This is a genomic window from Selenomonas sp. GACV-9 (genome assembly GCA_900116485.1).
Classification (GTDB): Bacteria; Bacillota; Negativicutes; order Selenomonadales; family Selenomonadaceae; genus Selenomonas_A; species Selenomonas_A ruminantium_G.
The window spans coordinates 1-41,381 of record FPAX01000019.1 but is presented as its reverse complement, the minus strand read 5'-3'; the positions used below and the strand labels follow the sequence as shown (position 1 = coordinate 41,381).

The following is a 41,381-nucleotide window of genomic DNA, read 5'->3' as shown; positions in this document are numbered from 1 at the left end:
TACATCTTGACGTTCTAGCTGGTACCTACCGCGTGCCATCCCTCACTGCGTTCGGGCAATCGCTCCGTCTACGAAGAAAGTGTACCCACCCTCGCCCTCTGTTACGTTTGAATAATCTTGCTCTGTCTCGGCTAAAGGCCACGAATTACATCGATGTGCTTGTTACGAGAGCAACGGTTCGTACAAATTCAACCTTCCGTTACCAAAGGGGCGAACGGGGTAGTGCTTCTTTCTGTCTGGAGCGACTGTCCTGCGCAGCAGGACTGGGCCGTAAGCGCATAATCTAGAAAGAACTATGTACGTCGCGACCTGGTGACGGGAGCAGGTAACTAAGTCCGTAGAACTTGGCGTACGGTCCATTCAGCGGAAACAGAAAAAGTACTACCCCGTGAACTCCGAGCTGCGTATTTTCGGGGTTTCTTCCCGCACGCACTAACAGACAAACTGCAATTGAAAAACCTCGATGCGTAATTGCACCGAGGCCTTCTCTATCTTTTCAGCAGGTATGGCATTCGTCGTAAATGCCCGCTTTCTTGAGTGTTTCCACCACCGTTTCGCCGATGTGGGCAACGGTATCAGCCACTTCAATACCGACGGCATTGAGGGCCTTGATCTTGTCAGCCGCCGTCCCCTTGCCGCCGCTGATGATGGCACCAGCATGGCCCATGCGCTTGCCCGGAGGCGCCTGGCGGCCCGAGATGAATGCTGCCACCGGCTTATCCGGCATGTTCGCAGCAATCCACTTGGCTGCATCCTCCTCAGCCGTACCGCCGATCTCACCTATCATCAGCACTGCCTTGGTCTCGGGATCATCCTTGAACAGCTGCAACGCATCGATGAAGTCGGTACCTTTTACAGGGTCACCACCGATGCCGATGGCCGTGGTCTGGCCGATGCCAGCGGCTGTGAGCTGGAACGAGGCCTCATAAGTCAGCGTGCCCGAGCGAGAGATGACGCCGACATGGCCTTTCTTGTAGATGTATCCCGGAATGATGCCGAGCTTGGCCTCGCCAGCCGTGAGGATGCCCGGGCAGTTCGGCCCGATCAAGCGGGTCTTCTTGCCCTCCATATAGCGGCGGACCTTGACCATATCGAGCACGGGGATATGCTCCGTGATGCAGACGACGAGGTCGAGCTCTGCATCGACAGCTTCCATGATCGAGTCAGCGGCAAAGCGCGCTGGCACGTAGACCACCGATGCCGTAGCGCCTGTCGCGGCCACCGCATCCTTGACCGTATTGAATACCGGCACGCCCTCTACGAGCTGGCCGGCCTTGCCCGGCGTAACGCCAGCGACGATCTGCGTGCCATAGTCCAGCATCTGCCGCGTATGGAACGTCGCAGCTTTGCCCGTGATGCCCTGAACGATGACTTTTGTATCTTTACCTACTAAAACACCCATGATTCACGCCTCCGCCTCTTTGACCAGTCTCACGATTTCCTCAGCGCCACCCTCCATGGTCGGTGCCATGATGACATTCGCTATTGGCGTATCCTGCAGGATTTCACGGCCACGCTCCACGTTCGTGCCCTCCAAGCGGACGACGACCGGCACAGGCAGGCTCTTGCCATCCGGCGAGATGATCTTGGCCGCCTCGACAATGCCCTCAGCCACGAGATCGCACTTATTGATGCCGCCAAAGATGTTGACGAAGATTCCCTTGGCCTGACCGCCATCGAGCATGATCTTGAAGGCCTCAGCAATCTTCTCGGGCGTGCTGTCGCCGCCAACATCGAGGAAATTGGCCGGCTCGCCACCATAGTACTTGATGATATCGACGGTGGCCATCGCCAGGCCGGCACCATTGACCATGCAGGCCACATCACCGCCCAGGTTGACGTAGTTGAGCGCAGCCGCTGCAGCTCGGCGCTCCTTCGGATCTTCCTCGGTCTCATCCCGCAGCTCCTCGATATCGGGATGGCGGAACAAGGCACTATCGTCAAAGTTCAGCTTAGCATCCAGCGCGATGACATCGTCGTCCTGGGTGACCACCAACGGATTGATTTCGGCCAGGCTGCAGTCCTTGCCGACGAAAGCATTGTAGAGACCCCCCATGAGCTTTGTGACCTTGCGGATGGCCGGCTGCGGGAAATGCAGATCATAGGCCATGCGCGTCGCCTGGAATGGTGCCAGGCCCACAGCCGGATCGATGTACTCCTTGAAGATCTTCTCGGGCATCTCGGCCGCGACTTTCTCGATTTCCATGCCGCCCTCTTCAGAGCCCATCATGACGACGCGTGCAGTCTGGCGGTCAATGACAAAGGAAAGATAGTATTCCTTCTTGATCTTCGAGCCCTCCTCGATCAGCAGGCGGTTTACTGTCTTGCCCTCAGGGCCGGTCTGCTTGGTCACCAGCGTCTTACCGAGGATCTCACCGGCATACTGCTCGACCTCGCTGAGGTTCTTCGCGAGCTTTACGCCGCCGGCCTTGCCGCGGCCGCCCGCGTGGATCTGGGCCTTGACAACGACCACCTCGGAGCCGAGCTTCTTGGCATTCTCCACGGCCTCCTCGACACTGAATGCAGGCAAACCATTCGGCACATTCACACCATAGGCTTTCAGGATTGCCTTGCTTTGATACTCATGGATATTCATAGTCATGCCTCCCCTGTATTGTCATCAACCTTTATACTGTTCCAACTGGTCTGCCGCCTGATGCAGCATCGCCTGGGTAACCTTATAGGGCATAATCTTGACGTCCTGTTTCTTCTCAGTGGCCTGGAATACGCGATGGATATCCTCCTCGCTGGCACAGATATCCCGACGGCTTGTCGGTAAACCGATCTTCTGGCAGAACGCATAGAACCGCTCAAACTCCTGCTGCTGGCCATCACATAGGAGCAGCAACAGGATCCCATAGGCCGCGAGTCCGCTGTGCTTCTGGCAGCCGTCCTCCCCCGCTGAGATATTCGTCAGCTCCGTGAACAGAGCATGTGCGATATGTCCATTGTATTCCGGCGCTGCAAAATTCGAGACCAAGCCGCTGGTCATGACGATGGCCAGCACGACTTCCTCAAAGGCCTTCGTCGCCTTTTGCGCCTTATTGTCAGCCACGGCCTGCTCACCATAAGCATATAGCGGTTCCAGGCACATCTTGGAAAGCGCTATCCCCAAACCGTCGCGATGGCAGAGTTTCTTGCCACGCGAGGCGATCTGCGCCTCATAGAACTTCGCCATCGTATCGCTGATGCCGCGCAGCAGGAACTCCACTGGCGCCTGTGCCAGCATGCGCGTGCAGAGGAATACATGAACCGGCGGCTCATTGGAATAGGCGAACTCGCGGAACGTGCCATCGCCATTGTAGATTGTCGCAATGCTGGCTGCCGCTGCGCAGCTGCCCGCCACCGTCGGGAACGAGAAGAAGGGCTTATGCTGCAGATGGGCCACCTGCTTGGCCGTATCGATAGCCTTGCCGCCACCGACAGCAAATATCATATCAGCCTCGGTCACTGCCTCATCGCGCAGGATCTTCTCGACATTCTCATAGGACGTCTCCTGCCCTGCGAGCAGGAATCCTGTAAACTCGAGCCCGACGCCCTCGACAGCCGCGGTCATCTTCGCCTTGGCCGCCTCTATCCCCCGGCGGCCGCCGATGACGACTACACTCTTGCCATAGCGCGGACAGACCTCGCGAATTTTCTCATAGGCCTCGACCCCGATCGTGTAATCGGGAAAGGTCATGGTATATCTGCCTTGCATCGCGATTCCCCCTTAGTCTTTCGGCCACAGGACATAGACCGTCTGCGCCTTCCAGGACTCCCCCTTCTTGAGGATTGGCTGCGGGAACTCAGGATTGGCCAGGGCATTCGGATAATACTGGGTCTCCAGGCAGAATCCTGTGCGATGCTGGAACTCGACATCCTTCTTGCCCTTGATGCCACCACAGAGGAAATTGCCCGTGTAGAACTGGACACCGGGCTGCGTCGTATAGCAGGTCAGCGTAAGGCCCGTCTTGTCTGACTCGGCATAGGCTGCTTTCTTGAGGCCGCCCTTCAGATAGTCGATTGGGCAATGCGGGTCATAGCCGAACATGCCAGGCTTCATCTCAACCATGGCCGGCTCATCGCGCAATACCCAGTTATGGTCATAGCCCTTGCCCATCTGCAGTTCATCAAAATCATCGTCGATATGCTCGCCGATGCGCACTGGCTCCCGCAGATCCATGGGCGTGCCCTCGACCGGCAGGATGCGCCCATCGGGCAGCGACTCCGCGTCTGCCCAGGTATATTCATCAGCAAAGATCTGGATTTTCTGGTCGAGCACCGGCCCAGCCTCAAAGCCATCCAGATTGAAATATGTGTGATTGGTCAGGTTGCAGATCGTGTCCTGATCACAAGTTGCTTCATAGCTGATGGAAAGCTCATTATCATTCGACAGCGAGTAGAGAACGTTTACAGTCATATTTCCCGGATAGCCGCCCTCGCCATCTTTTGCCTGGTAGGTAAATCTGACACCCTCATAGACTTCCTCTGCCGTCCAAAGCTGATCGTGAAAGCCCTTGAAACCGCCATGGATATGATTCTGCATCTGGGATCCCGTATTGCGATCAAGCTGGTACTCCTTGCCATTGATGACGACTTTGCCATCCGCAATGCGATTGGCATGACGGCCAACGATGCCGCCCATGCTCGTATCATCCTGCTCATAAGCCGCCGCATCGGCGTATCCGAGCACGACGTCAACGAACTTCGCCTGCGGCCCCATCACACGCCAACTCACCAGCCGTGCGCCATAAGTCGTTATCTTAGCCTCGGTGCCCTTCGTATTGCGCAGTGTATAGAGTTCCACTGCCCGTCCATCACTGAGTTTGCCGAATGCTTCTTTCTTGATCATAGCCATGACATATCCCTCCAGGACTCCTATTTTGAATTGATGATGATTTCAAACAATTCTATACATCTCTCACTTTACTCTATTCATTATTGTTTGTCAACCAATTTGCCTGCCGCATTTATCAACCGCTAAAATTTGTGCTATAATAGCTACATATCCGAAAACTTTAAGTGAGTATTTGGAAGTATCAAGGGGGATTATTTTATGAAAGAGAAAAAAGCCTTTATCTTCTTCAACTGCGATGAAGAAAAAAGCCAGGCATCGATGAATGTCTTCTACAATCAGGAAATCTACCGTGATCTCAAAGGCGCCCGCAAGGCCCTGCTGAGCAAGGTAGAGTCCGAGCAGGCTGCCGGCCGTGTCCATATCGCTGAAGCCGATATGGCGGCTGTCGAGCAGGCCATCCTCGCAGGCGAACCGACTGACGCCTCGGCTTACATCCAGTACGGCTCGATTGAGAGCTTCACCATCATCTGATCATCATCCCAGCAATCATTCTCGCTTATCTTCATAAAATACATGCACTACAAAAGGCCTTCCGCGCGGAAGGCCTTTTCTTATAATTCATTGATATTGATTTCGCTGATGTCATCGACAATCCGATCAGCCAGGGACAAGTCCTGTGCCCCCGAATGCGGATTGCGGAAGGCAATGCAGTACATACCAGCGGCCTTGGCTGCCTGGATGCCGTTTTCCGTATCCTCCAGCACATAGCAGCGCCCAGGCTCCACGCCGAGACGCTCGGCCGAGATGCGGTAGATGGCTGGATCCGGCTTGCTCTTCGGAAGCTCGCCGCCAGAGAGCACCGACTGGAAATACTGCCTGATGCCGAACTGGTCAAGCACCGTCTCCATGACCACCTGCCACGATGAAGTCGCCAGTGCCAGTGGAATACCCGCTTCATGAAGGCCGCGGATAAGCTCCACCGTGCCCTTGACGGGCTCGATCGTGCCACTTCGGAGCACCTCAAGGTAATGGTGATGCTTGTAATCCGTCAGCTGCTCCGGCGTGATATCCGTGCGGCCAGCCTTGGCAATCACCTCGCCAAAGATGACACCGCTGGTGCGCCCCATATAGTGGATGAGATCTGCCTCATTGAATTCCAGGCCAAAGTGATGGAACGTATCCATCTTGACCCGCGAATGGATGGGCTCGCTATCGATGATAACGCCATCCATATCAAAGATAAATGCTCCTGCTTTATTCTGCAAAGAAAAACTCCTTTACGCATCCGCCTCATTGCGTAGCAAAGCGGCAAACTCCGCCTCTGGCACAGGACGGGAATAATAATACCCCTGCATATTCTCGCAGCCGATGCCCGCGAGATAATCGACCTGTTCCTTCGTCTCGACACCCTCGACCACAATGCCCATCGCAAGCTTCTTGGCCATCGTGACAATGGCTTCCATGATCGTACCGGCCCGTTCTGACTGGCCGACTTCTCGGACAAATGACCGGTCGATCTTGATGCCATCAACAGGCAGATCCTTGAGCATGTTCAGCGAGGAATACCCGCTGCCAAAATCGTCGAGCAGTACGCAGAAACCGTGTTCACGCAAGGCGCGGACACACTGAGCCATCTGGTACGGATTGTCCGTATAGGCACTCTCATCGACCTCGAGCCTGAACATCCAAGGCTCCAGATCATAGGTCTTGACGAGCCGGAGCTGGAAATCCAGTAAGCCAGCATCATAGAAGTGCAGCCGCGATACGTTGACCGATATCGGCAAGGCCTTGCCATCGCGCGCCTTCTGTTCCTTGATGATGCGGCAGACCTCCGTCCAGACAAAGCGATCAAGCCGGGAGATGAAACCATTGCGCTCAAAGATAGAGATAAAACGGTCTGGCGGAATCATGCCCTGGGTCGGATGCTGCCAGCGCACCAGTGCCTCTGCCGACACGATGCGGTTTTCCTTGAGGCTGTGGACAGGCTGCAGATAAACACAGAACTGCCGCGCCATCAGCGCAAACTCCATATCGCGGACAATCATCTGCTCCTCAAACATGCGATCACGCATGCTCTTGTCATAGTAAGCATGCCGCTGCAGGTAGCTGCCCTTGATGCTGGTAAGGGCCATATTCGCGCGGTCACACATCTGATCTACCGGCAGGAATGCATTGTCGACTGGGTAAACACCAGCATAGAAGACGATACTGTGGCTGAGTCCCAATGACTTGACCGTGCTGTCGAGCCCGGCCATGATATTGTCCATGTCGACCTTAGCGGACGGCAGGCACAGGGCAAAATGATCCGACTCGATGCGGCCGCAAGTACCCGCCTCGCCAGCCAGCACCTGGAAATAGATGGCCGCAGTCTTGAGTACCAGATTGCCCGTATCAAGATGGAAAATATCGTTGATGACCTTGAAACAGCTGATATCGAAGTACAGGATAGAATACGCAGCATCCTGATTCTTCTGCAGCAGCGCTGCTGTCCGGCGGTAGAAAGCCTCACGGTTGTCGATTCCCGTCAAGGCATCCTTCTCGATATGACGATGCATCTCAGCCAGCTGCCGATCCTGGGCCACCTGGGCGACCTTGCGCCACTCATTCTCCTGCCGCGCCATGACGTTCTTGACCCGGCAGCGTACGACCGTCGGGTTGTAAGGCTTGACGATGAAGTCGGCTGCCCCGAGCTCCAAAGCGCGTTCTTCGCTGGAGCCATCATTGTGCGCCGTCATGACAATAACGGGAATCTGCGCATACTGATCGTTGCGTTTCATGGCCGCAAGCACCGCAAAGCCATCCATGACCGGCATGACCAGGTCAAGGAGAACAATACTTACCGTCTGCGCAGCCAAGGCATCCATAGCCTCCTGCCCGTCAGCGGCCTCCACGATTGCATATTCATCCTGGAAAAACTGAGACAGCACGACCCGGTTTATCTCTACATCATCGACAATCAGCATCACAGGTTTTGCATCCACAATATCGCCTTCTTTGCTCATAAACTCTAAGTGTATAGCTATCATCATTATACTACACTTTCGGATACGACAAAAGACTTCCGCCGATTTTGTAGGGAAATCGGCAGAAGCCTTCAGTCAAAAGCTTTATGTGAATTCTTTAGAACCCTGCCTGGAAAACAAGGTTCAAGAGGAAAAGAAAGCCCAGCATGTACCCCAGCACATGAACCTCACGGGCACGGCCATTCATCACCTTTAACAAAGGATAAGCGGCAAAGCCAAAAGCCAGGCCCGTGGAGATGCTGTTCGACCAAGGAATCAGCACGATGACGAGGAAGGCTGGAAACCATTCCGAGAAGTCATCGAAATCCACATTCTGTAACTGCTGCATCATCATCGCACCCGTTATGATAATGACCGGTGCGATGGCAGCCTGAGGCACAAACGATAAAAGGGGGATAAAAAACAGGGACAAGGAAAAAAGCACTGCGGCTGTAAGCGCCATAAGGCCCGTACGGCCGCCGCTTGCGATGCCGGCTGCGCTTTCCGCTGCCGCCACCGTCGGGCTCGTCCCGAGTAAACTCGAAAGCATCGTCGTAAAGGCCGAGCCCTCGAAGGTTTTCTTGAACTTGCGCTGGTCAGGGAGTATCCCCTCCAGCAGGCCCATGGTCTCGAAAATCATGATCATGGACATCGAGAATACCGAAAGCAAGAACGGTATGCTGAGCACCTGCGAGAAATCCGCCTGCAATAAAAGCTCCGGATAGCGCGCAAGATGCGAAAGATTGAGGTCCAGCGGCACCGCATCATGGATGCCAAAAAGGTAGCCGACGACGCTCGTCGCGATTATCGCGATGAAGAAACTGCCCATAACACCGCGCAGGTAGAGCGCCAGACTCAGGAGCAGCCCAAAGATGGCCAGAAGCGTCACAGGATTCGTCAAGCTGCCGAGCTCGATGATGGAGCTCGTGCCCCGCTGGATGAGCTGCGCCTTCACCAGCCCAATCTCCACGAGATAGAGCCCGATGCCCGCCGTAATCGCTGCCTTCAGCGATGCCGGCACCGCCTGGCTCAGACGCAGACACCATTTCGTGCAAGCCACCAGTGCGAATATCAGCCCCGACACCAGCGATATCGCTATCGCCTCATGCCAGTGCAGCCCCATGGTCACACAGACCGTATAGGTAAAAAACGCATTGATTCCCATGCCTGGCGTCAGCACGATTGGTGCATCGGCCACGAACGCCATGATCAGGCAGCCGATGACCGACGAAAAGATCGTCGCAAATACCGACAGCTCAGCGGGTATGCCCGCATCCGCCAGGATCAGCGGATTGACGATGATGATGTACGAAATGGCAAAGAAAGCCGTGACGCCTGCTATCAGTTCCCGCTGCCAGACTTTGCGTTTCTGCAGCGCACCACCGAATAATTTCCGCATCGCGCATTCTCCTCCTTTTCGCATGAGTTCGCTCATGTATAACAGTTTACACGGCCAGCACCGAATTTAAAAGGACAGGTGTCTCAAATCTGAACAAATCAAGCGAAAGCCGGCGAAAAACCCGATTTCCCTCTTCGCGAAAAATATTATATAATAGAAAATAACCCATTTTGACAGAAAGGACTACGCTATGAAGCTTGAATACCTGATTGAGCATATGCCTGAAGACATCAAGAGACAGACCACCCACAAGGTCTTCCTGCCCGGCGAATCCCTGATGCGCAAGGGCGAACGCGCCACCCATGTCTACCTGCTGACCCGCGGCAGCACGCGCGTGTCCAACGAGTTCGCGAGCGGACAGCGCTACACATTCGCCTCACTCGATACGCCAGACCTCATCGGCGACCTCGAGGTCCTCTCGGGACAGGGTGCCTATGCTGCATCGAACGAAGCCGTCACGACCTGTGAAGTCATCGCCATGAGTGCCGAGACCTTCCTGCAGTGGATGCGCATGGACAGCGAATTTGCGCTGACCGTCGCCCAGATGCTCGCCGCCAAGATGTATCCGACCTCCAACGAGGCCGGCCGCGTCAAATTCTTGCCGAGCCTCGAGCGCCTGCACAGCTACCTCTTGAAACGCCTCGGCACCATCGAGACCGATACCTTCATCCTGCACACGAGCCGCCAGCAGATTGCCGACGACATCGGCACCAGCGTCAAGACCGTCAACCGTGGCGTTGCCAAGCTGAAAGAGTCCGGACTCATCAGCCTGCACCACGGCAAGATCACGATCAACAAAGAACAGCAGAAGGCATTGCACGAAACCTTCCACGAGATCATCGACTAAAGAAAGGACTATCCGTTCCATGTTTGTTGCCATAAAGAGATTCCTGTTTTTCGGCGGCATCATCCTGATGCTGGCTGGCGTATTCGGTCTCTCCTTCATCTGGAGCATCGACCACCGCACAGCCGAGAGCCTGTCGGCATACTGCCGCATCGACTTCCAGAGCTCCCACACCGAAAAGGGCGAGCTCGAAGGGGCCGTGCTGACACTTTGGGACTGGCGCTATGACGGTGCCGCCCTCAAGCCAGAGGCCATCCTCTACACCGACGGCGATGCCTGGGAAATGAAAGCTGCGGTCAAACAGTCGCCAGCTGGCACTGACGCCGATCACCCCTACCAGAATGAAAACAAGCTCTTCGTCGAGCTGCCACGTGCGAGTCTGCCAGCCATCCGCAAGGCCAGTGAGATCCGGTTCCGCTTTTACTACGACAACGGCCAGACCATCGACCTGCCGCTGAACGCTCCCGACCTCGAATACTGGCGCCGGCAGGTTGCGCAATAAAAAACTTCCCCAGCGGGGAAGTTTTTTGTTAGTCCGTATATACACGCGGCACCCTGGGCGAAATCAAGCAGGGAACCTCATAATTTATCGTGCCAAGCCAGCCGGCAGCCTCATCGATGGTAAGTGTCGGGCTGCCAAACAGCGTTGCCACATCGCCAATCTTTACCTCAGGAATATCCGTCACATCGACCATGACCTGATCCATGCATATGCGGCCGGCAATTGGTGCGCGGCGGCCATGGATCTCGACAGCCCCCTGCGCGCCATAGGCGCGGATGTAACCATCGGCATAGCCGACAGGCAGCGTCGCAATGCGGCAGTCATGCTCAGCGATGAAGGCGCGGCCATAGCCGATGCTCTCGCCCTTGTGGAGCGTCTTGAGCCAGACGACGCGCGCCTGCAGCTCCATGAGCGGCTGCAGGTCGATAGGATGCGTGACCTCAGCCGATGGCCAGAGACCATACTGGATGACACCTGCACGCACCATATCAAGATGTGCCTCCGGAATCTCAAGGATGGCTGCCGACTCGGCAATATGGCGGATAGCGAGCTTTATGCCGCGCGCCTCAACAGCTGCGATGGCCTGCCGGAATTTAGTAAGCTGCTGCTGGGTATAGCTCTTGTCCTTGCAGTCAGCCATCGAGAAATGCGAGAACATGCCCTCGATCTCCAGCCCTGGCAGTGCGGCAATGCCCGCAGCAAGTTCACCGATTTCCTCGGGGCGTACGCCGATGCGCCCCATCCCCGTATCGACCTTGAGATGCACCTTGGCCCTGCGGCCCTGACGCACAGCCTCAGCCGACAGAGCCCGGGCAAGCGCCAGATCGCAGACAGCCTGGGTGATGCCATAGCTGACGATATCCTTGGCATCCTCAGGCATCACGAGGCCCAACAACAGGATTGGCGTCGTAAAGCCAGCAGCGCGCAGCTCGATGCCCTCCGATAGCGTGGCCACGGCCAGATACGAGGCCCCCGCCTCGACAGCCACGCGGGCCACCGGCACCGCGCCATGGCCATAGGCATCGGCCTTGACCACCGCACAGAGCTTCACTCCCGGCTGCAGCTGTTTCTTGATCTCGCTATAATTATGCGCCAACGCACCCAGATCGATCCGGGCCCAGGCTGGACGATTCGGCATATCTACTCGCGCTCCTTTTGCTCCCGCCATAACGGTTCCGTTCATACGTTTATTAAGTATAGCAAACTACCTATAGAAAGTCTACAAGGATGACTATGATGAAAATGCTGAAAAAAGCGGATATCCTGCTCATTGTCCTGTTATTGCTGCTATCGCTGCTGCCCCTGCGGGCAGGGACAAACAAAAAGCCTGCGGCCGTCTATGCCGACATCAGCGTCGGCGGCCAGCTTTCGCGCCGCGTGGTGCTCAGCGCTCATCAAGGCCGCGAAACCTTTACGCTGCAGACGCCTGATGGCCACTACAACACCATCGAGATTGACGATGATACCATCGCCGTAATCGATGCCGACTGCCCTGACAAGCTCTGCATCCAGCAGGGCAAAGCAAGAAAGGCAGGCGATATCATCGCCTGCCTGCCGCATAAGCTCATTATCGAAGTGAAGGGCTCCGCTGCCGATGACACGGAAGATATCATCCCTGCCCGCTAAGAGGAATCCCTATGAACCATACACAAAGACTCACCTATCTTGCCCTGCTGACAGCGCTGTCACTGGCGCTGTTCCTGCTTGAGGGACTTATCCCGCTGCCATTCCTGGCCCCAGGGGCCAAGCTGGGCCTAGCTAATATCATCACGGTACTAGCCCTCTACACCCTGCCACGCTGGCAGGATGCAGCCCTGGTATTATTGCTGCGCATAACGATTGCCTCGCTGTTTGGCGGCGGCCCCAGCATCATGCTCTACAGCCTCGCCGGCGGCCTGCTGAGCCTTGCCATCATGATTCTCCTGAAACATACCGGCCATTTCTCTCCGCTTGGTGTCAGCTGCGCCGGTGGCTTTACCCATAACCTCGGTCAGCTGTTGATTGCCGTCACTCTGAGCAATCACATCGGCCTGCTGAATTACCTGCCCATCCTCGGCCCCTGCGGCATCCTCACCGGGTTCTTTATCGGCTATACCGTATGGCTGATACTGCCCAAACTTCCGATTGCGCTAAACACAAACCGATAATCCATACAAGCAAAAGACCTCCGCAAATGCGGAGGTCTTTTATTGCAATGTTTATCCTGCCAATCGTCAGATCAGAAGAAGAACTCAACGCGGCCGAAAGCGTTGTGCGTCTTGTGGTCGCCATCAATCGTCTTGCCCAGACCATAGCGTCCCGTCAGGACAACATTCTTGAACAGCGTGTAGTTAGCGCCGATCTCGAAGTCTTTCTCGCCAGCACGCGTTACATCCCAAGTGCTGTTGACAACAGCGCCCTTGCCGATGTGACGGTATGCAACCCAAGCGCCGAAGGAACCCTGATTCTCAGCTTTAGCGCCCTTGTAGTTGAGCTCGATGCCAGCAGCCTGATCCTGAGCAATGTTTTCCGTATTCTTGGAATAGAAAGCCTTGGCATTCAGCGTCGGCAGGAACTTGTAGCCAGCTTTAGCGACCCAGATATGAGCCTTCTTATCAGCACCACGCTTGTTCTCACCTTTCAGGTCATGATAGCTGAGGCCGAGGTTCAGTTTGTCTTTGGCATAAGCGGCACCAACATAGAAGTGGTTAGCAGCAACATCCGAGTATGCCGTGCTGCCCAGTGCGCTCTTGGCATTTGCCTTGTTCAGGCGAGCATAACCAATCGTGCCTTTGACATCTTTGCCGAACGTGACATCAACACCAGTGTTCTCTTTATCGAAGACCGTGTCATTATCATAGGAAGCAAACTTACCCAGTCTTACCTGGAGATTGTCATAGTTGCCCTGCGCCCAAATGCGTTTGAGCGTAACCTGGTTCTCATCATCCGCGTCAATCTTGAGAGCCGTATCGAGACGAGCCTTTACTTTCCAATTGCTGTTGATCTCAGCCGTCGGCTCAAGACGGAGCAACAGCTCGTTCTTGCGGCTGTCCTGAACCGTCGTATCTGCTGCACCATAACGGGAAACCGTGAAACGAGCCTCGCCCGTCCATTTTACAACGTCAGCATTGCGCTCGAGGTTAGCAACGCGGACGCCGAGGTTGTTGAGCTCATCAGCGAACTCAGCAGCGAGTTTGTCAACGAGAGCTTTGTCAGCGCCGGACGTGCTCTTTGCCATAGCCTTAGCTACCATCTGAGCCATCTCATAACGCGTGATGTTCTTGTCGCCTTTGAACGTGGAATCGCCATAACCTTCGATTACACCGTCAGCAGCGAGCTGAGCAACAGCATCATATGCCCAGTGGTCAGCCGGAACATCGGAGAACGGGTTTGCAGCAGCAAACGTCGTGCTAGCAGCACCAACAACCAGAGCGATCGTCAGAGCGGATACGAGAGTCTTCTTCATGAGAAACTCCTCCTTCTGTAAGATAGAATAGATTTTCATCCAGTCCCAGACGAGAAGTCCTGCATGAGTGTCCATGTTTCCTCAGCTTTCTCCTCGTTTTGTCCTGAACTTAGGTTTATGCTATCATACAATTTTCAGTTTCGCAATATTCTCTCGCAAATTTTATCCTGCTTTTAATCTTTTCTAATCAAATCATGCATAACGATATTTAATTGCCGGCTTGATTTAACAGAAAAAGACCTCCGCAATAGCGGAGGTCTTTATTGTTGTCTTGATTTCTGCTAATCGTCAGATTAGAACAGGAACTCAACGCGACCGAAAGCAGTGTGCATTCTGTGGTCGCTCGTCAGCGTCTTGCCGATGCCATAACGGCCCGTCAGGACAACGTTCTTGAGCAGCGTGTAGTTAGCGCCAATCTCGAAGCCCTTCTCATCCGGTTTTACGACATCCCAAGTGCTGTTGACGATAGCATTCTCACCGATGTGACGGTATGCAAGCCAAGCACCCCAGGAGCCTTTGTTCTCAGCCTGAGCGCCTTTGTAGTCGACTTCGATGCCAGCAGCCTGATCCTGAGCAGCATCTTCCGTGTTCTTGGAATAGAAAGCGCTAACGCCTACCGTCGGCAGGAACTGATAGCCAGCTTTAGCGACGACGAGTTTCATCTTCTTGTCTGCAGCGCCGACAACATCACCCGTCAGGTCATGATAGCTGAGGCCGAGGTTCAGTTTGTCTTTTGCATAAGCAGCGCCAACATAGAAGTGGTTAGCTGCAGAATCCGTGAACCAGCCGAGGTTTGCATTGTCCTTGTTCAGGCGAGCATAACCAATCGTGCCTTTGATTTCCTTACCGAAGGAAACCTCAGCACCAGTGTGGACGCGGTCAACAACCGTGTCATCGTCGAGGGAGCTGAACTTACCAAGTTTTACCTGGAAGTTGTCATAGTCGCCCTGTGCCCAAACGCGTTTGAGCGTAACACGGTCTTCCGTGTCGCCAGCCATGTCAACCGTAGCATCGAGACGAGCATTTACATGCCAGTTGCTGTTTACTTCAGCAGACGGCTCGAGGCGGAACAGCAGGTCATTCGTGCGGGCATCGTGATTGCCACGGCCGCTCTTTTCCTCAGTGTAGCGAGCAACCGTGTACTCAGCTTTGCCGTTCCATTTAACCATGTCAGCATTGCGCTCGAGGTTAGCAACGCGAACGCCGAGGTTGTTCAGCTCATCAGCGAACTCAGCAGCGAGTTTGTCAACGAGAGCTTTGTCAGCGCCGGACGTGCTCTTTGCCATAGCTTTTGCTACCATCTGAGCCATCTCATAACGCGTGATGTTGCGATCGCCTTTGAACGTGGAATCGCCATAACCTTCGATTACACCGTCAGCAGCGAGCTGAGCAACAGCATCATATGCCCAGTGGTCAGCCGGAACATCGGAGAACGGGTTTGCAGCAGCAAACGTCGTGCTAGCAGCACCAACAACCAGAGCGGTCGTCAGAGCGGATACGAGAGTCTTCTTCATGAGAAACTCCTCCTTCTGTAAATAGAAATGATATTATGTTCAATTCGCCATCAGAGGAATCTCATGAGTGTCCATGTTTCCTCACTCTCATCCTTTGATGTGCCCTCAAACAGTTCTTATAGTATCATAAATAGTTTTTAGGCGCAAGCATTCTTAGCGAAAATTAATCTCAATTCCATCCACTTTTCAGTCAAATGCGCATGCAAAAACACGATAAACCCGCATAAAATAAAGCCTTATGGCAATTTTCACCATAAGGCTCATTTTTAGATTATTTTTTCATTAGAGACTTTCTTAGAACAGGAACTGGACACGACCGAAGACCTTCGAAGCATCCTCATCACCGGCAATCGTCTTGCCGTTGAAGTACTTGAGGCTGGCTACCGTATTCTTGGCCACGGCATAGTTCGTACCGATCTCCCAGCCCTTCGTGCCAGCCCAGGCACCATCATAAGTCGGAGCCAGAGCTACGTTCTGGCCCAGATGACGGTAGGCAACATATGCGCCCCAGGAACCCGGGTTCTCTGCCTTTGCCCCCTTGTAGTCGAGCTCAACCGAACCGGCCTTCTTGTAGTTATCAGCCTGCGTGTTCTGTGCATACATGCCGCCAAGGGCTACATTGTCATTGAAATGATACTTGCCATTGACGCTCCAGATATTAGCCGAGTCATGGTCGCCATAACCATCAGCCTTCGTGAACGCATCGCTGCCGATACGATGATAAGCCGCACCTGCCGACAAGTTGCCCTTGTCATACTGCAGGCCGATGCTGCCAACCGATGCTTTGTCCTCACCAGCCTTCGCAGCGCCATCCACGATACCGCCATTGACACCATTGTTATCGCTGAGATTCCAGCGGCCGCCCTGTACCGTGAACTTGACGTCCTTGCCTGCAGTCAGTGCTGCACCAGTCATCTGGCTATCGAGGATGGAGTCACTGTCTACCTGCATCGGCAATTTACCAGCCTTGATGCTGAAGTTGTCATAGTCGCCCTGCGCCCAGGCTCGCTTGAGGCTGACATCGTTCTCGCCATCTTCGCTGGCATTGAGCTTGGCATCGAGACGGGCATTGACATGCCAGTTGTCACTGACCTCCGCCGACGGATCGAGACGGAACAGCAGCTCATTCTTGGCATCGCCATTGTCATCTACCTTTGTGTTCGTGTAGGTGTAACGAGCCTCGCCGTTCCATTTCACCTTGTCAGCGTTGCGCTCGAGGTTGCTGACGCGAACGCCCATCGTGTTGAGCTCATCGGCAAACTCAGCAGCAAGCTTGTCAACGAGAGCCTTGTCAGCACCGGACGTATTCTTGGCCATGGCCTTGGCAACCATCTGGGCCATCTCGTAACGCGTGATGTTCTTGTCGCCCTTGAAGGTATCGTCGCCATAGCCTTCGATGACGCCATCAGCAGCCAGCTGGGATACGGCATCATATGCCCAATGGTCAGCCGGTACATCCGAGAACGGGTTCGTGGCAGCAAAAGTAGTCGAAGCAGCGCCGACAACCAGTGCCGTAGTCAGAGCCGAAACAATAGTCTTTTTCATGATAATCTCCTCCATTTCGTTGAACGAAAAGAAATAAAATCTTCCGTCCTGCGGGAAGTCCAGCGGAGCCCATGAGTTTCCTTGTTTCCTCAGTGCTCATCTATCCGTGCCCTTTTCCCTTAGGACACTTTCAGTATAATACTTGACTAGGTCAATTACAATTAACGAACCATTATTCTTTCGTTATGATTTGATTAGATAGTTTTCTAAGTCAACTATAGGAATATCAGAAAGGCTGGAACTATCCGTGACAGCTCCAGCCTTACTGTGCTATATTTATCTTAGATATATATAACTTCTCTCGCCGATCGGCAAATACATCCATATTGTCCTTGATTTGCTGCCGGACAGCTAGGCGCAGGCTTGCCTGCAGGATGGTTTCCTGTTCACCGGCCTGCGCAAGGATTTCGCCCCATGGGTCGATGATGGCCGAGTGACCAGCAAGCTGCAGGTTATCTGCGCCGACACCAGACTCATTGCAGGCTACGACGAAAATCTGGTTCTCGATGGCGCGCGCCCGCAGCAGTGTCTGCCAGTGGATGAGACGCGCGAGCGGCCAGGCCGCTGGCACGAACAGCACCGCCACGCCCTCCAGGGCCAGACGGCGAGCCAGCTCAGGGAAGCGGATATCATAGCAGACTGCCAGCCCGCATTTGACCCCGTCGAGCATGAAAGTCACGACGCTGTCGCCAGGCTGGAAGTCATCCTTCTCACCGCTCGGCGTGAAGAGATGGGTCTTATGATAGGTCGTCGTCAGACGGCCCGTGCGATCAAAGACGTAGCAGGTGTTGAACACCTGCTGGCCGATGGCGTTGGCAACTGTACCACCGACAATATTGACCTGATAGCGCGCCGACAGCTCCGAAAGGGCCCGGCGAGTCTGCGTGCCATCAGCGTCAGCATAGTCGAGGATAGGGCGTGGGTAGAAGCCGAGCCGCCAAAGCTCGGGCAGCAGCAGGACGTCGGGCCGCTTAGCCATAGCCTGCTCGGCCAGCCGGTAGAAATTTGCGATATTCTTTTCAGGCGCGCCGAATGCGACCTCCATCTGCAGTACAGCAACTTTCATAGAAGATTACCTCACAAGGGGGACTAACAATGGAAAAGCAACAATACAATCTCGGTGATATCGTTCGCATGAAAAAGCCGCATCCATGCGGCAGCAACGAGTGGGAAATCCTGCGCGTCGGCATGGACTTCCGGCTCAAATGCCAGGGCTGCGGCCACCTCGTCATGCTGCCACGCCCAAAGTTCGAAAAGATGGTGCGCGCCATCATAAAGCGCGCCGATCCAGAATAAAGTTCAAAATTTACGATAACATATACGGTATCATATTTCAACTGATAGCGTTTCCCGGTCAAGAATGCAAAAAGGCTGTGCAAGAAGGATGTCATTAACGACAATGCTTCCTGCACAGCCTTTTCCTATTCTCTTATATGCTCAGGCCTCCTGGGCCTCGAGGTACATGGCTTCCTGCTCGGACTGCATGAATACGCCTGCTGCCGCTGCAACATTATGGCAGAAGTCCGATACGCTGAACCGGCGCACGTCGCGCAGATGGTCAAAGATCCAGTTCAGCAGATGATCCCGCAAGTATAGCTGATAGCTTTCCCAAAGGGCCACGGCCAGCTCGGTATCAAATGTCGGCTCCTTGGCCAGCGCCTCGAGCAGGCAGCTCATATAGGCAAAGGCATAATGCAGGTGGCCGTTCGGCGTGTCGCCCTGCAGCAAATCAAGCCCTGCATCCTCACAGGCTTGACGCGCAAACAGGCACTCCAGCCGCATTGCTGTCGTCCGCTCGCCGCAGTAGGCCGCCTCATGGGGCGGAGCCAAGAGCTGCTGCGGATCAATGAATAAACGGTTGAAATCATAGGCACTGTTTTCGCCCACCTCGGGCACTGCCAAGCGGACAGCCAGCAGCGAGCCGATATGCATCGATGCCGCTTTGCCCGAACGCAGCACGCCGGAATAGTACTCCGACAGCTCCCGGTATATCGCGGCCTTGTTCTGCAGGCCCGCTTTCGTTTCATGCTCACACATTATAAAAACACACACTTTCATTCAAAATTATCATAGCTGTATATTAATCTTTAGTATAATAAAAAATTGAATGGCATTTACTGTGAATTTTTCCAAATATTCGCGTGATACTTATAAGATTTTACACAGGAACTGAAAATCGCTCAGTTCTGTGGCCGCCGAATGATGCGCAAAGCCTGGCAGGCAAGGTAAAAACGCGCCCGAACATCAACCTGCCCAAGGTCGGCGCCCAGCACCTCCTCAATCTTCTTCAGACGGTTGCGCAGGGTATTGGCATGGATGAACATGCGCTCAGCTGCCTGGGGCAGTGACTCGTTTTCCTGAAAGAATATCTCCAAGGTCCGCAGGAAATCCGTCTTGTTCGCGCTGTCATAGTCCATAAGCACGCCCAGCGTCTCCTGTACGAAATCGTCAAGTTCCTCTGTGCGGATATGCGCGAGCAGCTTGAATACACCGAGATCATCATAGCAAGTGACACCGCTCTCAGCCTTGCGGAAACGCCCCAGGCTCACCGCCTGCCGCGCCTCCTGAAGGCTGCGGCAGATGTCAGCGACCAGCGGATAGACCCGGCCAATGCCCAGCGAGAAGGTCGGCAGCTGTGGATGTGCCTGCCGGACTTTATCCATGCTCGCCTGGAACTGCTGCGGAGCACTGGCCTGCCGGATGCCCGTAGATGCCAGCACCGGCAGCAGCATGATCAGCTGGGTGCGCAGCTGCATCGTCACCGGCTGGGTAAAAAACCCGGCCAGCAGCCCCCGCCAGGCGCTCTCAAGGGTATCAATCAGCTGCTTGGAGCGGCTGCCCGGCAGCGGCTGATCGAATTCCGCCACAACAACGTAATGGGGCTGATCGAGATTCATATGCCAAAGCCGCCCCATGCTGATGACTTCCTCGGAGGAATGGAAATTATGATAGAGCACATCATAGAGGAACTGCTCCCGGTGACGGCGCTCTTCCTGCCGCATTTCCTCCTCATGCCAAAGCAGGAACGTGAGGTGGCACGACAGCTCATCAATCAGCGCCGCTGCCTCTGGCTCCAGCTCAGCAGCTGCCGTCACCAGCCAGCCGAACTGCAACGCGCCATAGCATAACGGCCTTACCGTAAGGTCCAGGAACGGAGCCATATCCTGCTGCAGCAGTGCCTGCCGCCGATTGAGCAGCAGTGACAGCTCAGGATCCGGGAATCCCGCTGTTCGTTCCCGGAGGTTGCCCGACTGCATCAGCACCACGAATTCGAGCCCCGTCAGCTCTGCTGCCTGATTCAGCTTGCCTGACAGTGACGTCTGCTGCCACAGCGCCTCCATATCATTTTTGCTGGTCATTACTTTTTGCCTCCTTGCGCAAAAAACGAATGGGCTGACGAGCCGGCACAAAACGGATGGACGGCTGCGTATAACGGATCAATGGATAGTCCGGCAGATTCTTGTCTGCCTCCGTCAGTTCACCAAGCTCGATAAGCTGCAGCGCCCCCACAGGGCATGCCTCGACGCAGGCTGGCAGCTGACCTCTTGTCAGCCTGTCTTCGCAGAAGTCGCATTTTTCCGCCTTCTGCGTCCGCGGATTCAGCCGTGGCGCCCCAAAGGGACAGGCGCCGACACAGCGACCACAGCCGACACAGCTCTCACTGTGATGACGGACGATGCCATTGCGCAGCTTATCATAGCAGTGCTCGGGACAAACCCGCATACATTCAGGCGCAGCACAGTGATTGCACGCCAGTGACAGCAGCCCCTGCACACGGACACTCGCATGCAGCCGTTCCACATGACGGAACCCAGCCAGCGACTCCGGATGCTGATGCTGACAGGCCAGCTCACAGGCCCGGCAGCCAACGCAGCGGTCTAGATCGACCTGAAACCCTATCTGATGCGGCTGCATGCAAAATCCCCCTTACACTTTGCCAGTATCTATCTCATTTTATTTGCGAAATAACAAATTATGATATAATTATATTATACAATTATACCATAATTTCGGATTTTCTTCATATTGACATCACCACCACTGCCCGAGGAGATACCACCCATGCTTTACAAAGACGGCTATCAGATCACGCGGCATACCTGCCCGCGCAACTGCTACGATTCCTGCCCGCTGCTCGCCTATACACGCAACGGCCGCATCGAAAAGCTGACTGGCGATGCCAGCAGCAACCCGCACTATGCCCAGCTCTGCGCCAAGGGGAAGCAGATCCTCGACTCGGTCTACCATCCGCAGCGGCTGCTTTTCCCGTTGCGCCAGCAGGGCCGCGGCACCGGGCACTGGCAGCGCATCACCTGGGATACGGCTATCGAAATCATCGCCCGCAAGATGCTCGCCCTCAAGGAGCGCTATCACTCCACCCTGCCCCTATGCCTCAATAAATACTCCGGCAACTTCGGCCTGCTGCACTATGCCTGCGAGGGTATGTTCAACAGCCTGGGCCCGACGACCCAGACCACAGGCACGCCTTGTTTTTCCTCCGGGATCGATGCCCAAAAGCTCGACTTTGGCGGCAATATCACCTCCGATGTCCAGACCCTTGTCCACTCGCAGCTCATCATCCTCTGGGGCGTCAACCCCGCCTGGACCTCCATCCATTCCATGGAGGCCATCTATCAGGCTCAAGCCAAGGGCACAAAGATCGTCGTCATCGATCCACTGTACACGGAGACAGCCCGCAAAGCTGACTACTACATCCAGATCCGGCCGGGCAGCGACGCTGCGCTGGTGCTGCTGCTGCTGCAGAAGCTTGCGGCCCGCGGCGCCCTGCACAACGATCCGCAGCGCATCCGCGGCGGCGACAAGCTGCTGGCAGACATCCAAAGACTCGACCAATCCCAGCTGGAAGCCGTGATCGATCAGCCTGCTGAGGCGATTGATACCCTCATCGAGCTCATAGCCAGCCAGCATCCCATGCATATCTGGTGTGGCTTTGGCATGCAGCGCCATGTGCATGGAGGGCTCACGATCCGCCTTATCGATGCCCTTGCCATGCTGACCGGCAATATCGGCATCCCCGGCGGCGGCGTGAACTTTGCCGACCGCGAGGGCGTAGACTTCCCCTATGCCACCAAACGCGAGCGGGCTGATACCCGCTATGTCAACATCAACCAATTCTCGCAGACATTGCGCAGCCTGCAAGATCCGCCTGTGCGCCTGCTCTGGATTGCCTGCCGCAACCTGGTCAGCCAGGACGTAGGCCTGCGTGAACTCCAGGCACTCTGGTCTGAGCTCGAGCTCGTCGTGGTTGCCGATAAATTCCTGACCAAGACTGCCGAGATGGCTGATATCGTCTTGCCCGTCACGACAGAATTTGAAGATATCGACGTCTATACCGGCTACTTCCCGCGCTGGCTGGGCATCAACGAAGCAGCAATCCCGCCGCGCGGCGAGGCCAAGAGCGACCTTGAGATTGCCCGTCTGCTGACGCGCCGTCTGAATGAGCTTGCGCCAGGCACCAGCGATTTCCCGGCGGAGCAGACGGACGAGGAGTTCCTCGATGCCGAATTCCCGCCTGCGGTCTGCCGGCAGCTCGGCATCAACGGCTGGCGGCAGCTGCGCGAGGGAGCTATCAAGGTTCGCCCCAGCGGCATAGCCTGGCAAGACGGCAAGTTCGCCACCGACGATGGCAAGTTCCACTGCTGTGAGCTGCCTAAGCAGCTTGATGTTCTGCTGCCCACGGAAGATTATCCTTTCCACTTTATCACGCCTCATGCCCAACAGAGCATCAACGGCCAGACATACACCCGTCTGGCGGAGCTCCCCGAGTACCCCGTCGTCTATATCCACCCTGACAGTGCGAAAAAACGCAGGCTCACGGAGGGCCAGCACGTCATCCTCTGGAACGAATACGGGTCACTGACCGCCACCATTGCCTACGATGACACACTGGCCGCCGATATCCTGATGAGCTACCAGGGCAGCAGCCAGCAAGGCAACGTAAATGCACTCAACGGTGGGCATCCCACAGACCTCGGCACCCTGAGCACCGGCGCCCCGGGGCTCGCCCTCTACGACGTATTCGTCAATATCCGTGCAAAGTAAAAAGCCGCCACTTCAGAAGAAAACGCCCGTATGATATGCAATCATACGGGCGTTTTCCATATGTATGTACTTAGACGTTAAAGCGGAAGTTCACGACATCGCCATCCTGCATGACGTAGTCCTTGCCCTCCACGCGAACCTGTCCTTTTTCGCGGGCTGCAGCGACGCTGCCATTGGCCACAAGGTCATCGTAGTTGACGATTTCGGCGCGGATAAAGCCACGCTCGAAGTCCGTATGGATCTTGCCAGCAGCCTTCGGCGCCGTCGTTCCCTTGACGATGGTCCAGGCGCGGCACTCGTCCGGGCCAGCCGTCAGGAACGTCTGCAGGCCCAGCAGGTCGAAGGCAGCCTTGATCAAGCGGTCAAGACCGCTCTCCGTCTCGCCGAGATCCTCGAGGAATGCCTTGGCCTCTTCCTCGTCAAGCTCAGCAATTTCCGACTCAACCTTGGCCGAGATAGCAACGACCTCAGCACCTTCCTGAGCGGCGAACTCCTTGACCTTCTGCACATATTCGTTCTCATCGAAGGCCGTTGCCACTTCGTCTTCCGCCACATTCGTGACATAGAGCGTCGGTTTCAGCGTGATGAGGTTCATATCCTTGATGACCTCGAGGTCATCAGCACTCAGGTCGACCTGACGGGCTGGTTTTGCCTCGTCGAGGGCCTCTTTGATACGGCGCAGGATCTCATCCTCGACGCGGGCCTCTTTGGCACCGGATTTAGCCAGCTTGGCTACCTTCATGATGCGCTTTTCGACGACCTCAAGGTCAGCCAGGCAGAGCTCCGTCTGGATGATATCGATGTCGCGCAGCGGATCGATGCCGCCCTCGACATGGGTGATGTTCTGGTCGTCAAAGCAGCGTACGACATGAGCGACCGCATCAACCTGACGGATGTGCTCAAGGAACTTGTTGCCAAGACCCTCGCCCTTCGAGGCGCCCTTGACAAGACCAGCGATATCGACAAAGCGCACCGAGGCCGGCGTCGTCTTCTTGGAATCGTACATCTCGTGCAGCACCTTGAGGCGCTCATCCGGCACCGCAACGACGCCGACATTCGGCTCAATCGTGCAGAACGGGAAGTTAGCCGCCTCAGCACCAGCCTTCGTGATTGCATTGAACAAAGTGCTCTTGCCGACATTTGGCAGGCCGACAATACCTACTTCTAAGTTACTCAAAATTACTTACTCCTTTTAAATCATGCCATCCTCATCCACTTGAGGAATGACGCGCAGATTACAGCGTGCCGAAGATACGGTCGCCAGCGTCGCCGAGGCCTGGAACGATGTAGCCCTTCTCGTTGAGTTTCTCGTCGATGGCAGCAACGTAGAGCGGTACGTCCGGATGCTCTTCATTGATGACCTTGATGCCTTCCGGAGCGGCTACGAGGCACATGAGAATCATGGATTTGGCGCCTTTCTCCTTGAGCAGCGAAAGGGCAGCTGCTGCACTGCCGCCCGTTGCCAGCATCGGGTCGACGACAATCAGCGTGCGCTCAGCAACGTCATTCGGCAGCTTGCAGTAGTACTCGACCGGCTTGAGGGTCTTCGGGTCACGGTACATGCCGACATGGCCGACGCGGGCAGCCGGAACCATGTTGACAACACCGTTGAGCATGCCGAGACCAGCGCGCAGGATAGGAACGACACCGACCTTCTTGCCGGCGAGGACCTTGGCCTTGCACTTCGTGACCGGCGTCTCGATCTCAATCTCCTTGAGCGGGAAGTCACGCGTGATCTCATAGGCCATGAGCATAGCGATCTCTTCCAGGAGCTCACGGAAATCCTTCGTGCCCGTATCCTTCTGGCGCATCAGCGTCAGCTTGTGCTGGATCAGCGGGTGGTCGATTACGGTTACTTTCATATCTTCAGACATTTTCTTTCTTCTCCTTCAGTTTCTCTTATTCATAAAGCGGATATTTTTCGCAAAGAGCAGCTACGCGCTTGCGGGCCGCCGCCTTGACTTCTTCGTTCTGCGGATCGCTCAGGACCATGGCTATGATATTCCCTACTTCTACCATATCCTCTTCCTTGAACCCGCGCGTGGTCAGGGCCGGAGAACCCAGACGGATGCCGCTCGTGACGAACGGCGACAACGGCTCGAACGGGATCGTGTTGCGGTTGGCCGTGATGTTGACCTCATCGAGAACGAACTGGGCCTCTTTGCCCGTGATGCCCTTGCTCGTCAGATCGACGAGCATCAGGTGGTTGTCCGTACCGCCCGAGACGATACGGAAGCCGTCAGCTGACAGCGTGTCAGCAAGTGCCTTGGCGTTCTTCTTGAGCTGCTTGGCGTATTCCTTGAACTCCGGACGCAGTGCCTCGCCCAGGGCAACAGCCTTGGCCGCGATGACGTGCATGAGCGGGCCGCCCTGGATGCCCGGGAATACGGCCTTGTTGAACTGCTTGCCGAACTCAGCGTCACGGCAAAGAATCATGCCGCCACGCGGGCCGCGCAGCGTCTTATGGGTCGTCGTCGTGACGACATCGGCATACGGAACCGGGCTCGGATGCTCGCCAGCGGCGACAAGACCGGCGATATGCGCGATATCGACCATCAGATAGGCACCGACCTTCTTCGCAATCTCGGCAAGACGCGGGAAGTCGATGACGCGCGCATAGGCAGATGCACCAGCGACGATGAGCTTCGGCTGGCACTCCTCCGCCTGCTTCTCAAGCGCATCGTAGTCGATGGTCTCCGTCTCCTTCGTAACACCGTACGGCACGATGTTGAAGTACTTGCCCGACATGTTGACCGGGCTGCCATGGGTCAGATGTCCGCCATCCGTGAGGTTCATGCCCATGACCGTATCGCCCGGCTGCAAGAGGGCAAAGAACACCGCCATATTGGCCTGCGCACCCGAATGCGGCTGCACGTTGGCATATTCTGCTCCAAACAGTTTCTTGGCGCGGTCGATAGCCAGCTGCTCCACCTCATCCACGAACTCGCAGCCGCCATAGTAGCGCTTGCCCGGGTAGCCTTCGGCGTACTTGTTGGTCAGCACGCTGCCCTGGGCCTCAAGCACTGCCTTGCTCACGATGTTTTCCGAGGCGATAAGCTCGAGTTTCGTGCGCTGGCGGCCCAGCTCGTTGTCAAGCTGTGCGGCGATTTCCGGATCAGATTTCTTCAGTGTTTCCATAAGACTCATAGGGAGAACCTCCTATAAAAGACAGATGAACGCGGACACTTGCTTATATTGTTGTTGGTTATAGATAGCGGTCAGTTCTGCTCAAGGGCCATGATCTTATTCACGCGGCGCTCATGACGGCCGCCCTCGAACTCAGTCTCGACCCAGGCGCGAACGATCTCGCCAGCCGGGCCAAAGCCCGTGACGCGGCCGCCCATGGCGAGCACATTGGCATTATTGTGCTGACGCGACATCTTAGCCGAGTAGACATCGCCGCAAAGTGCGCAGCGGATGCCCTTGATCTTGTTGCAGGCAATGCTGATACCGATGCCTGTACCACAGAGGGCGATACCGCGATCCGACTTGCCCGAGACAACGTCAGCGCAGATCTTCTCAGCAACATCCGGATAGTCAACCGACTCCGTGCCAAAGGTACCGACATCCGTCACCTCAATGTCGCCGTATTCCTTGAGGACCATCTTGACCTCTTCTTTGAGCTGGACAGCACCGTGATCACTGCCGATGGTAATTTTCATGCTTACCTTCCACCTTTCTTACATACTGACTTTTATTGTATCATATGCCAAACGAAAAAAATAGAAGTATATGTATTTGTTACTTCGCACTCTTGACCGCCCAGCGCAGTTTTGTCGAGTGGGCACGGCTGTTGCGGTAACATTCTTCTTTTGTAGGACGGATGACATCCTGGGCGATATCGGCGTATAGGCCCTGCTGATGGAAGGCTTTGAAGGCCTTCTTGACGATGCGGTCTTCCCCCGAATGGAACGTCAGGATTGCCGCCCGGCCGCCAGGCGCGAGCGCCGCAGGAAGTTTCTCCATGAACTCATAAAGAACTTCGTACTCATGGTTGATATCGATGCGCAGAGCCTGGAATACGCGGGCACTGCTCTTCTTGATGAGTTCTACCCGGGCCAGTGCCTGTTTTTTTGTGCTGTAACCAGCGCGCTCGGCCATCTCCTTGGGCAGTTTTACCTTAGAAAGCGCCTGCCCGATGGCTTCGTGCAGGTCCTTCGTCGTTTTTATGGGCCGGCGGCGGCGCGTCTTTACGATATAGCGAGCGATTTCGGCGGCATAGGGCTCGTCGGCATTTTCCTGCAAGAGGCCTTCCAATTCATACTCGTCAATGTCCCGAAGCCGCTCGGCGGCCGTGATACCTGCTTCGGGATTCAGCCGCAAATCAAGGGGGCCTTCGCTTTTATAAGTGAAACCGCGCTCCGGATTGTCAATCTGCATGGAGGATACGCCAAGATCCGCGAGAATGAAGTCGAAAGGCCCCACCTCACGCGCCAGCTCGTCAATCTGGCAGAAATTCATATTGCGCAGCTCCCAAATAGCCTCGGAAAAGCCCTTAGCCCGGATACGCGCCTCGGTCTTCTTCGACTCTATCGGGTCAATATCCCCGCTGATCAGGTGCCCTTTTCCCTCGAGTTTTTCCAGCATCGCTGAGGTGTGACCACCATAGCCCAAGGTCGCATCAAAGCCACGTTCACCGGGCTTTATGGCCAGCACCTCTAAAATCTCATTGACCATGATGGGAATATGCATGCCTGCCGGCGTGTTGCCCTTGGCGATGACATGGGCAATCTCATCGCCATATTTTTCCGGGTTCAATTCCTTGTATTTTTCTTCAAAGCGCCGCGGATATTTGCCGCTGTAGTGGATGCGCCGTTTATGCTGCTGTTCCATCCGGCGCCTCACATAGAAAAGTGCTTTGAAAGCGTCACGGCGATGCCATCCTCATTATTGGAAAGGGTGACTTCGTCAGCAATCTCCTTGAGCTCCTCGCAGGCGTTGCCCATGGCGACGCCATAGCCGGCAAACTCCAGCATGCTCATATCGTTCTGGGCATCCCCGAAGGCCATGACCTCACTCTGTTCGATGCCCAGGCGCTCGCAAGCGTGGCCCAGTGCGCTGAGCTTGCTGACCCCCTTGATGGTGCCCTCGTAGAACCACGGCGCCGACTGTACGAAGGACATCTTATCCTCAAAGCCGCGGCGGATATCTGCCAGATGCGGCACGAGGATCTCATTGGGGGCAGCCGTCAGGATCTTTACCGGATCGAAGCCGCCAGCAGCCACAGCATCGGCAATATTGTCGACAATTTTTATCTTGAGGTTGTTGTTGCGGCTTTCGTCCATGACTTTATGGCGGCTGGCATCCGTCGTATAGATATACTCCCCATCATCGACGATAGGCGAAAGCTCCGGCCACTGCTCCAGGTGACGCAGGAATTTGACCGCCAGCTTGTTATCGATACTGCTGTCAAAAAGGATTTCCTTCGTCGTAGCATCCTCAATGCGGCCGCCATTGTAGGAAATGCGCAGGCCGTGATATTTCTCAAGCTCCAGCGCCTCGGCCTCGCGCTTGAGTCCCGGGGCCTGCCGCCCCGATACCAGTGCGACTACCACGCCCTGTTTCTGCAGGCTCATGATAGCCTCTTTCGTTTTCGGCGTAATCACTTTATCATCATTATTGAGCGTACCATCAAGGTCAAATGCCAACATCTTATAAGCCATATTTCTGTCCTTTCTTGACTGAAAACATAAATATCGATATAATGAGTGTAGAGAAGGTGCTACCGTTAGACGGTCAGCCCCGCATATAGTTTCAGCTTGAAGAAGCCGCCCTAGTTTGTGAGACTGCAGGGCGGTTTTCTTATGCCTTTATGGCAACGATCATGAGAAGCGTCAAAAGCATCAACGCGAAAAAATCATATTTCGTCATCCGCATCGCCCCTCTCTGGGGCTAAGACTTACCGCCTGCCGCAATGGTAGCACCGCCGTCATTATAGCATAAAGCCCATCTACTGACAATCCAGCAGATGGGCTTTTCTATTGCGTTAAAATCAGAAGATATCGTTGGCCAGAACGATGGTTTCATCGCGGTTCGGGCCAACGGAAACGATGCCGAGGCCGATCCCCGTTACCTCAGCCATGCGCTCGAGGTATTTGCGGGCATTTTCCGGCAGGTCTTCGTACTTGCGGACCTTGCTGATGTCGGTCTTCCAGCCTGGGAAGGTCTCATAGACCGGCTCAACTTCTGCCAGCACCTTGAGGCTGGCCGGAATCTCGTTGAGGATTTCGCCTTTGTACTTGTAAGCGACGCACATCTTGATCTCGTCGAAGCTGTCGAGGATATCGAGACGCGTCACAGCCATGTAGTCGATGCCCGAAAGCAGGCCGGCATAGCGGACCACGCAGGCATCGAGCCAACCCGTGCGGCGCGGACGGCCCGTGACAACACCATACTCATGGCCTTCCTCACGGATTCTGTCGCCGATCTCATTGAGCTGCTCCGTCGGGAAGGGGCCTTCACCTACGCGGGTGCAGTATGCCTTGACGATACCGACCACCTTGTCGATAGCGCGCGGTGCTACACCGCAGCCAACGCCAACGCCGCCCGAAATCGGATGGGAAGCCGTAACATACGGATAGGTGCCATAGTCGATGTCGAGCATCGTAGCCTGCGCACCCTCGAACAGGATCTTGCGGCCCTCTTTGACTTCCTCATTGAGCAGGGCAATCGTGTCGCAGACATAAGGACGCAGACGGTCAGCATAGCCGTTGTATTCCTCAAGTATCTCTTCGTAATCGAGTGGCTCATGGTCGTAGAGAAGCTTGAGCTCACGGTTCTTGATTTCGAGGTTCTCCTTGAGGCGTTTAGCGAACTCGTCGCGGTCGATGAGGTCGCAGACGCGGATGCCGATGCGGTTATCGCGGTCGATGTAGCAGGGGCCGATACCGTTCTTGGTGGTGCCAATCTTGTTCTTGCCGCGGGCTTCATCGCCAATGCCATCCATCAGGCAGTGATACGGCAGAACGACATGCGCACGGTTCGAGATGCGGATTCCCGAAAGGTCGATACCGCGCTCAGCCAGTGCATCCATCTCCTCGAGCATGACTTTCGGGCTGAAGGCAACGCCGTTGCCTACCACACAATGGGTTCCCTTGAACAGGATGCCCGACGGCATCAGGCGGAGCTTATAGGCCTCACCATCGACGACGACCGTATGGCCGGCATTGCTGCCGCCCTGGAAACGGACGACCGTCTCAGCCTGCTGGGCCAGATAGTCTACGATCTTGCCCTTGCCTTCGTCGCCCCACTGGGTACCGGTAACTACTACTGTTGACATAAGATTTCTCTCCTTAATAACCGCTGTCCACCAGCTGGCAGACCAACTATGGCAGCGAATCCATCCCGCAAAGCCTGCAAAAAGCCCCTACGGGTATAATAACGCCGTAAGGGCTCAAAGGATTTGAGCCCACGGCTCATCATAACATATTGAATTACAGACCGAAACGCTCGAAAATCATATCGACGCGGCGGATGAAGAACTTGTAATCGAAGCAGTCATCGATTTCTTCCTTCGTCAGATACTTCGTGATATCCGGATCGTTTTCAACGCTCTCCTTGAAGTCCTTGCCTTCCATCCAGCGTTTCATGGCATTGCGCTGTACCCACTTGTAGGCCTCTTCACGCAGTACGCCCTTGCTGACAACAGCCAGCAGCAGACGGGAGCTGTACATGAGACCGCCCGTGCGGTTCATGTCGTGCATCATCTTCTCCGGATAGACGAGCAGCTTGTCAATGATATTCGTGAGCTTCTTCGTGCAGTAGTCGAGGTTGATCGTCGTATCCGGCAGGATGACGCGCTCAACGGAGGAATGAGAGATGTCGCGCTCATGCCAGAGCGTGATGTCTTCCATAGCGGCTACGGCATTGCCACGGTTCAGGCGGGCCATGCCCGAGATGCGCTCGCAGTTGATGGGGTTGCGCTTGTGCGGCATAGCCGAGGAACCCTTCTGGCCGGGGGAGAAGTACTCCTCGGCCTCACGGATATCCGTGCGCTGCAAGTTGCGGACCTCGGTCGCGATTTTCTCGAGGGTGCTCGATACGATAGCCATCGTCGTCACGTACTCCGCATGACGGTCGCGCTGGATGACCTGGGTAGCCAGGCGAACCGGCTGAAGGCCAAGGGTCTTGCCGACCATTTCCTCGATGCGCGGATCGATATTGGAGTAGGTGCCGACAGCACCCGAGAGCTTGCAGACCGAAACGATTTTCTTCGCATGCTCGACGCGCTCGATATCGCGCTCGATCTCAGCGCTCCAGAGCAAAAGTTTCAGACCGAACGTCATCGGCTCCGCATGGATGCCATGGGTGCGGCCGATGCACGGCGTGTGCTTGAACTCCACCGCACGGCGGCGCAGTACCTCGCGGAACTTCTTGAGGTCATCGAGGATTATGTCTGCGGCATCGCGCATCATCATGCAGTATGCCGTGTCCTTGACATCGCTCGAAGTCAAGCCTTTATGGACGTACTTGGAATCATCACCAACATTTTCGGCGACGTTGGTCAGGAAAGCGATGATATCATGATGCGTAACGGACTCGATTTCCTTGATACGCTTGACATCAAACTTTGCCTTGGCGCGAATGTTCTTCGCAGCCTCGGCCGGAATCTCTCCGAGCTCGGCCATGGCGTCGCAGGCAGCCATCTCGACATTCAAGATCTGCTGCCATTCGTTCTCGATGGACCAAAGATGCCCCATCTCCGGGTTGGTGTAACGTTCGATCATTAGTGATTTCCTCCTCATTTTCCTGGCGGCGTCACTGCACCGCGGAAGTGAAAACACGACGAAAAAACTCAAATTGACCTCTCCCCTTGGGGTGCAGGCCTCGTTTTGAGTCTGGAGATTTCCTTATTTCCCTTGACTATAATAGCAAATCTTGCCTGTCACTGTCAACGAAAACTATTGTTCAAACACACTTGTGCACAGGCAAAAGAGCCTGCCAAGAAAAAACTGCTTGACTTTGAGCTGGCTCTAACCGATAAAATAAGTAAAACAGCTGATTTCTGCGTTTATATAATGAAGGAGTTTCTCATGACAAGATCATTCCTCACCCGCCGCACCTTCCTGAAAGGCTCGGCCGGTCTCGGCATCCTGGCAGCAGGGCTTTACCTGCTGCCAGGCACCAGCCTGTTCCGCCGCGCCCAGAATAACGCCCATGTCTTGTTCGGCAATATGAACGCGCGGTTCCTGCGCCAAATCATCACTGAAAATCCCGCCACCACGCGCCGCATCATGTGACAGTCAGAGACCCCGCTCGCAAACGCTGCTGTCGAATACCGCACCACTGACAGCGAGACCAGCCAGCAGGTTGCTGCCTGCGATGTGACCTTCAGCGACGACGGGCAGACAAACTGCCAATACAGCGCCCTGCTTGAAGACCTCCAGCCTGACACGAACTACGAATACCGAGTCACAGGCTCCAAGTCCGCCAGCGACTGGCACCCCATGCACACGCCCCCTCTCGGCAGCCACAGCTATACAGCACTGATATTCCCCGACAGCCAGTCCAGCGACTACAGCGACTGGTCAGCGCTTGCGCACACGGCCTGGCAGCGCCATCCCGAGGCCCAGTTCTTCATCAACATGGGCGACATCGTCGACAACGGCGAAGACCACACGCAATGGCAGGCCTGGTTTGACGGCGTTGAGCCCATGATTGCCAAGATTCCCTTTGCCCCCATCATGGGCAATCACGAAACCTATGATCAGAACTGGAAAGTCCGCCTGCCCGAAGCTTACCTGCACTATTTCGACGTTCCCGAAAACCAGAGTGCCACTTTTTCTCGCTACTACTATTCCTTCGATCATGGCGCTGTGCATTTCATCGTCCTCAACAGCCAATGGGATGAGACAAACGACTTCAAGCCGGGCCTCCTTGACGAGCAGCTCGCCTGGCTCAAAGATGACACACAAAAAAGCACGGCAAAATGGAAGGTCGTGCTGATCCATAAAGATGTATTGCAGTATCGCATCAAGAAACGCCCCGAGCGCAAGGAGGGCATCAGCGCTGTTGGCAGGGCCTTCATGCCGCTCTTTGACGAGCTCGGCATCGACCTCGTGCTGACCGCCCACCTGCACACCTACCGCAACCGCGGCAGGCTCTACGATAAGCAGCCAAGCACTGACAAGGGCCCCCTCTATATCCTGACCGGCGTCGCTGGCAACGTCCGCTATCCAAACCTCTGGACTGGCCATGCCTTCGACAAGGTCGTCGCGCCACAGCCCGAAACCGACAACTATCTGACCCTCGCAGTCACCGACAGCAGCCTGACCGTCACCTGCTTCCTGCCCGACGGCCAGGAAATCGACCGCGCCTGCGTCACGAAATGATCAGCAGACCTTACGGAAATTCTCCCAGGCGCCAAACCGCCACAGCAGATAGACGAGCAGCTCCACTGCCAGGATGCCCATAAGCGCCCCCGAAGAATCTAGCGCCACATCGGAAAGCTGGCACGAACGGCCCGGACTGAACTGCTGCAAATATTCATCCATGCCAGCCACCATGGCGCATAGACACAGGGCAAGCAACGTGCAGCGGCTGAGCAGCTGCCGCCCCCAGGTCATAGCTGCCGCAAAAAACGACCGCAGCATCATCCCGAGCAACGCAAACTCGGTAAAATGCGCCAGCTTGCGCACGAAGTGGTCCACATCCTGCCAGGACAGCACCCCGCCGCTAAGCTTCACCAGCTGCACGAGCAGCAAGTCAAAAAACTTGCTGGCCTCACGCGAATCCACCGCATCCTGCAGGGAGTTGTGCCAGATAAACGCTGTGACCAATATCGTCAGCAGCAGGAATATCACCGCTCTGCACGTAATCTTCAAACGTCATCCTCCTATCGATCCATCAGCCGGATAAAACAAAAGCCGTACGGAACCGTACGGCTATTTTTCCCTATGGTGCTCGCTGAGGGATTCGAACCCCCGACCCCCTCCATGTGACGGAGATGCTCTAGCCAACTGAGCTAAGCGAGCAGATAAACAAAAAAGGACCCGTCGTCAGACGAATCCTCAACTTTCTTAATGGTGGGGTTAACAGGATTCGAACCTGTGACCTCCTCGATGTCAACGAGACACTCTAACCAACTGAGCTATAACCCCATGTCATAACGACAAGATTTATTATACAGACACCTTCTCTAAATGTCAACACATTTTCACAAAAAAGTTGCAGAAAACGCACTTTTCCTGTTCAGCAGTCTGCTATATAATAGTAACCAGTGATTTTGTTTTTAGTGGGAGGCTTTTCTGTAATGATGGATTTACTGGATGTACATACGCATACCATCGCGAGTGTCCATGCCTATAGCACAATACGAGAAATGATTACCGCCGCCAAGGAAAAGGGGCTGCAGCTCATCGGCATTTCCGACCATGCACCAGCCATGCCCGGCGGTTTCCATGAATTCTATTTCTGCAACTTCAAGGTCATCCGCCCTGAGGCCTACGGCATCGGCGTCGTCATGGGTGCCGAGCTCAACATCATGGACTTTGCCGGATCGATCGATCTCAAGCAGCACCTGCTTTCGCGCCTTGACTACGCGATTGCCAGCCTGCATGACCCCTGCATCCGCCCGGGCACGCGGGAGCAGAATACGGCTGCACTCATCGGCGCCATGCGCCAGCCCAAGGTACGGATCATCGGTCATCCCGACAATCCCATGTACCCGGTGGACTTCGACGCGCTGGCCAAGGCCGCACGCGAACATAAGGTACTGCTAGAAGTCAACAACAGCTCCTACACGCCTGGCGGCAGCCGCAAGGGCTCCCGCGAACTTGCCGGAGAGCTGCTCGCCGCCTGCAAAAAACGCGGCACTATGGTCATCATGGGCAGCGATGCCCATATCGACCTCGACGTCGGCAACCACGAATACGCACAGGAAATGATTGCCCAGTACGATTTCCCCGAAGAACTCGTCATCAACAGCGACCCGCAAAAATTCCGCGCTTTGCTGAAGGGCTGAATCCCGCCCCATATATTTAGGAAGGACTGACACAACTCTATGAATTTATTCCGCACCAAGAGCATTGAGCAGATGCGCGCCGCCGCCGCCAACTCCGGCATGGCTAAGACCCTCGGTGCTTTTGACCTTATCCTCTTAGGCATCGGCTGCGTCATCGGCACCGGCATCTTCGTCCTGACAGGCGTTGCCGCAGCCAAATACGCTGGCCCAGCCGTCACGATCTCATTTATCCTCTCCGGCCTCGCCTGTGCCCTGGCCGGCCTCGCCTATGCCGAGTTTTCCTCGATCGTGCCAGCATCTGGCAGTGCCTATACGTATACCTACGCATCCCTAGGCGAATTCATCGCCTTTATCGTCGGTTGGAACCTCATCCTCGAGTACACCGTCACGGCCAGTGCCGTCGCCTCGGGCTGGTCCGGCTATGTCACGGGACTCCTGCAGAGTGCCGGCATCGAGGTCAGCCATGCGCTGACCCATGTGCCGGCGGATGGCGGCGTCATCAACGTCCCCGCCATCCTGATCACGCTGCTGCTCACCTTCTTCTTGATCCGCGGCACCCAGGAGAGCACGAAACTCAACCGCATCCTCGTCTTCATCAAGCTGGCGGCAGTCTTCATCTTCCTGCTGCTGGCCGGGTCCCATGTCAATACGGCCAACTGGGAACCCTTCATGCCCTTTGGTGCCTCAGGCATTGCTGCCGGTGCCGCCATCGTCTTCTTTGCCTATATCGGCTTTGATGCCGTCGCGACCTCGGCTGAGGAATGCAAGAATCCCTCCCGCGACCTGCCCATTGGCATCATCGGTTCCCTCGTCGTCTGCACGGCGCTCTACGTCATTGTCGCCGGCGTCCTCACAGGTGTTGTCCCCTACACAGAGCTCAACAACCCTGAGCCGGTAGCCTTTGCCCTGCGCTATATCGGCTATAACCTGGGCTCGGCCGTCGTCGGTGTCGGCGCCATCGCCGGCATCACGACAGTTCTCCTGGTACTGCTCTACGGCCAGGCCCGCATCTTCTTTGCCATGAGCCGCGACGGCATGGTACCAGCCCGCGTCTGCAAGATACACAAGCGCTACCACACTCCGTACATCGTCACGGTGCTCGGTGCTATCTTCGTCTCGCTGATTGCGGGCTTTGCCCCGATTGGCCTGATTGCTGAGATGGCCAATATCGGCACCCTCTCAGCTTTTCTCGTCGCTGCCATCGGCGTCATGGTATTACGCGTGACGAAACCTGACGTGCCACGCGCCTTCCGCTGCCCACTGGTCTGGCTCGTTGCGCCGCTTGCCGTCCTCGCCTGCGGCTATCTCATGGCCCATCTGCCCTTTGACACCTGGATCCGCTTCCTCGTCTGGTGTGCCTTCGGCTGCCTCGTCTACTTCGGTTACAGCTATCAGCACAGCACCGTCGGCATCCAGCAGCGCAAGCTCCGCCGCCTGAAGAAATATCCGCCAGCCGAACCTGCCGAAGAATGATTCCGCTTACAGAAATTTCACTTTGACAAAATTTAGTACCTGGTATAAAATTATCATCATCAAATTGATACTATCCGACATCCACTTAGTTTTGTATAAGAAAGAGTGATGAAATGTTTATTCATGATCTCATTCGTCAGGGCGATCCTGACGCTATGGCCATCATTGACCACGAGCGCCGTTTCACCTATAAAGACTTCCAGGCTGCGGTAGACGCCTGCCGCAACCGCCTCTACGCCGCCGGCGTCCGTCAGGGCGACCGCGTCGGCATCTTCTCGCGCAACAGCGCTGAGTTCGTCTTCGCCTTCATGGGTGCGGCCTCCCTCGGTGCCATCGCAGTTCCCATCAACTTCCAGCTCAGCAGCCGCGAGATTGCCTACATCGTCAAAGATGCCGGCATCGAGACGATCCTGACCTATCAGCCGCTGAATCTCGCCGATGCGATGGCCCAGCTGCGCTGTGACCTCAAGGTTGCCCAGATCGATATCCGCAATATCGGCAAGCCGCAGGCAGGCATCGCTGAGGCCCCGAAACTCTCTGATTACTTCAGCGAGGACAACCCGTGCGAAATCATCTACACCTCGGGTACGACGGGCAATCCGAAAGGTGCCGTCCTCTCCCATCGCAACATCGTGGCCAACACCCAGCAGATGTCCTTCATGGGCTGCAAAGCCGAGCACAACGTTCTCTGCGTGCTGCCGATGTACCATGTCTTCGGCCTGACCTGCTCGGTCTTCTATCCCTTCAGCGTCGGCGCGACGGTTGCCATCCTTGACTCCTTCACGCCGAAGGAGACCATTGCCACGATCCGCGACGAAAAGATCACGGACCTCTATATCGTACCGTCGATCTGCAGCCTGCTGACGAAGCTCGCCAGCGAGGAAGACATGAAGACTGTCCGTCTCGTCGTCAGCGGCGGCACGACCCTGCCGCTCAAGATCCAGCAGGACTTCATCGGCAAGTTCGGCGTCGATATCTGCGAAGGCTACGGCCTCTCCGAGACGTCGCCAGTTGTCACGATGAACCCGCCCCAAAAGGCCAAGGTCGGCTCCTGCGGACCGATTGTCCCTGGTCTCAAGTGGAAACTCATCGATGATGCCGGCAACGAAGTCGCTCCGGGCGAGCCGGGCGAGCTCGTCGTCAAGGGCGATAACGTCATGCTCGGCTACTGGAATCTGCCAGATGTCACCCATGATGCCATGCGCGGCGGCTGGTTCCACACCGGCGACGTTGCTCGTGTCGACGAAGACGGCTATATCTATATCGTCGACCGCATCAAGGACATGATCATCAGCATGGGTGAGAACATCTACCCACGCGAAGTCGAGGAGCTCATCTACCAGTTCCCGGGCGTCTACGAGGCCGCTGTCGTCGGCATCGAGGACAAGCTCCGCGGCCAGGCTGGTGCCTGCTTCTACAGCGTTCACGAAGGTGCCGATGTCAATGTCCGCGCCCTCAAGAAATTCCTGCAGGCCAACCTCGCGCTCTACAAGATTCCGCGCGAATTCCACCAGCTTGATAAACTGCCACGCACCACGACCGGCAAGATTGCTAAAAAAGATATCCTGAAACAGTTCCAGGAAGGCAAGATAAAATAAAGATAAGCCTCGCTGCACTTTAAAAAATGCAGCGAGGCTTATTATTTTGCCCGCAAGCCTTAATGGCTGCGCCGTGCATGAATGAGCTCGTAGACAGTTGGCACGACGACGAGGGTCAATAGGGTCGATGTGATGACGCCGCCAATGATGGCATGGGCCATCGGCGCCCGGGCCTCAGCACCTGGCCCCAGGCCCAATGCGATGGGCAGCATGCCGAAGACAATGGCCAGGCTCGTCATCAGGATTGGCCGCAAGCGTATGCAGCCAGCCTCGACCAAGGCCTCCCGGCAGGATATGCCAGCCTGCATGCGCTGCTTGGCAAAATCGATAAGCCGAACTCCTTGAACATCTGGCCATCGACACCCGACATAAAGCCCACAGGCAGGAACACTGCTGCCACCGTGAACGTCGTCGCCATGACGGCCAGCGCAATCTCCTTCGTGCCATCGACAGCTGCCTGCCGTGCATCCTTGCCCATCTGACGATGGCGGATGATATTCTCGATAACGACGATGGCATCATCGATGAGCAGGCCTACGGAAAGCGACAAGCCCAGCAGCGACATGCTGTTGATGGAAAAGCCCGCCAGTTTCATGAACAGGAACGTCGAGGCAATCGAGGCCGGTATCGCGAGTGCACTGATGACCGTACTGCGCCAGTCGCCGAGGAACCAGAATACGATGGCCACGGCAAAGATACTGCCGATGATGAGGTCAAACCAGACCTCGGCAATCGACTCCGAGACCCGGGCCGCATCATCGCGCACAAGCTGCAGCTCCATGCCGGCTGGCAGCTCGCCCTTCAGCTGTTCAAGCTCCTGCTTGACAGCTGTTGCCACCTTGACGGCATTGCCTCCCGACTGCTTGCCGATGGCGATACCGATGGCCGGATGGCCATCATAACGTGCTGTCGAAGTGATGTCCTTTATCGTATCCTTGGCCTCGCCCACCTGCCAGAAATAAATCGGCACATTGTCGCGGGTACCGATGATGACAGAGTCAAACTGCTGCACCGCCGTGAAATTGCCCGCCGTACGCACAGAAAGCTGCTGGGCATCGGTCTTTATCTTCCCGGCCGGCACATCCTGATTGACAAGGCGCAGCTGTTGCGCCACCGCAGCTGGCGTAAGCCCGAAAGTATTTAACTTTTCCTGGTCGAGCTGGAGCTGGATCTCGCGTTCCTGCCGCCCGCTGATAGTAACCTGCCCGACACCATTGATTTTCTGGAGCCGCGGCTTGAGCACATCATCGACAAAGATGCGGATTTCCCGCAAGCTTGCCGTATCTGAAGTAATAGCCAACGACACGACAGGCTGGGCATTCATATCAAAGCGGGAGATGACCGGCTCCTTGACCGTATCGGAAAGTTCGCCGCGGATGGCACTGATCTTATCACGCACCTCCTGGGCAGCCTCGGCGGGATTCACGCCGAAATTGAACTCCACATTGATCTCGGCCTCCCCTTCCCGCGAAGTCGACTCGATGTGCTTGACCCCGCGGGCCTCGCCGACGGCCTCCTCGACTTTCTGCGTGACCTGCGCATCCACCTGATCAGGCTGCGCACCTTCATAGGTAATGCTGACCGATACATATGGCAGGCTCGTATCCGGCATCTCATCGACATTCATCTTGCCGTAGTTGATGATACCCATGAGTATCAATGCCGCCAGGACGACTGTCGCAAAGACCGGACGTTTGATGCTGATTTCTGGCAGACTCATTGCGTCGCTCCTAACTGTATCAAATTACCATCTTTGAGTTTATCGAGATTGTCGGTCAGGATAACCATACCTTCCGTGACGCCCTCGGTAATCTCGATGCGGTCACCGACGATATCGCCAGCCGTAACCCGCACCTTCTTCGCCTTGCCATCCTCTACCGTAAAGATATATTGCAAGCCTTTCTGGCCAAGCACGGCCTTCTGAGGAACGGTAAGAACCTGTTTGGGATTGCCAAGATTCAGCTGCACCTGCACGAACATGCCCGGTTTGAGCAACAGCTCAGGATTCTCCACGCGGATCTTGACGCGGAACATGCGGCTCTCCTTGCCAGCAACGGGACTGATCACATCGACCACACCGCTGAAGGTCTGGTCGGGATACGTGTCGACTGTGATGTTTACGGTATCCCCCATCTTCAGATAGGCCATATCGCGCTGCTCCACGTTGACGACCACATGGACCGCATCGAGCTGCTCCACAGTCATCAGCTGATTGCCCGCCGAGACATTCTGCCCATTCGTCAGGCTCTTATTGGCAATGACACCATTCACAGGACTTACGACAGTTGCCTCATCGACTTGTTTCCGGGCGCTGTCCAGATTGGCCTGCGCCGAATCGTAATCGGCTTGGCTTGCCAGCATCTTCGTGCGCGCACTGTCAAGCTGCTGCCGCGAATAAGCGCCCTTGTCATAGAGCACTTCGTAGCGCCGGTACTCCTCACGGTCATTAGCATATTTGGCCGCCGTCTGATTGACGCTGTTCTGAGCCACACGCAGCGCATTGCGCAGCTCGACCGTATCGAGCACAAACAACGCCTGCCCCGCACTCACAGCCTGCCCATCCTCGACCAGCGCCTGGGTGACCTGTCCGGAAAACCGGCTGCTGATAATCGAAGAAGTCAGGCCCTCCACGGTACCTGAAAGCGGCATCGTCGCCGGTTTCATGGTGAGTGCCACCGTATCCGTCGATACCGCCAGCGGCTGCTGGCTGCCAGCCTCCCCATCATCTTCCGCCTCAGCCATCCGCCACCCCATAATAGCCAGCACCACAGCAAAAAACCCCAGCATCATCATTCGCGTCTTGTGTTTTTTCATTCTGAACTCCTTTTATTGACTCAGGTCAGTAATAAACAAAAAAATCCACTGATATAAAGAATAAACAAAACTTGCAGTTTGTTTGCTCGTGCGAGCTGAAAATAGGCTTGGAGCAGCTCAGCTTGGGTGAGGGTGGGTGCACTTTTTCTCCGCTCCGCTAAATGACCCGCGCTGGCAGGTTGTACGTACCTAGGTACATGCGCCGGGCAAGCCGGCGGCGCGCCAATACATCTTGGCGTTCTAGTTTATACCTGCCGCGTGCCATCCCTCACTGCGTTCGGGCAATCGCTCCGTCTACGAAGAAAGTGTACCCACCCTCGCCTTCCGATATGTTGGTACAAGCCTGTTCCTTTCCGGCGATAGGCCACGAATTACATCGATGTGCTTGCTGCGGGAGCAACGGTTCGTGCAAATTCAGACTACCGTTACCAAAGGGGCGA

General features: G+C 55.6%; 40 protein-coding genes, 2 tRNA genes and 1 pseudogene. 13 read left to right on the top strand and 30 right to left on the bottom strand.

The window, feature by feature from the left end:
• Window positions 1–496 precede the first annotated feature (496 nt).
• From sucD to BM322_RS11825, 4 genes are read right to left on the bottom strand one after another with little or no spacing between them, the layout of a single operon-like run.
• Window positions 497–1,402 carry a succinate--CoA ligase subunit alpha gene (gene sucD / locus BM322_RS11840; RefSeq protein WP_075430727.1) on the bottom strand — a complete coding sequence of 302 codons (906 nt, stop codon included), beginning with the start codon at window positions 1,400–1,402 and terminating at the stop codon, window positions 497–499.
• A 3-nt stretch (window positions 1,403–1,405) separates the two neighbouring features.
• The gene (gene sucC, locus BM322_RS11835) at window positions 1,406–2,596 is read right to left on the bottom strand and encodes an ADP-forming succinate--CoA ligase subunit beta (protein WP_075430725.1); all 1,191 of its coding nucleotides are present in this window, start codon (window positions 2,594–2,596) and stop codon (window positions 1,406–1,408) included.
• A gap of 24 nt (window positions 2,597–2,620) precedes the next feature.
• Entirely contained in the window at window positions 2,621–3,700 is a 1,080-nt protein-coding gene (locus BM322_RS11830) for an iron-containing alcohol dehydrogenase family protein (protein WP_075430723.1), read from the bottom strand.
• A 12-nt stretch (window positions 3,701–3,712) separates the two neighbouring features.
• Entirely contained in the window at window positions 3,713–4,840 is a 1,128-nt protein-coding gene (locus BM322_RS11825; RefSeq protein WP_075430721.1) for an aldose epimerase family protein, read from the bottom strand.
• A 198-nt stretch (window positions 4,841–5,038) separates the two neighbouring features.
• Between BM322_RS11825 and BM322_RS11820 the strand changes: the two genes are divergently transcribed.
• Complete coding sequence (locus tag BM322_RS11820) at window positions 5,039–5,311, top strand: hypothetical protein (protein WP_075430719.1); 273 nt, start codon at window positions 5,039–5,041, stop codon at window positions 5,309–5,311.
• Window positions 5,312–5,391: 80 nt separating this feature from the next.
• Here BM322_RS11820 and BM322_RS11815 read toward each other — a convergent pair whose 3' ends face one another.
• From BM322_RS11815 to BM322_RS13600, 4 genes are all read right to left on the bottom strand, one after another.
• Window positions 5,392–6,045, bottom strand: coding sequence for an HAD family phosphatase (locus BM322_RS11815; protein WP_318254614.1), 654 nt, complete (start codon window positions 6,043–6,045; stop codon window positions 5,392–5,394).
• A gap of 12 nt (window positions 6,046–6,057) precedes the next feature.
• Window positions 6,058–7,761: a bifunctional diguanylate cyclase/phosphodiesterase gene (locus BM322_RS11810; protein WP_075430718.1), complete on the bottom strand. Its 1,704-nt coding sequence runs from the start codon at window positions 7,759–7,761 to the stop codon at window positions 6,058–6,060.
• A gap of 139 nt (window positions 7,762–7,900) precedes the next feature.
• Window positions 7,901–9,181: an NCS2 family permease gene (locus BM322_RS11805; RefSeq protein WP_143102239.1), complete on the bottom strand. Its 1,281-nt coding sequence runs from the start codon at window positions 9,179–9,181 to the stop codon at window positions 7,901–7,903.
• A 46-nt stretch (window positions 9,182–9,227) separates the two neighbouring features.
• On the bottom strand, window positions 9,228–9,485 hold the full coding sequence (locus BM322_RS13600; protein ID WP_177220880.1) for a hypothetical protein: 258 nt from the start codon (window positions 9,483–9,485) through the stop codon (window positions 9,228–9,230).
• On the opposite strand from BM322_RS13600, the gene BM322_RS11800 reads away from it, so the two are divergent.
• Window positions 9,372–10,028 carry a Crp/Fnr family transcriptional regulator gene (locus BM322_RS11800; protein ID WP_075430714.1) on the top strand — a complete coding sequence of 219 codons (657 nt, stop codon included), beginning with the start codon at window positions 9,372–9,374 and terminating at the stop codon, window positions 10,026–10,028. The genes BM322_RS13600 and BM322_RS11800 overlap by 114 nt on opposite strands.
• A 19-nt stretch (window positions 10,029–10,047) precedes the next feature.
• Complete coding sequence (locus tag BM322_RS11795; RefSeq protein WP_075430712.1) at window positions 10,048–10,527, top strand: hypothetical protein; 480 nt, start codon at window positions 10,048–10,050, stop codon at window positions 10,525–10,527.
• A gap of 28 nt (window positions 10,528–10,555) precedes the next feature.
• Here the strand turns inward: BM322_RS11795 and alr are convergent, their stop codons facing one another.
• Window positions 10,556–11,665, bottom strand: a complete 1,110-nt coding sequence (gene alr, locus BM322_RS11790) for an alanine racemase (RefSeq protein WP_075430710.1) — start codon at window positions 11,663–11,665, stop codon at window positions 10,556–10,558.
• A gap of 89 nt (window positions 11,666–11,754) precedes the next feature.
• Between alr and BM322_RS11785 the strand changes: the two genes are divergently transcribed.
• Together BM322_RS11785 and BM322_RS11780 are read left to right on the top strand one after the other, a co-directional pair.
• The gene (locus tag BM322_RS11785; RefSeq protein WP_218154621.1) at window positions 11,755–12,153 is read left to right on the top strand and encodes a NusG domain II-containing protein; all 399 of its coding nucleotides are present in this window, start codon (window positions 11,755–11,757) and stop codon (window positions 12,151–12,153) included.
• An 11-nt stretch (window positions 12,154–12,164) separates the two neighbouring features.
• Window positions 12,165–12,674, top strand: coding sequence for a Gx transporter family protein (locus tag BM322_RS11780; RefSeq protein WP_075430708.1), 510 nt, complete (start codon window positions 12,165–12,167; stop codon window positions 12,672–12,674).
• A gap of 71 nt (window positions 12,675–12,745) precedes the next feature.
• Here the strand turns inward: BM322_RS11780 and BM322_RS11775 are convergent, their stop codons facing one another.
• The 4 genes from BM322_RS11775 to BM322_RS11760 all read right to left on the bottom strand — a co-directional run bounded on the left by BM322_RS11775 (window position 12,746) and on the right by BM322_RS11760 (window position 18,097).
• Window positions 12,746–13,972: a porin gene (locus tag BM322_RS11775; protein WP_075430706.1), complete on the bottom strand. Its 1,227-nt coding sequence runs from the start codon at window positions 13,970–13,972 to the stop codon at window positions 12,746–12,748.
• Between the two features lie 293 nt (window positions 13,973–14,265).
• Complete coding sequence (locus tag BM322_RS11770) at window positions 14,266–15,486, bottom strand: porin (RefSeq protein ID WP_075430704.1); 1,221 nt, start codon at window positions 15,484–15,486, stop codon at window positions 14,266–14,268.
• Window positions 15,487–15,780: 294 nt separating this feature from the next.
• Window positions 15,781–17,031 (bottom strand): porin, encoded by a 1,251-nt coding sequence (locus tag BM322_RS11765; protein ID WP_075430702.1) that lies wholly within the window; start codon window positions 17,029–17,031, stop codon window positions 15,781–15,783.
• 262 nt (window positions 17,032–17,293) lie between these two features.
• A complete protein-coding gene (locus BM322_RS11760) occupies window positions 17,294–18,097 on the bottom strand; it encodes a carbon-nitrogen family hydrolase (protein ID WP_075430700.1) in 804 nt (267 codons plus the stop codon).
• A 29-nt stretch (window positions 18,098–18,126) separates the two neighbouring features.
• Here BM322_RS11760 and BM322_RS11755 point away from each other — a divergent pair, with 29 nt between their 5' ends.
• Window positions 18,127–18,327, top strand: a complete 201-nt coding sequence (locus tag BM322_RS11755; protein WP_075430698.1) for a DUF951 domain-containing protein — start codon at window positions 18,127–18,129, stop codon at window positions 18,325–18,327.
• A gap of 141 nt (window positions 18,328–18,468) precedes the next feature.
• Here the strand turns inward: BM322_RS11755 and BM322_RS11750 are convergent, their stop codons facing one another.
• From BM322_RS11750 to BM322_RS11740, 3 genes are all read right to left on the bottom strand, one after another.
• Window positions 18,469–19,068, bottom strand: a complete 600-nt coding sequence (locus BM322_RS11750; RefSeq protein WP_075430696.1) for a molecular chaperone TorD family protein — start codon at window positions 19,066–19,068, stop codon at window positions 18,469–18,471.
• Window positions 19,069–19,211: 143 nt separating this feature from the next.
• A complete protein-coding gene (locus BM322_RS11745; RefSeq protein ID WP_075430694.1) occupies window positions 19,212–20,390 on the bottom strand; it encodes a CdaR family transcriptional regulator in 1,179 nt (392 codons plus the stop codon).
• Entirely contained in the window at window positions 20,374–20,946 is a 573-nt protein-coding gene (locus BM322_RS11740; RefSeq protein ID WP_075430692.1) for a 4Fe-4S dicluster domain-containing protein, read from the bottom strand. Before BM322_RS11740 ends, BM322_RS11745 begins: the two co-directional genes overlap by 17 nt.
• A gap of 147 nt (window positions 20,947–21,093) precedes the next feature.
• Here BM322_RS11740 and BM322_RS11735 point away from each other — a divergent pair, with 147 nt between their 5' ends.
• Window positions 21,094–23,094, top strand: a complete 2,001-nt coding sequence (locus BM322_RS11735) for a molybdopterin-dependent oxidoreductase (protein WP_075430690.1) — start codon at window positions 21,094–21,096, stop codon at window positions 23,092–23,094.
• A 70-nt stretch (window positions 23,095–23,164) separates the two neighbouring features.
• Here BM322_RS11735 and ychF read toward each other — a convergent pair whose 3' ends face one another.
• From ychF to purB, 8 genes are all read right to left on the bottom strand, one after another.
• Complete coding sequence (ychF, locus tag BM322_RS11730) at window positions 23,165–24,271, bottom strand: redox-regulated ATPase YchF (RefSeq protein ID WP_075430688.1); 1,107 nt, start codon at window positions 24,269–24,271, stop codon at window positions 23,165–23,167.
• A 58-nt stretch (window positions 24,272–24,329) separates the two neighbouring features.
• Window positions 24,330–24,968, bottom strand: coding sequence for a uracil phosphoribosyltransferase (gene upp, locus BM322_RS11725; RefSeq protein ID WP_173371416.1), 639 nt, complete (start codon window positions 24,966–24,968; stop codon window positions 24,330–24,332).
• 25 nt (window positions 24,969–24,993) lie between these two features.
• The gene (gene glyA, locus BM322_RS11720; RefSeq protein ID WP_075430686.1) at window positions 24,994–26,241 is read right to left on the bottom strand and encodes a serine hydroxymethyltransferase; all 1,248 of its coding nucleotides are present in this window, start codon (window positions 26,239–26,241) and stop codon (window positions 24,994–24,996) included.
• Between the two features lie 71 nt (window positions 26,242–26,312).
• Window positions 26,313–26,756, bottom strand: a complete 444-nt coding sequence (gene rpiB / locus BM322_RS11715; RefSeq protein WP_075430683.1) for a ribose 5-phosphate isomerase B — start codon at window positions 26,754–26,756, stop codon at window positions 26,313–26,315.
• 79 nt (window positions 26,757–26,835) lie between these two features.
• Window positions 26,836–27,927: a 16S rRNA (cytosine(1402)-N(4))-methyltransferase RsmH gene (gene rsmH / locus BM322_RS11710; RefSeq protein ID WP_075430681.1), complete on the bottom strand. Its 1,092-nt coding sequence runs from the start codon at window positions 27,925–27,927 to the stop codon at window positions 26,836–26,838.
• 8 nt (window positions 27,928–27,935) lie between these two features.
• Window positions 27,936–28,757, bottom strand: a complete 822-nt coding sequence (locus tag BM322_RS11705) for a Cof-type HAD-IIB family hydrolase (protein ID WP_075430679.1) — start codon at window positions 28,755–28,757, stop codon at window positions 27,936–27,938.
• Between the two features lie 329 nt (window positions 28,758–29,086).
• Window positions 29,087–30,373 carry an adenylosuccinate synthase gene (locus BM322_RS11700; RefSeq protein WP_075430676.1) on the bottom strand — a complete coding sequence of 429 codons (1,287 nt, stop codon included), beginning with the start codon at window positions 30,371–30,373 and terminating at the stop codon, window positions 29,087–29,089.
• A 154-nt stretch (window positions 30,374–30,527) separates the two neighbouring features.
• Complete coding sequence (gene purB, locus BM322_RS11695; RefSeq protein WP_075430674.1) at window positions 30,528–31,820, bottom strand: adenylosuccinate lyase; 1,293 nt, start codon at window positions 31,818–31,820, stop codon at window positions 30,528–30,530.
• Window positions 31,821–32,126: 306 nt separating this feature from the next.
• Between purB and BM322_RS13820 the strand changes: the two genes are divergently transcribed.
• The 3 genes and pseudogenes from BM322_RS13820 to BM322_RS11690 all read left to right on the top strand — a co-directional run bounded on the left by BM322_RS13820 (window position 32,127) and on the right by BM322_RS11690 (window position 33,425).
• Window positions 32,127–32,333: a twin-arginine translocation signal domain-containing protein gene (locus tag BM322_RS13820; RefSeq protein ID WP_318254613.1), complete on the top strand. Its 207-nt coding sequence runs from the start codon at window positions 32,127–32,129 to the stop codon at window positions 32,331–32,333.
• Window positions 32,334–32,408: 75 nt separating this feature from the next.
• Window positions 32,409–32,489 (top strand): annotated as a pseudogene (locus tag BM322_RS13815) (hypothetical protein); the annotation flags it as partial.
• A 51-nt stretch (window positions 32,490–32,540) separates the two neighbouring features.
• A complete protein-coding gene (locus BM322_RS11690; RefSeq protein ID WP_318254612.1) occupies window positions 32,541–33,425 on the top strand; it encodes a metallophosphoesterase in 885 nt (294 codons plus the stop codon).
• Here the strand turns inward: BM322_RS11690 and BM322_RS11685 are convergent, their stop codons facing one another.
• The 3 genes from BM322_RS11685 to BM322_RS11675 all read right to left on the bottom strand — a co-directional run bounded on the left by BM322_RS11685 (window position 33,426) and on the right by BM322_RS11675 (window position 34,193).
• Window positions 33,426–33,917 carry a VanZ family protein gene (locus BM322_RS11685; protein WP_075430672.1) on the bottom strand — a complete coding sequence of 164 codons (492 nt, stop codon included), beginning with the start codon at window positions 33,915–33,917 and terminating at the stop codon, window positions 33,426–33,428.
• A gap of 73 nt (window positions 33,918–33,990) precedes the next feature.
• A tRNA-Val gene (locus tag BM322_RS11680) sits at window positions 33,991–34,067 on the bottom strand.
• Between the two features lie 49 nt (window positions 34,068–34,116).
• Window positions 34,117–34,193: transfer RNA gene (locus tag BM322_RS11675), tRNA-Val, on the bottom strand.
• A gap of 152 nt (window positions 34,194–34,345) precedes the next feature.
• On the opposite strand from BM322_RS11675, the gene BM322_RS11670 reads away from it, so the two are divergent.
• The 3 genes from BM322_RS11670 (at window position 34,346) to BM322_RS11660 (ending at window position 38,127) form a co-directional block, all read left to right on the top strand.
• The gene (locus tag BM322_RS11670; protein WP_075430670.1) at window positions 34,346–35,056 is read left to right on the top strand and encodes a phosphatase; all 711 of its coding nucleotides are present in this window, start codon (window positions 34,346–34,348) and stop codon (window positions 35,054–35,056) included.
• A 39-nt stretch (window positions 35,057–35,095) separates the two neighbouring features.
• Window positions 35,096–36,529: an amino acid permease gene (locus BM322_RS11665; protein ID WP_075430668.1), complete on the top strand. Its 1,434-nt coding sequence runs from the start codon at window positions 35,096–35,098 to the stop codon at window positions 36,527–36,529.
• 113 nt (window positions 36,530–36,642) lie between these two features.
• Window positions 36,643–38,127, top strand: coding sequence for a class I adenylate-forming enzyme family protein (locus BM322_RS11660; protein WP_075430666.1), 1,485 nt, complete (start codon window positions 36,643–36,645; stop codon window positions 38,125–38,127).
• 59 nt (window positions 38,128–38,186) lie between these two features.
• On the opposite strand, the gene BM322_RS11655 is transcribed toward BM322_RS11660, so the two are convergent.
• Genes BM322_RS11655 through BM322_RS11645 form a run of 3 tightly spaced genes read right to left on the bottom strand, consistent with a single transcriptional unit; the run spans window position 38,187 to window position 40,941 of the window.
• On the bottom strand, window positions 38,187–38,435 hold the full coding sequence (locus tag BM322_RS11655) for an efflux RND transporter permease subunit (protein ID WP_075430664.1): 249 nt from the start codon (window positions 38,433–38,435) through the stop codon (window positions 38,187–38,189).
• Window positions 38,366–39,847 carry an efflux RND transporter permease subunit gene (locus BM322_RS11650; RefSeq protein ID WP_082334475.1) on the bottom strand — a complete coding sequence of 494 codons (1,482 nt, stop codon included), beginning with the start codon at window positions 39,845–39,847 and terminating at the stop codon, window positions 38,366–38,368. Before BM322_RS11650 ends, BM322_RS11655 begins: the two co-directional genes overlap by 70 nt.
• Window positions 39,844–40,941, bottom strand: a complete 1,098-nt coding sequence (locus tag BM322_RS11645; protein WP_075430662.1) for an efflux RND transporter periplasmic adaptor subunit — start codon at window positions 40,939–40,941, stop codon at window positions 39,844–39,846. The genes BM322_RS11650 and BM322_RS11645 overlap by 4 nt, the downstream gene beginning before the upstream one ends.
• Between the last annotated feature and the right edge of the window lie 440 nt (window positions 40,942–41,381).

Excerpts from the sequence above, each read along its gene's own strand:
- sucD (WP_075430727.1), bottom strand. The coding sequence starts at position 1,402 with ATGGGTGTTTTAGTAGGTAAAGATACAAAAGTCATCGTTCAGGGCATC.
- sucC (WP_075430725.1), bottom strand. The coding sequence starts at position 2,596 with ATGAATATCCATGAGTATCAAAGCAAGGCAATCCTGAAAGCCTATGGT.
- BM322_RS11830 (WP_075430723.1), bottom strand. The coding sequence starts at position 3,700 with ATGCAAGGCAGATATACCATGACCTTTCCCGATTACACGATCGGGGTC.
- BM322_RS11825 (WP_075430721.1), bottom strand. The coding sequence starts at position 4,840 with ATGGCTATGATCAAGAAAGAAGCATTCGGCAAACTCAGTGATGGACGG.
- BM322_RS11820 (WP_075430719.1), top strand. The coding sequence starts at position 5,039 with ATGAAAGAGAAAAAAGCCTTTATCTTCTTCAACTGCGATGAAGAAAAA.
- BM322_RS11805 (WP_143102239.1), bottom strand. The coding sequence starts at position 9,181 with ATGCGGAAATTATTCGGTGGTGCGCTGCAGAAACGCAAAGTCTGGCAG.
- BM322_RS11800 (WP_075430714.1), top strand. The coding sequence starts at position 9,372 with ATGAAGCTTGAATACCTGATTGAGCATATGCCTGAAGACATCAAGAGA.
- BM322_RS13600 (WP_177220880.1), bottom strand. The coding sequence starts at position 9,485 with ATGGGTGGCGCGTTCGCCCTTGCGCATCAGGGATTCGCCGGGCAGGAA.
- BM322_RS11795 (WP_075430712.1), top strand. The coding sequence starts at position 10,048 with ATGTTTGTTGCCATAAAGAGATTCCTGTTTTTCGGCGGCATCATCCTG.
- alr (WP_075430710.1), bottom strand. The coding sequence starts at position 11,665 with ATGCCGAATCGTCCAGCCTGGGCCCGGATCGATCTGGGTGCGTTGGCG.
- BM322_RS11785 (WP_218154621.1), top strand. The coding sequence starts at position 11,755 with ATGACTATGATGAAAATGCTGAAAAAAGCGGATATCCTGCTCATTGTC.
- BM322_RS11780 (WP_075430708.1), top strand. The coding sequence starts at position 12,165 with ATGAACCATACACAAAGACTCACCTATCTTGCCCTGCTGACAGCGCTG.
- BM322_RS11775 (WP_075430706.1), bottom strand. The coding sequence starts at position 13,972 with ATGAAGAAGACTCTCGTATCCGCTCTGACGATCGCTCTGGTTGTTGGT.
- BM322_RS11770 (WP_075430704.1), bottom strand. The coding sequence starts at position 15,486 with ATGAAGAAGACTCTCGTATCCGCTCTGACGACCGCTCTGGTTGTTGGT.
- BM322_RS11765 (WP_075430702.1), bottom strand. The coding sequence starts at position 17,031 with ATGAAAAAGACTATTGTTTCGGCTCTGACTACGGCACTGGTTGTCGGC.
- BM322_RS11760 (WP_075430700.1), bottom strand. The coding sequence starts at position 18,097 with ATGAAAGTTGCTGTACTGCAGATGGAGGTCGCATTCGGCGCGCCTGAA.
- BM322_RS11755 (WP_075430698.1), top strand. The coding sequence starts at position 18,127 with ATGGAAAAGCAACAATACAATCTCGGTGATATCGTTCGCATGAAAAAG.
- BM322_RS11750 (WP_075430696.1), bottom strand. The coding sequence starts at position 19,068 with ATGTGTGAGCATGAAACGAAAGCGGGCCTGCAGAACAAGGCCGCGATA.
- BM322_RS11745 (WP_075430694.1), bottom strand. The coding sequence starts at position 20,390 with ATGACCAGCAAAAATGATATGGAGGCGCTGTGGCAGCAGACGTCACTG.
- BM322_RS11740 (WP_075430692.1), bottom strand. The coding sequence starts at position 20,946 with ATGCAGCCGCATCAGATAGGGTTTCAGGTCGATCTAGACCGCTGCGTT.
- BM322_RS11735 (WP_075430690.1), top strand. The coding sequence starts at position 21,094 with ATGCTTTACAAAGACGGCTATCAGATCACGCGGCATACCTGCCCGCGC.
- upp (WP_173371416.1), bottom strand. The coding sequence starts at position 24,968 with ATGTCTGAAGATATGAAAGTAACCGTAATCGACCACCCGCTGATCCAG.
- glyA (WP_075430686.1), bottom strand. The coding sequence starts at position 26,241 with ATGAGTCTTATGGAAACACTGAAGAAATCTGATCCGGAAATCGCCGCA.
- rpiB (WP_075430683.1), bottom strand. The coding sequence starts at position 26,756 with ATGAAAATTACCATCGGCAGTGATCACGGTGCTGTCCAGCTCAAAGAA.
- rsmH (WP_075430681.1), bottom strand. The coding sequence starts at position 27,927 with ATGGAACAGCAGCATAAACGGCGCATCCACTACAGCGGCAAATATCCG.
- BM322_RS11705 (WP_075430679.1), bottom strand. The coding sequence starts at position 28,757 with ATGGCTTATAAGATGTTGGCATTTGACCTTGATGGTACGCTCAATAAT.
- BM322_RS11700 (WP_075430676.1), bottom strand. The coding sequence starts at position 30,373 with ATGTCAACAGTAGTAGTTACCGGTACCCAGTGGGGCGACGAAGGCAAG.
- purB (WP_075430674.1), bottom strand. The coding sequence starts at position 31,820 with ATGATCGAACGTTACACCAACCCGGAGATGGGGCATCTTTGGTCCATC.
- BM322_RS13820 (WP_318254613.1), top strand. The coding sequence starts at position 32,127 with ATGACAAGATCATTCCTCACCCGCCGCACCTTCCTGAAAGGCTCGGCC.
- BM322_RS11690 (WP_318254612.1), top strand. The coding sequence starts at position 32,541 with ATGCACACGCCCCCTCTCGGCAGCCACAGCTATACAGCACTGATATTC.
- BM322_RS11670 (WP_075430670.1), top strand. The coding sequence starts at position 34,346 with ATGATGGATTTACTGGATGTACATACGCATACCATCGCGAGTGTCCAT.
- BM322_RS11665 (WP_075430668.1), top strand. The coding sequence starts at position 35,096 with ATGAATTTATTCCGCACCAAGAGCATTGAGCAGATGCGCGCCGCCGCC.
- BM322_RS11660 (WP_075430666.1), top strand. The coding sequence starts at position 36,643 with ATGTTTATTCATGATCTCATTCGTCAGGGCGATCCTGACGCTATGGCC.
- BM322_RS11655 (WP_075430664.1), bottom strand. The coding sequence starts at position 38,435 with ATGCAGGCTGGCATATCCTGCCGGGAGGCCTTGGTCGAGGCTGGCTGC.
- BM322_RS11650 (WP_082334475.1), bottom strand. The coding sequence starts at position 39,847 with ATGAGTCTGCCAGAAATCAGCATCAAACGTCCGGTCTTTGCGACAGTC.
- BM322_RS11645 (WP_075430662.1), bottom strand. The coding sequence starts at position 40,941 with ATGAAAAAACACAAGACGCGAATGATGATGCTGGGGTTTTTTGCTGTG.